This window comes from Pseudomonas sp. ATCC 43928, from assembly GCF_005938665.2.
Classification (GTDB): Bacteria; Pseudomonadota; Gammaproteobacteria; order Pseudomonadales; family Pseudomonadaceae; genus Aquipseudomonas.
This window is the reverse complement of the sequence record NZ_CP041753.1, coordinates 1402672-1460342: the sequence shown is the minus strand read 5'-3', so window position 1 is coordinate 1460342 and position 57671 is coordinate 1402672. Positions and strand designations below refer to the sequence as shown.

Below are 57671 nucleotides of genomic sequence, written 5' to 3'. Positions count from 1 at the left end.
ACACCCTGCGCCAGCGCGCGCTGGTTGTTCCGGACAAGGCCCAGCGTGTGTACAACTTCCATCGCAATACACTGAAGGCCCTGGCCGAAATGCTCGCCGCCGCAGGCCTCGACCATCCTTCACAGCTGTCGGCCAAGCATCTGGTGCGACGCATGTCGGCGACCGAGATCAAGCTGTTTTCGCAGTTGCATGTGTTCCTCAAGCCGGGGGAGTTGCTGACCGGTGAGGTAAATGGCGAGTTTTACTCGCGGATGTGGCAGATGGCACGGGCGGACAGTTTTGAGCCTAACGAAACGGCTGCCGCATAGGGTGTTTTTGCGCGCCGACCTCAACGGTTGGCGCTCCCTCCAGAATGAACAAACGAGCCTCACTGTCTCCCTCTTTCAACGTCAGCACCTGTTTCCAGTGTTCGGGAAACAAGGCGTCATGTTCAGGGCGCACATAACCCGTTACCCACCAGACCCTCTTGGCGTTCAGTTTCAGGGTCGAAAAGTCATTGAAGAGAATCCAGAGCAGGTGACGGGGAATGAGTGCCCAACCACCGTATTCGGCGGTTCCCCACAGGGTGCCGGTCGGCGATTTGACGACGTATAGCCTTGGTTGAATGCCGGTGGCGTTGTAGTAGGTGAACGGCAAGTACCAATACAGGTTATCCACAATGATCTCGTCACCCGGACGCACCTCGCGACCAAGACCTGCGACCACGGCGTCCAGTTTCGCGTCTCTGCGAATGCTGGTGCCGTTCATCTCATCCGTTTGTGCGTAAATCGCCGACAGCCCGTGCACTTCCACCAAGACAATAAAAATCATGGCGACAGCAGCAAGGACAGCGTGGCGTTGGCTCCATGCGTCCAGTGCGAGCGCAACGATAAGGGGCAACGCAGCGGCGGCGAATACCAGGTACCTGGCATTGAAAACCGGCACGATCAGCGACACCAGAAACACGGTCAGCGCCGGCACAAAAAAATAGCCCACCAGCAAAACACTGAAGGGTCGCTCGTTGCGTGCCTTGAACAGTACCGCAGCGGCGCAAACCATGATCAAAACCAAGGGTGTCGCGCGCCATAAGTCACTGGTCGAACCCTCCATCACCACCAGTTGCCAAACGAAGGTCAGCACCGTCGGCCAGGTCAGCGGCGGTATCCATTCGAGCCCGTCCATTCGCAGCAATTGACTGACGAGAGGCGGTGCCCACGGCAGGTACAACACGACGATTGCACTGTTTACCAGTATCCACGCACGTACGGGGACCGTGTCCTGGACCTTGCGCACCCGCCACCAAAAAAGCCAATGCACCAACACGCACAATGCGGCGAAGTAGTGCGTGTAAAAAGCCGCCGTCATCAGCAGCACGTAAACGGCCGGGTAACGCTTTTGATCCGGCGCCTTGACCCAGCACACCAGCGCCACAGTCGCCCCCATCAGCCAAAACCCCAGCAAGGTATACATTCGCACTTCCTGGCTGTAGCGCACCGATATCGGCAGCAACGCCAACAACAATGCTGCGATCCAGATCGCCCTTCGCGTCGCCGACAGGCTCATCAATTTAATGCCCAGCAACAGCGTGCCGACATCAGCCAGTGCGCTCAGGGACCGCGCAGACAACACGCCATGACCGAACAGCACCATCCAGTAATGCAGCAAGACATAGTAAAGCGGCGGATGAACATCCCGAGCCGTCGTGGCCCAGATGTACGCAGGCGAGCCCTCGGCCAGCAGTATGCTGTAAGCCTCGTCGTACCAGATGACCGGCACGGTGATGGCGTGAAATCTCGCCAACAATGCGATCGCCAGCACCCCCAGCAAACCCGCACCGTCGGCAACCCCGGATGGCAAGCGTTTGAGATAGATCACAGGAGCGCTCACCGTTTCACCACGCAAGCGTGGCGATCGGCGTCGGCTCTTTCATCACGATAAAACCGTAGTCACCCAACAGATAGAGGTTGTAGAACTTGTTATCCACCAGCGGTGGATAACCCTGATAACCCATCAACGTCGCGTTGCGTCGCTCCCGCTCCGCGACCACGTTGGTGATGCCCGCTTTCGGCAGGTTTTCCGCCAGCATGTAGAAGTTGATGTTCAGCAGATAATGCAAAACCGGCATCTGCTTGAACGAGCCTGCAGCCTCCACCAGCCAGTGATCGGAATAACTCACCGACATGTATATGCGCTTGGCCTCGCGCAGTTGCCGATGGGATGCAATGTCATGCCCCAGGGAAAACAACGCGCTGGAAGCGAAGGTGTTCTGCACCGACAGTACGCGACCATAGGCGTAGGACAGCGAAAGCATGGCCAGCAACGGAACCACCAACAGCAGCGTCAGCCGCTCATGAATATGTGCCAGCGCCAGATGGCTCAAATAGAACAGCAGCACCAACAGCACTGCGAACCCCATCAAGGTTCTGGCGCCTTCATTGAAATCCCGGAAAAACAACACAGCCCCCGACACTAGAAAAATCACGGTCGGCACAGTCAGCACACACGCCAGGCCCATCAGCACTTTTCTCAACGCCGTGTCCTGGCGTGCCACCACGTTCCGGGCCAGCTGCACGCTGCCCGCGATGGCGCACAACAGCAGCACGGCGAACACCCAGGTGAATCCACCGTGAAACAGCAGCACGACTTTTTCCAGCACGCGGCCGATGTTGATTTCCAGTTGCAGCCAGGGTGCTGCCGCCCAGTTCAGGAACAAAACACGGGTCTGATCCATGTATGGATAAGCGGTGACGCTGTAGATCAAGCCGCCGAGCACCACCTGGGCGAGTTTCCAGCCGATCAACTCGCACCATTGCGGCCAGGCCCATTTATCGTTCGCGCCCCTGAGCAGTTCGAGGCAACACAGGCCCAGAAATACATTAATACTCACCTGATAGAGCCCCAGCCCCAGGGCAATCAGGAAGGCCGGCACCAGCCATTGCAGGATGCGCGAAGGATGACGAAACGTGATCGCATAGATCACCGCCACCAGGCTCAAGGCATTGGCCGGTCCGTCGTATTGATACGACAGGTTCTGCAGGAAGAACGGGTTGTACCAGAGCGGCAAAACCACCATGCAGCAGGATAGCGTCGGCTGCGGGTAGTAATGAAACGTCAGGCTGGTCAACGCAAAAGTCATGGCCAGGGAGGCGATCAACAGCGGCAATGGAAAGATGTTCGGCGCGGCATCGCTGAAGGTCAGCGCGTTGTAGAACAGCTCGGTGAACAACCGCCCCTGCCCCACCCAGTCCGTGCCGGCGGACAGCGAACGCCAGTTGTCATCGATGTAGGGATAGTCGGCGAGGATCAGCGGAATGACATAGATCAGCGTCGCGAGTTGAAAAAACAGCCAGACCCGACGACGGCCGATTTCGCCGCTGAAAAAATCGCTCAGTCTGCCCATGCTAAAGCCCGACCCGGTCTTTGCCGCCGATGACGTCTTTGATCACATACCGGGGCCGATGCTTGGCTTCGATGTAGATGCGACCGACATACTCTCCAAGAATGCCGATGCCGATCAGTTGCACACCGCCCAGAAACAATATGGCCGTCATCAATGAAGGGTAACCGGGGACGCTGTTGCCGAAGAAAATCTTGTCCAGCACCATGTACACCGCATACAGCACCGCGAAGATTGAAATGCCGCCGCCGATGTAAGTCCACAACTGCAAGGGTACGGTGCTGAACGAGGTAATGCCTTCCAGCGCCAGGTTCCACAGCTTCCAGCCATTGAATTTGCTGCGTCCCGCCACCCGCTGGGCCCGCTCGTACTCCACCACCACGGTGGTGAAACCGGCCCACGAAAGAACGCCTTTCATGAACAACTGATGCTCGGGGAGTGCGCGAATCACATTGACCACCTTGCGGTCCATGAGGCGGAAATCCCCGACGTTCTCCTCGATACGGGTGTAGGAAATCCTGTTCAGCAGGTGGTAGAACATTGCCGCACTGTGGCGTTTCAGGTAACTGTCGCTGGCACGGTCCCGGCGCTTGGCGAGTACCACATCGGCACCTTTTTGCCACTCGGCAATCAACCGTGGAATGACGCTGATCGGGTCCTGCAGGTCCACGTCCATGGGGATCACCGCATCGCCAGTGGCGTACTCCAGCCCGGCAAACAACGCCGGCTCCTTGCCGAAGTTGCGCGAGAAATTGATCAGCAATACCTGTTCATCGACCTGGGCCAGCGCCTTGGCCTGCTCAGCCGTCTGATCGGTACTGCCGTCGTTGATGAACACGATCTCGACTTCATAAGGGTCAAGTTTCAACTCACGACGCACCGCTTGGTGGAACAGACTGATCGCCTGCTCTTCGTTGAATACCGGGACAATCAGCGAAACCTTCACGTTTCACACTCCTGAGAACCGAAGTGTAGATGCTCGCCAGATGCCATCATGGGGAGTTCTGGTGCGCGGACAGTCCGGCAGACCGACGGCCACGCCGTTCTATCCGTTCGCTATAAGCATCTGAGACATTCGGTAATATCCAGCCTTTTGCAATTGCCTGTGAATAACGGCACCCTGCGCGCCGCCAATGTGCGGCGCCCCCTCTTTTGCGGCGCCGGCAACTCCTTATTCAACAGCCCGTTCAAGAGCCTGCCTTCATGACGTCTGGACGCGATCACCGAATCGACTTTTTCCGCGGCCTGGCCCTGATTTTCATTTTCTGGGACCACGTGCCACAGAACCCGCTCGCGCAGTTCACGGTGCGTAACTTCGGCTTCAGCGATGCGGCGGAGATTTTCGTGTTCCTGGCCGGTTACGCGGCCGTGCTGGCCTACGGCAAGATCGCCCGGCGCGACGGGCTCATGGTCGCCACGGTGAAAATCCTGCGACGCGCCTGGGTGCTTTATGTAGTGCACATCTTTTTGCTGGCGCTGCTGATGGGCATCGTGTTTTTCGCCAACAGCCACGTGGAAACCCGCGATCTGGTGCAGGAAATGGGCTTGCAGTATTTCCTCAGCAATCCGCAGCAAGCGTTGATGGACGAGTTGCTGCTGCGCTTCAAGCCGAACCTGATGGACCCGTTGCCGCTGTACATTCTGTTGCTGCTCGGCCTGCCGCTGGTACTGCCGATGCTGCTGCGCAAGGCTGAATACGTGGTGGGGCTGTCGGTGGTGTTGTACCTGCTGGCGCCATGGTTGCAGTGGAACCTGGCGGGCACCGACGGGGGCGTGTGGTTTTTCAATCCGATGGCCTGGCAGCTGCTGTTTATTCTCGGGGGCGCGGCGGCGATTCACCGGCAAAGGCCTCGGGCGCCGCAACCTCGACCGCTGACTCGACAGCCGGTTTTCATCGCGGCTCTGACCTATCTGGTAATGAGCGGGATGATCGCGCTGTCGTGGAAATGGCCGACCGTGCATGACGAGTTCATGCCCCAATGGCTCGGCGAATGGCTCTATCCGATCAGCAAGACCAACCTCTCACCGGCGCGTCTGCTGCACTTCCTCGCCCTCGCCTACGTCACCGCCAGGTTGTTGCCGAACACGGGCTGGACGCAACACTGGCTGGCGCGACAAAGCTGTCGCATGGGCCGATATTCCCTGGAGGTGTTTTGTTTTGGTGTGTTGCTGGCGCCGTTGGCGGACATGCTCAATGCCTTGGGTGGGAACGTATTGGCGATGCAGCTATTCAGCGCAATGTTGGGGGTCGGATTGATGGCGTTGCTGGGGGTTTGGCTGGATTTCAATAAGCGGTTGAATGTGCCGATACCCGTGGCAGCCGTTTAAATGCAAAAGCCCCGATCATTCTGACCGGGGCTTTTGTATGGCTGGCGTTACAACTTACGAAGCCGAACGCACCGCGCCTTGCGTCACATTGGTCGGCTGCAACTTGAACATGTAGAACAACACCGTCAGCAGTACCAGGAACGCCGGGCCCACATACAGCGCCACTCGGGTGTCCGGGAAGTACGCCATCAGGCCGACCACCAGCACCAGGAAGGCCAGCGCCAGATACGAACTGACCGGGTACAGCCACATGCGGTATTTCAGGCCGGCACGTTCGCTGGCGCTCAGGCCTTTGCGGAACTTGAGCTGGGCCAGCAGGATCATCACCCAGGTCCAGATCGCGCCGAAGGTGGCTATCGCGGTAACCCAGACGAAAACCTTCTCAGGCACCATGTAGTTGAGCAGCACGCCCAGCAACAACGCGCCGATCGACAACAGCAACGCACGACGGGGCACACCGCCGTTCGAGGTTTTGGCGAAACCGGCCGGGGCCTGGCCGTTCTGCGCCAGGCTGTAGAGCATGCGCCCGGTGCTGAAGATGCCGCCGTTGCAGGACGACAACGCCGCGGTGATCACCACGAAGTTGATGATGCCGGCGGCGGTCTTGATGCCCAGACGCTCGAAGGTCATCACGAACGGGCTGCCCTGGGTGCCGATTTCGTTCCACGGGTAAATTGACAGGATCACGAACAAGGCGCCGACGTAGAACAGCAGAATCCGCCAAAACACCGAGCCGATCGCATTGGGGATGGTCTTCTGTGGGTTCTTCGCTTCACCGGCAGTCAGGCCGATCATCTCGACGCCGAGGTAGGCGAACATCACCATTTGCAGGGACATCAACACGCCTTGCACGCCATTGGGCATGAAGCCGCCGTGGGCCCACAGATTGGAAATCCCCAGGGCGACGCCGTCGTTGCCGAAGCCGAACGCGATCACGCCGATACCGCCGACCACCATCGCAATGATGGTGACGATCTTGATCAGGGCGAACCAGAATTCGAACTCACCGAAGGCTTTCACCGCGATCAGGTTGATCGAGCCCATGCTGACCAACGCGGCAAGTGCCCAGATCCAGCGCGGCACGTCGGGGAACCAGACGCCCATGTACACCGCCACCGCAGTGATTTCCGCGACGCAGGTCACCAGCCACAGGAACCAGTAGTTCCAGCCGGTCAGAAAACCCGCCAAAGGCCCGAGATAATCCTGGGCATAACGGCTGAACGAGCCGGCGACCGGATTGTGCACGGCCATCTCGCCGAGGGCGCGCATGATCACCAGGATCGCCAGACCGCCGATGATGTAGGAGAGCATGATGGCCGGACCGGCCATTTCGATGGCCTTGGCCGAACCCAGGAACAGGCCGACGCCGATACAGGCACCGAGTGCCATCAGGCGAATATGCCGTTCGCCCAGTTCGCGTTTAAGCGGGCCGCCCTGAGCGGTCTCGCCGTGAGGCAGGTGATTGCCGACTGGCATAGGGGTGCAACCTCGTCTTGTTATTGGATATGACCACCGAGTGTCGAAGCGCCGACCGATAAGCCGGTGCCTGGTGAAACCGGGCCTGTCTTGTGGACAGACACGTCTTGCAGGACAAAACCTCCAAGATCAGCGGGGCGTGCAGTATAAAAAGCTAACGACAGGTGTTTTCACTATATAAAACACAATATTCAGCGATAACTAACGGGTAATTCCCGCAGAACGGAGTGGCATTACCTGGCTTATGCAGGTTTTTTCGCCACTGAAACCGCACGGAGTATTGCACAGCAATGGTGCATCGTCATGCCCCTACCTAGGCAGCATTTACCTCTTCGATGCGTCTAGCTCAAACCTTTCAGACGCCCCCCCCCCCTTGTGGCGAGGGAGCTTGCTCCCGCTCGACTGCGCAGCAGTCGTGAATCCTGTACATGCGGTGTGTCTGAAAAAATCCGGTGTTGCTGGTTTTTGGGACTGCTGCGCAATCCAACGGGGGCAAGCCCCCTCACCACAGGTATGCTCCCTCGCCACAACAGCCCTTCTCCATAGGTAATCGTGCGCATCTGATATTTGGTTGTTCACAATTTTTTCACCAACGCCAACCACCGTCTAAGCTTCAAACAAGTCCGATCAATCTGCGTGAATGGATCAGTCGACTATGGGCGCTTTGTGGCAAACCGATTCGAGTGACACTGTGGTTCCGACTGAACGTGTGGATGAAGCGCCTTTACCTGAAAAACCCCGTCGTTCACGGCACGGCTGGGGGGCGTTCTGGTTGCTGCTGCTGATTATCCTGATTGTCCTGGGCCTGGCCGCGGCCAAGGAAATGCGCACCTCCAAGTTCCAGGCCCGGGAAATCAGCAAATATGCCGCCTCGCTGAAATACGAACTGCAACCCGGCCCCAGCGACGCGATTCGCTACCCTGGCGAAGGCCCGTTCGATCAGCGTCTGGGCTACAGCTCCCTGGATGAATTTCTGCCGCGCCTGCTCAAGCGCGATTACGTCATAGCGGCGCAAACCCGCTTTTCGCCTGCGCTGATGAAGTACAGCGACAAGGGCTTTTTCATTCCCTATACCGAGAAAATCCAAGCCGGGCTGTCGATCACCGATTGCCGTGCGGCCCCGCTGTATCAGTTCAAGTATCCACAACAGCTCTATTCAAGCTTTGCCGCGATCCCGCCGGTGGTGGTCAACAGCTTGCTGTTCATCGAAAACCGCTTTCTGCTCGATCCGCACCAGCCCCTGGCCAACCCCGCCGTGGACTGGCCACGGTTCGGCATGGCGGCGTGGTCCCAGGTAGCCAAGCTGTTGCGCCTGCCCGGCCAATCGGCGGGCGGCAGTACGCTGGCGACACAGCTTGAAAAATATCGACACTCGCCCGACGGCTTGACCGTGTCGGGCGCGGAAAAAATCCGCCAAATGATTTCCGCCAGCGTGCGGGCCTATCAGACGGGGCCGGAAACCCTTCAGGTACGGCAAAATGTGATTCGCGATTACCTCAACAGTGTTCCGCTGTCCGCGGTACCGGGCCACGGTGAAGTGCATGGCATGGCCGAAGGTTTGCGTGTGTGGTACGGCGCCGACTTCAACAAGGCCAACGAACGGCTGGCCAGCACCGACACCGATCAGAAAAGCCTGGCGGAAAAAGGCCTGGCCCTGCGTGAAATGCTGTCGCTGATGATTGCTCAACGCCGCCCTTCGCACTACTTGACCAAGGGCCGCGATGAATTGGCCAGCCTGACCGACAGCCATATTCGCCTGCTGTCACAAAATGGGGTGATCGATGCACCGCTCGCGGCGGCGGCACTGGCCAGCCAAGTGACCTATCGCGACTGGCAGACCCAGCCCACCATCCAACCGATCGAAACCAACAAAGGCATCAGTGTCGCGCGCAGTCGCCTGGGCAGTTTGCTCAACCGGCCGCTGTATGACCTCGACCGCCTCGACCTTTCCGCCACCAGCACCCTGCAAGGCGAGCTGCAAACCCAGGCCACCGCATACCTCAAGCATCTGGCCGACCCAGCCTATGCAGCGGAAATCGGCCTGATCGGCGAACGCCTGCTCACCCCCACCAGCACCACGCAGGTGCGCTACAGCTTCACCCTGTTCGAACTGACCCCGGACGGCTCGCGGGTACGGGTGCAGACCGACAGCACCGACCAACCGTTCGACATCAATGAAGGCAGCAAGCTGGAACTGGGCTCCACCGCAAAAATGCGTGTGCTCACCACTTACCTGCAGATCATCTCCGAATTGCACGATCGCTACGCAGGCATGACCGTTGCCGAACTGAAGAAAACCGAAGTCGCCGAACAGGATCGCCTGAGCAGCTGGGCCGTCGATTACATGATTCAGAACACCGACCGCAGCCTGCCAAAAATGCTCGGCGCCGCACTGGATCGCAAATATTCGGCCAGCCCCGGCGAGGCGTTTTTCACCGGTGGTGGGCTGCACACGTTCGTTAACTTCCGCAAGGAGGACAACGGCCGCATGCCGTCCCTGCGCGATGCCATTCGTGAGTCGATCAACCTGCCGTTCATCCGGCTGATGCGCGACCTGGTGCGCTACAGCACCTACGCAGGCCCCAATAGCAGCGCCGAATTGCTCAAGGACGACCGCGACCCGCGGCGTCAGGAATACCTGGCCCACTTCGCCGACCGTGAAGGCACCGCATTCCTGTTGCGGTTCTGGAAGAAGTACCAGAACAAAGACACCCAGACCCGCCTCGAGACCTTCCTCGACAGCATGCACCCGACACCGATCCGCATGGCTGCCGTGCATCGCTACCTATTCCCGCAGGCCGACCAGGAGAGCTTCAACACCTTCGTGCGTTCACACCTCAAGGGCGCCAAGCTCACGGAAAAACTCACCGACGAACGCCTCGAACGCCTGTACCTGAGTTACGGCCCGGGCAGCTACGACCTGCCGGATCAGGGCTTCATCGCCAAGGTCCACCCGCTGGATCTGTGGCTGATGGGCTACTTGCTGAACAACCCCGACGCCAAGTTCAGCCAGATCGTCAAAGCCAGCGAATTCGAACGCCAGGAGGTTTACAGCTGGCTGTTCAAAAGCAAACACAAGGGTGCCCGTGACAGCCGTATCCGTACGATGCTGGAGATCGAGGCGTTCCTCGACATTCATCAACGCTGGCAGAAAGTCGGCTACCCGTTCGATCACCTGGTGCCCTCGCTGGCCACCGCCATCGGCAGCTCCGGCGACCGCCCCGCCGCACTGGCGGAGCTGATCGGCACCATCCTCAACGACGGTGTACGCCTGCCGACGCTGCGTATCGACAGCCTGCACTTCGCGGCCGGTACGCCCTATGAAACCCAACTGATCAACAATCCGGTCGTCGGCAAACGCGTAATGCCTTCCGAGGTGGCAACCGCCATGCGCGAGGCCTTGTCGCAAGTGGTGGATGCCGGCACGGCCAAACGCGTGGCAGGCAGTTTCAAACTGGCCAACGGCACCCCGCTGGCCATGGGCGGTAAAACCGGGACCGGCGACAACCGCATCGAAGCCATCGGTCCGGGAGGGCGGATTCTGAGCTCGAAATCGATCAACCGCACAGCAACATTCGTGTTTTACATCGGCGATAGCCATTTCGGCACCTTGACCGCCTACGTGCCGGGGCGCTCGGCCGAAGCCTTCAAATTTACCTCGGCGTTGCCCGTGCAAGTGCTCAAGGGCATGGCGCCCATCCTGATGCCGTATCTGCAACCGGGGAGTGGCACCGGATGTTTGCCCGTGGAGCTCTCCCGCCGCTGACCGGGTGGTAAATAGTTATTTTCGGCATGGAAAATTCCAATGCTTTCGGCACTCTCCACAGGTGTTCCGCGCAGTAATTCAGACTTTTACTTTGAGCGACGAAGGATAGGCTGTTGCCTTCCATAACTGCTCAAGGCTGATAAAAACAATGTCAGATTTACAAGGACGTAAAACTGCCCGCCCAGGAGGGGCAGACGACGATAAGGGCCGTCACTACGCTTTCATCCAGAGTCGAATTCACCCGACATTCAAGGATGCTTCGTTGCGCAGGGCGCGGGAACTGAGCCTCACACAAACCCGTTCCGGACAATGGATCAGGACCGCCACTCAATCTGCTCACACACAGTTACAAGATGCCAACCTTGAACTCTGGTCTGCCCAGAACAAGGTGGATCGGTTTCTCGAAGAGTTACAAAACGTTGATGACTTCGCTGAACCCTTGCTCACCGATGCATTGATGAAACAGTACGGGGTCGATGTCGATGTCAGAACCACTTACTTGCATCTTTACTTACCCAAGGAACGCCCCTGGTATGCCATCGACGTCACAGGCGGCGTCGTCACCCGAACCGTCTCCCTGCTGAACGCTGCCCTGCACAACTTCGCACGCAGCGAAACCTGCGAGCCGGATTCCGACTTCATCAGCCAGCCCGATGAGCGCGGTCTGTTCGACGTCCTGCCGGTCAAACGCAAAATGTCCATCGCCCAGTTCCAGACTCTGTGTCGCGAGCTGGACATTGGCGCGCGCTATGCCCGATACCTTGAAAACCGCTTGCTACCCGGCGATGCCGTCGCCAGGCGTTTTCTGCAACTCAAAATCATCGACAGCGAGAAAGCTGCCTTCAAGGCAGCCGTTCAACAAGCGCTGATGACCGGCGACATTGATGCCGACGCGAGCGACCTGATCCTGAAGATGCTCGATGGCCAGCGCAACCTCACCCGCAAGGGCCGGGTGATGCATTTCGCTGAACTGTCCATTCTGGACAGCCGGCTGGCCGGGATCGTATTGATCACACCGGACCTGTACCGTGAGCACAGGCGAGAGGTCGTGCCGATATTCGCGTATGTCCCGCAAGACCCTGAACATCCGTTGAAAGAGTACCCTTCAACGGTCGCCTTCATGAATGAACTGACTCGCCAGCTGCGGGACAACCCGCTCATCTCGTCCACTGGAATGACTTATCGCCAGTTCTTCAGCCGGTTCGTCGATCAGCCGGAGCGAGGGCATTTTTTCGGCGGGTTGCAGCAGCGTCTGTTCGAGGTGAAATGGCATCAGAAAGATCCGCTGGATCCAGGGCCCAGCTGGCGGGAAGTGCCGGTCGAGCAGCCCAATCTTCGTTTCAGCGCCACACCGATCCGCGGCGAATTCTGGAAATACCGCTTTGAGCAGAAGCTGAACAAAATCCTCAATGACGCCCGACACATCGCCGTGTCCACCGCCGACACCGATCGCAATGCCCGATGGGCCTGGTGGGAGAATTTCAAGAAAATAGTCTCGGACATCTTCAACGTCGCCCTGATGGTCGTCACACCGTTCGTGCCGGGGTTGGGGGAATTGATGATGGCCTACACCGCCTATCAGATCGCCAACGATGTCATCGAAGGCTTCGTCGACATGACGTTGGGGCTGTGGAACGAAGCCGTCGAGCACATCGTGGGTGTGGTGGAAGATGCCATTCAACTGGCGGCGTTCGCCGCCGGGGCAAACATTGGCGAGGTCGTGCGTCTGAAACTCTCGCCACTGATCGAAGGCATGAAACCGGTCACGCTGCCCAATGGCGAGCCACGCCTGTGGCATCCCGATCTGCGGCCTTACGAACTGCCGGATGTGAAGCTGTCGGCCGACTCCGGTCCTGACGAACTGGGCCTGCATACCCACCAGGGCCAGGACATCCTGCCGCTGGATGAAACACACTTCGCCGTGCAGAAAGACCCGCAAACCGGCAACTACCACGTCAAGCATCCACACCGCGCCGATGCGTATTCACCCGAGTTACGACACAACGGCCTCGGCGCCTGGACTCACGAAGGCGAAAACCCGCGAGCATGGAGTACCCCGAAACTGCTGCGCCGTCTCGGCCACACCGTCGACGGTTTGACCGACGCGGATCTCGAACGCGTGCGCATTGCCAGCGGCACCGACGACGGCGCACTGCGCCGGATGTACATCGACAACACGGCTGCGCCACCGCTACTGGACGACAGTCTCGAACGCCTGCACCTGCAGCGCCAGGCCCGGCACAGCATTGAACGGATTCGCACAGGGCTGGCGCTGGATCCGTCCTCCTACTGGTTTGAACCGCTGGCGACCTACCTGGACGGCTGGCCTGCGGATAAATCGCTGAAGGTTTATCACAACGACGACCTGACCGGTCCCTTTCGCCAGTACGGCAATCCCCAGGCAACGGACGGGCAGACGCTGTCCATCAGCCTGTCGCATCTGTTGAGCAACCGGTTTGCGCCAAGCCTGGTCAACTTCCTCGATGAAGCGGAATTGCAAGCGGTACTCGGCCGGCCAATGGCGAAAAGCGAACAGGTGCAAGCGCTGCGCGATCGGCTGGCGGACGAAGCCAATCGCCTGCTTCCAGACATCGTCAATCAGCTGTACCAAGGCGCACAAGCATCGGACGATCCGCAAATCAGGCTCGTTCGCCATGAGTTTGCACAGCTGCCGTCCCGTGCGGTGAAGACCCTGCTGAGCCGTGCCGACAGCCCTGACCTCAAGCGAATGGGACAAGAGCAGCGCCTGCCTTTGAGCATCAAGATCCGCGCCCGTGAAGCAGACTTCGAAGTCCGGGCAAACCATGCCTATGAAGGGTTCTACGACGATGCGCAGTGGGTGCCGGAAACCGAAAGCCTGGTGCTCAATGCGCTCAGGATTCATTCCGACACGTTCAATGAGTTACGCATCGAAGTACGCGAAGGCAGCGATGCCGGCCCCCTGCGCTGCAGCGTGGGTACGCAGGACGCGTCGACCGTCCGGATACTGGTCCGGGATGAGGTGAACTGCTTCGAAGTCTGGGACGCGCAAAACCACAAATTGCGGGAAGCCGCCGTTTTTTTCGAAGCGGTGCTCAACGCCTTGCCGAAAAACAAACAGACCCAATTGGGTTATCGACCTGGCCAGGGCCGTTTTTTCAAACAATGGGTCATGGTCAAGACCCAGACACCTGCCGAACGCCGCACCGTGCTCCTCGCGCCACCGATCCGTCCGCGGGCGGATCACGAAGACATGATGCTGTTGCGCGGCCCTGGCTTGTCCACCCGCAAAGCCACCCTCACGGAAAGGGCGCAAGACCTCTACCCCCACTTCAACGAACGAGAAGTCGATACCTTTGTGCAATCCCTTGGCTCGCCGGAACAAGGGCATCAGACCCTGACACGACTGGACCGTGAACTGCATGATCTTGAGGTGCTGCTCAATAAATGGCGATATCGGCAACCTGATAGCTGGGGCCCGGATCGCCAAGGGTTCGTCCGCGGTGGCGGGCTGCACATCAGCGAACGGCTCATCGATTGTTTCAGGAGAAAGCCCACCGTATTCGGCGAGCGCAGCACCACTTCCGATGGCGGCTATGCACTGGACCTTTCCACGGAAATCGACGCTGTCGACCTCGAGCGTTGGTGGAAGGAACTGCCGGACATCAAGCACTACCTCGATCAGATCACCACGTTGAACCTGGACCGCACGACGTTCTCCCAGAACGCCTCCGGCCTGTTGAAAGACTTCCCTCACCTGCGACAACTGAGCGCCCGCGGTTGCGGCTTGACGCAGCTGCCCGACAGCATCGGCAAGATGCATTACCTGCGCACGCTACGACTGATGAACAACGACATCAGGCTGACGCCGGCGTCGGTCGGGCAGCTGCGAAACCTGACCCGTATCGAAACACTCAGGCTCGATGACAACCCAAGGCTGGGGATGCTGCCAAACGTTGAACGCATGCCCAGGCTCAGCATCCTGAGTCTGAGCAACACGGGGGCCACCGCGTGGCCCGACGGGCTCTTTGCGCCCAACAAGCGTCGGCCTCGAGGATTTTTTCTGGATCTGCAGGAAAACCCGATCAGGATCATTCCCACCGTCGTGCCCGGCTCTGACGATGCGTTTATCGTGGCGCGGACCCGCCTGTTCGAAATGAACCTATCGCAGGCCAATGTCGTCAAGTTCCAGGCGTATCGACGCTCAGTCGGCATCTCGCCCACACAGGTCTATACCGACGCCGCCACCGACGCGATGGCCCAATGGCCGATGAAGGATGACTCGGAGTGGTGGAGTGCCGAAGTCTCCGGGTTGGGGACCTTCCGCCAGGAAGCCTGGCACGACCTGATGTCCGAGCCTGGCTCTGAAGGGTTTTTCGCCTTGATCCAGAAACAGACCACCTCGGCCGATTACCGGGCCGGCGGTGAATTGCGTAATCAACTGAGCAGCCGGGTATGGCGAATGGTCGAAGCCGTCGACCTGGACAGCGAGTTGCGCGCCGATCTGTTCGAAATGGCAACGTCGCCCACGACCTGCGCCGATGCGGGAGCCCAGATGTTCAACCACATGGGCATCAAGGTGCTTGCCTCCGAAGCCTATGCCTTGTCGACATCGGGCGCCATGCTGGAAAGCAGGTTGGTCAGGTTGGCAAAAGGGGCGGCCCGTCTTGCGCGGGTGGAAGATATTGCACGGGCCGATTTCGCCAAACGTCCGGGCGGCGACGAAATTGAAGTGTACCTCGCCTATGAGAGCGGCCTGGCGCAACGTCTCGATTTGCCGTGGCAATCGACATTGTTGCGGTATCCCGAATTGGCCAGGGTGAACGCTGAAATGCTCGACACGGCGTTCGACACGGTAATGTCGATGGAAGCCGGCGACGGGTTGGTCAATGGAATGATCGAACAGCCGTACTGGGAGAAATACCTGCGTGACACCTATCCCGCGGAGTTCCGGCGCAATGCCCGGATGTATGAACACAGGACCGACCTGCTGGATGAACTGCGCGAGGCCCAACGCGCCTGGGCCGGTTCCAAAGAGCAGTTGATTGTGCAACGACGCGCGCTCAAGCAGCGGTTACTCGACCTTGCCAGTCAACTCAACGTCCCGGAAAGCCTTGTGCTCACCGGCGAGGAAATGACGGACGAGGTCTATGGCGGTTTGCTCAACGACATCGGCTACGAGGAAAAACAGCTGAGCCGTCGGTTGACCCGAGCGGCACTGCAGAACGCCGGATAATCAGCCCCATCCCTGAAGGCGATCACGCCTTCAGGGCGTCTTCCACTGTTATCCCACTTCGGAGTCCCATATCACGGTGATGTTTCCGGAATAACTGGACGACACCCCGGGCTGGATCATGTAATCCACATAATTCGGTGCAATCTCGAAATGCAGGGTGCCTGGCGCGCGATCAACGTAGAAACCGGGCCTGAACTCCTGCGCATTCACCTGGCCTATGCGCAGCGGTCGACGGTTTACCGGTTGGCCGCTGACATCCGTCAAGCCATTGGGCAGGCTGACACTCAGTTGTACCTGGGCAACGCGACTGGAAACAGGGTCGCGGATCAAGCAATGCGTCGACCCGCCCTCTCCGCACTCCAGGTGCATTTTGAAGCGGCTCGACGACGAGATGTTGAACGTCTGATCGCGAAACAGCCGGGTCGGTTTACGTCCCTGGGTCAGCCAGGCTTGCCAGCCACCCTGCGGCACCAGTTCAACGCTGCTTCCACCGGGCGGGATCTCGACTTTCAACGTATGTTCAACGCTTAAAGTGAAATTGAGGGTGATCAGATCGTCGTCAGGCAACATGACATCGCCCATGTCGAAATCCTGATGCGGCCCGACGGTGTAGTTCAGCACGCCGCGATAGGTGCCTGCCGACATTTTGAGCGGGTTGGGCGTGGCCAGCTCGTAGCTGAACCCCGTGTTTTCATAAGCGAACTGGTAGTCCTGGGTAATGTCTTTTTGTGCCTGCTTGGCACACACCTCCGCATTGGCCGGCACTCGCCAAAAGAACGCATAGTACAAGGCAGTGCCATAACCCACCCCGCCATATCTGCAGGGAGGAGGCGCGTTGACCCAGGTACTTTGCCAGACCCCTGTGGGTAGAGGCGTCTTGATCGTGTAAGCGGCACCGATACCGTTCACGCGCATCCTGAGCGTCTCGGACTCACCGGTATCGTCGTGCACCACCGTGACGTCTCGCCAGGATGAAGGAACCCGGAACATCGCGCCCCGACGCTGCTCATGCAGCGCCGGTATATCTGCCGCCGCCCGGAAGCGAACGGGCAACAAAATGCTGAAAACACCCTCCTCGCAGTACTCGGGGTGATCTCCGCAATACCCGCCCTGAGGGGTCGTATTGATAAAGGTGTTTTGCATCGGTTTCGCCGGATCGGGACGAAATACCGCGGTCATTTCAACGGTGCTGGCGACCGTGGTCTGCATGAACGCACCCGCCAATCCCAACCCGCTCAGCTGAATGATTTTCCTGAGCATTTCCATGATTGCTGCACTCCTTTTCACTGCATTGGCGCAAGACACTAAACTTCTGAATCCCACACCACTGTCACGCGTCCCGAATACTGTCGTTGTTGTCCGGGGCGAAGCATTTCTGCCACTTCACTGGCGGGTATTTCGAAATGCAGCGTTCCCGGTTTGCGATCCACATAAATCCCTGGCATGAACAACTGCGTGCCACTGCCATCCAGGCTTAGTGGCCGACGATTGACAGGTTGACCGTCCGCGTCCATCAAACCATGGGGCAGACTTACGCCGACGTTCAGCGGCACAAAGTGACCGGACAACGGTTCATTCAGCGAGCAGGTATTGCCTTGGACGTACTGACACTGCAACTGCATTTTGAAACGTGAACTGGCGGAAATGTTGAAGGTCTGGTCGCGAAACAGGCGCGTCGGTTTTCGCCCTTGCGTCAGCCAGGATTGCCAGCCGCCCTGCGGGATCAGTTCAACACGGCTTCCACCTGGAGGCACCTCGACCTTGAGGGTGTGCTGTACGTCCAAAGCGAAGTTCAACTTCAATGAAGTACTGCTGGGCAGCATGATGTCGCCCATGTCGAAATCCGCCCCAGGGCCAACGCTGTAGGTCAGATTGCCAGCATATTTGCCCGAGGACATACCTAACGGGTTAGGGGTCACCAGTTCATAGGCAAAATCGAGATAGCTATATCGCAGCCAAGGCACATTGAATTTAGCCTGTTTATGGCACGAGCCTTCGGTTGGGGTTTTCCAGAAAAAACCATAGGTATTCGACGTGTACAAACCCACGCCGCTGTAAAGACAGGGAGACGGTGCGTAAACCCAGCTCTGCCCCCACAGTTGACCGTGGGCAAGCCGATAATCGTCGCCTCCACCTACCAGACTGATCACGTCTTCGGTCACATATCTGGATCCTATACCCGCAATGCGCACCTTAACGGTTTCCGCTTCGCCGGTGGATTCGTGGAAAACCGTCAGATCTCGCCACTGCGCTGGCGCTTTTATCAACGCACCCTTGCGTGGATCCTCGTGATGGGCGGTGATCGGCGCGATGGATTCGAATTGGATCGGCACCCTGAGACTGAACATTTCGTTGTCGATGCATTGCTGAGGATAACTGGCGCAATAACCACTGGGTGGCGTGTCATTGTGGAATTTATTGCGTTGCGGATTCGCCGAGTCCGGTTTGAACGAGGCTTGAATCTGTACCTCCTGGGCCCATACCGAAGATAGCGATCCCAGGAGCAAGGCCATTACACCTGCACATTGTTGTAATGCTTGAAAACGAATCATCTCTTTAGGCCTCACAGAATCGGTATCAAGTACCCGGCATCACCGCGTTGAAGATCATGTTGACGCTGCCAAAATAACTTCCGGGCTTGTAAACCCCATCGGCAGGCGGCATCGGGAGGATTTCCAGCACCACGCGTTTACCAGGCGCTGCCTCGGCCAGGGACACCACTTCGCTGCTCTCGTGCTCGCTCAACAGCTTGCCGTTGAACAGCACCCGCAAGGCAATGTCATGGTCGTCGGTGCCGTTGGACAGATACGGCCGGCCTTCAAGACGCGCCTCGATCGAGCCCGCTTCGTTCTTCACGTCGAAATACTTGCGCAAGCCACCCAGTGTCGACGACGTCAAGTTCCAGGGCAGTTGCTGTTCACGATGGATCCAGCCCGGGTCCGATGGAATGACATAAAACGCCTGGGTCGGAATCGTCACGAACACCTCGAAGGTGTGCTCTTCCCGGGCGGCGAAGACATCAGCGCTCGTCCACATCGCGACAACCGACAAAAAGACCTGGGTCAGCTTCCTGCTCATGGGTTATCCCTTCACGTCCAGTTTTTTGCTGCGTTCACCCTCAACCAGGGTGAAGCGATATTCGCGACCGGCCTGTTTTTCGAACTCAAAAGTACGCCCCGCCAGAATGTGATGCTTGGTCGTGGGCTGGCAGTCCTGCTCGTTTTTAACCGAACAATCCTTGAACTCATCGATCACCACCACGCTGTTGCCGTTGTTGCGAATCCGATACATGCCTGCGCCGTTTTCAATCGCACTGTCGAAGCGTGTTTCCTTTGGCCGTACGAAAAACACCGCGCCGTAACCCGCCAGCACGGTAACCCCGGCCGACAGGGATTTTTTGTAGTCTTCCCGCTCTTCGCCGGACACCGCGAATTCGTCCTCCTTCTCCGGCACCACGGGTACGAATCGCACCCGGAAATAACGCTCCCTGTCGCGCTCGCCCATGAACAGCAGACGAGTGCCCTGCATGCCATTGGCAGGCACGATCAGTCGCGCGGGACTTGCCATCAAACCATCGCGGGACTTGCCGTCGGTGTTGGATTTGAGCGGCACTTCCTGCGACTTGCCGTCGGCGTCGTAGAGAATTTCGAGAATGTTGACCTTGACGAATGCAGTGCTGTCGCCGCCATTGAATACACGCTTCAGATAGGTGCTTTTATCACCGTCCAGATAATCGTAAACGGTGCCGATATTGATACTCGGTCCGGCATGAACAGCTTGGGAAAACAAACAAAAACCCACAAATGCCAAAAGACGTTTCATCGTCCCTACCTCGTTAATTAATCAAGTTTTCCCGGGGGGTTAACCCGCGGTTGGAGCCATGAAAGTCGCATCGGCCAACGTATCCGGCGTGCAACGCAAATCGCCAATCATCAGCACGTTGTTTTCGGTACGCCCATTGTTCGGGTCCAGGCGGAACTGGCACAGCAATTGGCTGCCGTGGCGCACTTCCAGGGTCGGTGAACCCGCATTCATTTCCATGGAGAAGAAGCCGTCCACTTCGCTCACCCCACGGCTGGCGTGGTTGATGATGTGGTGGCCTTTAAGCGGATTGCCCTGCGGGTCGATCAGGCGCCCGAGAACGGTCAGGGTTTTCATCACTTTCACCTGGCGATATTCCACACCGCCCTTGTTCAGGTGATAGCTGGAACGGGCCGGTTGGATGGTGGCGGCGGGAACGTGGTTGCCCTCGAAATCGAAACTGACCGAGCTGCTTTTGTACGCGGTGATCGGCACGAAATTGCGCCCGGGCTTGAGCACCGCGCTGCCGCCGCTCAAATCATCGGCGCGCAAGGCGATGTCCTCGATGTCCGACTCCACGTCGATGATCATGCCGGCACCGTTGCGGTGATATTGGCTGGTCATGACCATTTTTTGCCCGCCGACGGCCACGGTGCTGTCGAGGTTCAAGCCCCCGGTAAGGTCGTTGTTGAAGGACGAGCGCTGGATGAAGCCGTCGCCGTTGACAAGGTCGGAACTCATGGTCGCCATGGCATTCAACCCGATGCCGTAGGTGTCGGTGATGGCCGTGGCGGAGACGCTTTGCAGCAGATGGTCCTGAAGGGTTTTGCGGTAGGTGATCGAAGCGTTGTTATCGCGCCCGCCATCACGGTCGGTGCGAGTGCCGATGCTGCCGGAAAGCTGTTCACCGGGGCCACCCAACGCGATGTTGACGCTCAAGTCGATACCCCGATTGCGGTCGTCTCCCGAACTCACGCTGCCCGGTCGATCAAACAGCGACAGGCGCCAATTGGCGTCACTGCCAAACAGTTGGGTGCGCTGGGTCCAGCCCAGATCCACACCCGTCCCGTTGGTGTTGCCTTCGCTGTGGGACACCCGGGCATTGACCGAGCTTTTGCTGTTGAGTCGATGATTTATCGACAGGGAAGAGTTGCTGGTCTGGCCAATAAATACATTGCGCTGACGTACCCGCGTGCCATCGGGCAGCGTGTCGTACAGCCGGGTGGTATCGAGCCAGCTACGGTTATGGCTGGCGACGATGCTGCCGCTGCCATAGGAATAAAGCCCTTGCACGTCGAAGCCGGTACCGTAGTCCTCGGTTTTGTAGACGTTGGCATAGACGCTGGCGTTGTTGACGATTGCCCAATCGACCGACGTGCCGTACTGCAGAGCGTCGCGCACCTGTCGACCCGACAAGCCCAGGATGACTCGCGGGTGCAGCAGGAAGTTGAACGCGGCCCCCGCCGTCATGTCGCCCTCGGCCTGCTCTTCCCAGTTGCTGAGCAATTTCGATTCGCGGCCGGCGAACAGGTTATAGCGCCAGCGCTCGTCATGGTTACGCCAGTTGTTGGGTTTGTAGACCAGCTCCAGGGTGCTGGAGGTGATTTGGCCGTCTTCGATCAGACGCACTTCCACTTCATAAATACCGCCGGGCAGCGGACGCGTATCGAGGGTCTGCAACCCGGCAGGCACCGCCTGGGTGTTGATCAGCAAACCGTCGCGGTAGATCTCCACCGAACCCTGTCGATTGGCGGTGACGTAAATCGGATAGACCGCCGGTTTCGGGTTGTTGATGGCCAGGCTGTCGGAGCTGCCGTACATGACGCCCAATGCGGTGTCGGGGCTCGCGCCGAAGGCACGTGGCTGACGGGTCAGGCCTTCGGACGTCGGTGTGAAATAGCCCAGGCGCAGAAAATTGCCCTCCAGCTCGCGCTGGGTAAAGAGCTCATGCACCGCGTGATACAGCTTGTTATCCAGACCGCCCAGTCGAGACAGTTGCAGATTGACGGCCTGGGTCCAGTTACCCAGACTGCTGCTGGCTTCCAGGCCGTAGCGCCCGCCCAGGTCCTGGTTCTGCCCGCCGTTGAGGTTCAGCTGGTTACGCACGATCAACCCGGTGCTGCCGCCTTCAGGCAGGTTGTAATAACGCTGTACCTGATCGTCGCGCTCAGCGTTTTGGGTGAGGATCGACACCAGTGAGTTTTCAAGGCTGTAGTGCACGGCCAGCAGTTGCTCGGGGCAATTGGCCTGGCAGCCGCCGAGCGCCACTCCTTGTTTCAGATAGTTGGCCCAGATGTCGCGTTCACTGGGCTTGATCATGCTGTCGCTGACATCGGCGAAGTCAACGAGGGTGATGCGATCGTCGCGGGTCAACACGACCATCGCCTCACCGAGAAACTGTTGGTCAAGTTCCACGCGCACCGCCAGTGGCACATCAAAGAAATGCTCTTCGAATTCGGTCGGCAATCCCTTGGCCTGCGCCAACAGACTTCGAGGTGTATGGCCGTTTTCCGTGGGCGCGGCCAGGGCAGTTGCACAAAAACATAGGGCAAGCGCCGTCGCGATGGGCGTCATCGGGAACATGAACGAAATACTCTGAAGATAAATTCGTTGAAACCCGATCGACAGGCAAAACTTGCCCGCCGATCGGTAAGTGTTATGAATTAAGGATGAACCTTAGTTAATAACGGTATTACGGAATGCGAGGAATGGCATCGAAGATCACCACTGGATTGGCGGTGTACAGGCCATTCTGGGTGTCGGTTGGTTTGGCAGCGGCAATCACCAGGTCAGCTTGCATGCCGCCGTTGGACTCGGCGTCACCGACCACTTCCTGCGACACGCCGGTCAGGGTTGTGCCATTGAACATGTAACTCAATGCGATGGTGTTGATGCCGTTGGACAATGGCTGCGGGCCGCCTTCGACGTAGGCGCCGACCGAACCGTTGGTGTGTTGTACATCATAAGTCGCACGGATCGGAGTCAATGTACCGGAGCCCAACACATAGCCCATTTTCTCGTCTTTACCGAAGTTCGGATCCCGCGGCTGAGCGTGGAAAACCTTGCTTGGAATGGTGGCGCTGATATTGATGGACGTGCGCGATTCTTCCGCAGCGAACGCTACCGAAGAGCTCAGGGCCAGCAGGGTCATCGGAACGGCGATTGCAAACTTCTTGAACATTGTTGAGTACCTGTCTTTTTCAAAGGATCGGACCGTGGAAAGTCACAACAAGCCAACACCCGGCACGAAGCATGGCGTTTTTGCTTAACTTTCGACGCCGGAGAATGATCGACCAATCGCTTGAGAAAGTAAGTACGTAACTTCCGAAGAACATGTAGTAACAACGGCTCTCGAACAGCAGGAAAAAAGTTAAAGAAACAGTAACTTTATTGTTTTGCCCTCAGAGAAATACTACACACAGTTTTAACTGAAAAAACACACAGACAAGAACTGATTTAAACTTCCGTAAGACCAATACTACTGTTCGCACACGAATAGACCAGCACTAAACGGAAGCACTTCATAATTAGTTCAATTACTCTAAAAATCAAACCTTCGTAGCATCCTCGTCACTCCCGTGCGCTCCCCACTCGCGCCTTTCCCCAAGCCCTCCAATCTCGACCGTTGGTCAAGAACGCTTGCGCCAGCCTAAAGATATATCTTAAGTTGTATCTAAACACGACGAGAGAAAGCAAAAATGAGAGACCATCATTCCCCCCACCGCGAACACGGCGACGGCCGCGACGGCTTCGAGAAACGCCCGGGTCCCGGCCGCGAGCGCGGCGGTCGCGGCCCACGCGTATTCGCCCCTGGCGACCTGAAATTGCTGCTGCTGGCGCTGATCGCCGAGCAGCCGTGCCACGGCTATGACCTGATCCGCCAGATCGAAAGCATGTTCGACGGCGCCTACAGCCCCAGCCCTGGCGTGATCTACCCGACCCTGACCTTCCTTGAAGAAAGCGAATTGATCCTGGGCGACGCCGAGGGTGGCAAAAAACGCTACAGCATCACCGACGCCGGACGTCTGTCATTAAGCGAGCAGGCGATTGCCCTGGACGGTGTGCGCATGCGCATCGAAGTCAGCAAGCGCTCATTGCGCGGCCAGGACCGCCCGGCCGAGATCCATGAAGCGGTGCACAACCTGCGTCATGCCTTGCAAATGCACCATGGTCGCTGGAGCCCGGAAGAAATCCTGCGGGTGCGCGACCTGCTCAACAACACGGCCAAAGCCATCGTCGACGGCCCCGCCGTTCAACCCGTTTCGGAGAAAGTCGAATGACCGACGTTATCGTGCCATCCCAAACCATTCACCGTGTCAGCCACGAGATCAAACGCCGTCGCCTGCAAGTGCTGCGGGTGGTTGACCTGACGCCGCGCATGCGCAGGATTACCCTGGGCGGCCCGGAACTCGCAGGCTTCGTCAGCCTCGGCACGGATGACCACGTCAAACTGCTGTTCCCGCAAAACGCAGCGGAACAGGCCGCGCTGGAAACCCTGGTACTCGGTGCCGGCAAGGACAACGGGCCGATGCCCGCAATGCGCGACTACACGCCCCGTCGTTACGACCTGGACACGCTGGAACTGGACATCGACTTCGTGCTGCACGGCGACGGCCCTGCCTCGACCTGGGCCGAGCAGGCCAAACCCGGCCAGTTCCTGCACATCGGCGGGCCGCGTGGCTCGATGATCGTGCCGGACATCTTCGACAGCTACCTGCTGATCGGTGACGAAACCGCCCTGCCCGCCATCGCCCGTCGACTCGAAGGCCTGGCCGCCAATCGGCGCGCACTGGTGATCGTGGAAGTGGAAAACGGCGCCGAACAACAACGCCTGGAAAGCGCCGCGCAAGTCGATGTGATCTGGGTGCTGCGTGAAGGCGGCAAAAACAACCTGCTGACCACCGTGCAACAGATCAAAGTGCCCGCTGGCAATCTGTATGCGTGGGTGGCGACCGAAACCAAAGCGTCGCGGCAGATCCGCCGGGCATTGCTCGATGAGCACGGGCTGGACGAGCAGTTTGTGAAGGCTGTCGGCTACTGGCGGCTGGAAGACAGCGACGAGGAATAAACGCTGTGCATGCTTTCTGTGGCGAGGGGCAAGCTCCCTCGCCACAGTCAGTGTTCACTTGCGATCCGTGCGCCACCGATCCAACCCGATCACCAGCAGTGAAATCAGCACAAACCCCGCCAACAATCCTCCGGCATTCACGAACACCTGTGGATAACCCAGTTTGTCGACATCAATGAACGGGTAGGGATAAACCGCCAGCAGATGCCCACGCCAAAGCGAATAGCCGAAGTACACCAGCGGATAAATCACCCACAACGCAATGTGCCGCAGCCGCAACGTCCCCTTGGGTACACAGAACCACCAATAAACCAGGAACAGCAGCGGCATGACGTCATGCATCAGCTCATCGGCCAGCCATTGCCAGCCTTCGGGATGCCATAAATGGCGCAACAACAGGCTGTACGCCACGCCGACCACCGCGATACTCACCGCAATGGCACTGCTCACCCACGGCTGCAAAAACCAGCGTCGCGCCGCCGACTCGCGAGACGTCAGTTCACAGGTCAGCACCACCGCCACCAGCGTATTGGTCAGCACCGTGAAAAAGCTGAAAAAACTCACCAGCCCGCCCAGCAGGCTGGCCGCGATACTCCAGCGGGCATAGAGAATCAGGTACATCTGAATGCTCAAGCCCGCCCAGCCCAGAATCGCCGCCAAGGCCACACAACGATGCCTCGCGGTCGAAGGTATGACCATGCTCAAACCGGGCGCTTGGTGCGCATCAGTTTCACGTACAGACGCTCGACCTTCTCCCGCGCCCACGGAGTTTTGCGCAAAAAGGTCAGGCTCGACTTGATGCTTGGGTCGCTCTTGAAGCAGCGGATATCGATACGCTCGGCCAGCCCCGACCACTCGTAGTGCGCAACCAGGGCGTTGAGGATTTGCTCCAGCGTCACGCCGTGCAGGGGATCAGGGTTGTGTTCGGTCATGCCGGGCCTTCGAACGATGAAAGGATGGGAAGCCGCGCACCTTAACGGAGGCTTTCGTCCGGTGGAAGGGCTCCGGACAGAGGCATTCGTCAGAGACTGAATTAACTGTAGGTGAGTTGGCCATCATCCGAGGGACAAACGTCAGGAGATAGCACCCGGCTCAGTAATAACGACGCGGGTCCGAATCGATCAGGCTGGCCAGCTTGGTCAGGGCAAACCGCAATTCGTCCTGGCTGGTGGGCGACATCAACACCAGTCGCACGCAGCGCGTAATGCCGCTACGTTCGGCCTGGAACTGGGTACCGCTGAGGACCAGCACACCGTTGGCACGGGCCAGCATGGTGAATTCGTCGCTGGTCCAGGGCTCGGGCAACGTCAACCAGACGTGGTAGGAATACGGCTGGGTCTTGAGCTCGAAATTGGCGAAGATTTCCTGAGCGATCGCCTGCCGCCCGGCGGCCTCGTTGCGCTGAATGCGTATCAGCTTTTTATCCAGCCCCTCGGTGATCACGTTGCTGGCCAACTGAGCGGTCAATGGCGACGGCATCCAGACGCTGCTGCGCACCATGGAGGTCAGGCGCGACAGCAGTTTCGGCGGGCTATAGAGATAGCCAATCCGCAAGGCCGGCATGACCGACTTCGACAGACTGGTCAGGTACACCGAACGATCCGGGGCAAACGCCGACAGCGGCTTGATCGACGGGTCGGTGGCCAGAAAACCGTAGATGTCATCGTCTAGGATAATGAAGTCGAACTCCTCGGCCAACGCCGCGATTTGTGCCCGACGTTTTTGCGACATGATCGCCGCCGTTGGGTTCTGGCACGTCGCCACGCAGACCAGCATCGCCGGTTTCTCACGCTGGCACAGCTCACGCAGCGCTTCGGGAATGATCCCTTCATCGTCCATTGGTACGCCACGCAGGCGTCGTTCGAGTCCATGGGCAAGGGAAATGATGCCGGGGTAGCAGAGCTCCTCGCAGAGCACCAGATCACCGGCGTTGGTCAACGCACTCATCGCGACCATCAAACCATGCTGTGCGCCGGCGGTGATCACCACTTGCTGCCATTGTGCATCGGGCAACGAATGGCGCAGCCATTGCGCGCCCGCCTCGCGATGAGCCGGATGACCGCCATCGGGGGCATAGTCGAGGGTATGGGCAAAATCCGTGCTTTTGGCCATGCCCACCAAGGCTCCACGCAACCAGTATTCCAGGGTTTCGCTGTAAGGCTTGATGATCGAAAGGTCCAATAACTCAGACTGCCCAAGATTCAGCGAAACGGCACTGTTGCTGGCCGGCAGTTCCAACTGTTTCTGGTTGAGCACATAAGTGCCACGCCCTACTTCCCCCTGCACCAGACGCCGCCGATGGGCTTCGCTATAGGCACGGCTGATGGTACCGGGCGTGACATTCAGCGTGGTGGCCAGCTCCCGCAGGGTCGGCAGACGATCACCTTCGTTCAACACGCCGTTGCTGATATCGCGCGCCAACGCGTCGGCAATCGACAAATACATCGGCTGGCTGAACTCGCTTAGCTGAGGAACCCACATGAATGATCGCTACCCATCGTAGAAATGATGAATATCCGAGCATATCACATGGTGGTTAGGCAACTAATAAATGGATTCAATCAATAAATTGAGTCGATTGATTCGGCGAATGAATCGAAAAGCATCTTTCATGCAAAATATTTTTCAAAAACTATATTTTCTTATAAATCAAATAGTTATTTGAAAAAAGCCTGACAAATACAGCTTGATAGCAAAAAAACATCTCGTAACAACCTCCTCGCCTATTGAATCAACTCAATTCATTCAAATACACTCATCTCGAATCGAAGCAATCGACTCAATCTCATTCTGAATCACCGCGTGCCAGCCACGCCAAGCCGAGACATCATGGACACACTCAGAAAGGATCTATCCCTGTCAGCGATCATTGCAGGCTTCATCGCCGTGATCATTTCCTATGCCGGCCCGCTGATCATCGTGTTTCAGGCGGCCCGGGAGGCACACCTGCCCAATGATCAAGTGTCGTCCTGGATCTGGGCTATTTCCATCGGCAGCGGCATTACCGGTCTGTTATTGAGCTGGCGCTTGCGGATTCCGGTGATTACGGCATGGTCGACACCGGGTGCGGCGTTGCTGGTGTCGATGCTGCCCACGGTCTCCCTGCCCGAGGCCATCGGCGCCTATGTGGTGGCTTCGGTGATTATCGCGGTGGTCGGCTTGTCCGGTGCGTTCGACAAATTGATGAGTCGCCTGCCAAAAGCCATCGCCGCCGCCATGCTCGCCGGCATCCTGTTTCGTTTCGGCGCTGAACTCTTCACCTCAATCAAGCTGCAGCCGAGCATGGTGCTGTCAATGATCGCGGCGTACCTGCTGTTCAAACGCTTTTCACCGCGCTACGCCATCCTGTCGGTATTGATTGTCGGCTGCGCCGTGGCCGCCTCGTTCGGTGGACTCAACACAGGTTCGATCACCGTCGATGTCGCTCACCCGATCTTCATTGCCCCGCAGTGGAGCTGGCACGCGATCATCAATATCGGCCTGCCGCTGGCCCTCGTCACCCTGACCGGGCAGTACGTGCCGGGCATGGCGGTGTTGCGCACCTCGGGCTACAACACCCCCGCGCGCTCGATCATTTCGGTCACAGCCATCGGCTCGATTTTGATGGCGCCATTCGGCTCCCATGGCTTAAACCTGGCGGCCATCACCGCCGCTATCTGCACCGGCCGCGAAGCCCATGAAGATCGCGACAAGCGCTACATCGCCGGGATCGCCTGCGGGGTGTTCTACATTCTGATGGGCATCTTCGGCGCGACCCTCGCTTCGGTGTTTTCTGCCTTGCCCAAAGAGCTGATCGCCTCCCTCGCCGGCCTGGCCCTGTTCGGGGCGATCAGCGCCGGGCTGACCGGAGCCATGGCTGACGAGAAACAACGTGAAGCGGCGCTGATCACCTTCCTGGTCACCGCCTCGGGCATGAGTTTCCTGGGGCTGGCCGCTGCATTCTGGGGGCTGATCTTCGGGCTCGTGGCACATTTCGTACTGACCTACACCCGGGAAAGCAAATCCGGCACCGTCGTCGAGGGCAGCCGACCATGACCGCTCGTTACGACTTCATCGTGGTTGGCGGCGGGATTGCCGGGGTATCCGCCGCCTATGAACTGGCGGCTCACGGCAGCGTGTGCCTGCTTGAACGCGAACCACAACTGGCCTATCACACCACCGGGCGTTCGGCGGCGATTTCCATGGAAAGCTACGGCAACCAGCAGATCCGCTCGCTGACTTGTGCCTCCCGGAGCTTTTTCGAGAATCCGCCCGAGGGGCTCGCCGAACATCCATTGTGGGCACCACGGGGTGCGTTGATCGTGGCCCAGGCGGCACGTGTGGATAAGTTGGCCGCCCGTTTCACCGCGGTTCTCGGGCAGGTGCCGACGGCGCAGTTCCTCGACGAGAAACAAGTCCTTGAACTGGTGCCTTACTTGGCAGAGGGCGCGTGGAGCGCGGGGATTTTCGAACCCAGCGCCTTCGATCTGGATGTACACGGCATTCATGGTGCCTATCTTGGCGGCCTGCGCGCTCGCGGCGGTGTGGTCAAACGTGAGACCGAAGTGTTGCGGGGCCAGTACCGTGCCGGTCACTGGACGTTACACACCCAGGATGGCCAGCACCTCGAGACCGCGATTGTGGTCAACGCCGCCGGCGCCTGGGCCGATGAATTGGCCGAGCGCTGCGGTTTGCCGAAGGTAGGTGTGCGGCCACTGCGCCGCACGGTGCTGGCGGTCGATCCGCAATGCGACGTGCACCGCACACCATACCTGGGAACGGTCGACGAAGACATTTTCATCAAGCCGGAAGCCGGACGCCTGATCGTCTCGCCTTGCGATGAAAGCCCGTCGTTGCCTTGCGATGCCCTGCCGGATGAACTCGATCTGGCCATCACCATGGATCGCCTGCAAAACACCACACGGCTGCGCCCTCGCTCGATCATCAACAAGTGGGCAGGCCTGCGCACCTTTGTTGCCGACCGTTCGCCGGTATTAGGCCAGGACCCGTTGCAGGAAAGTTTCATCTGGCTTGCCGCACTGGGCGGCTACGGCATTCAGGCCGCACCGGCCATTGCCCGGTTGTGCAGTCACGCCGCACTGGGCAACGCAATGCCGTCCGACCTGGCGGCCCTGCACCTCAACTACCAGCACTTTTCCCCGGCGCGTTGCCGTGACGAGGAATTCTCGGCCCTGGCCGTGCGACAGGTTGCCGACTTGCACTAACCCCCCAACCCACTAACAAGGATCGTCATCATGCAGACCAACGCTCAACTCCAGCCCTTGGCCAAACCTTTTCTGGGCGAAGAAAACGTCATCTTCACCGACAAGGCCCCGCTGCCTCTGGGCACTTACTCCCAAGGCATCAAGGTCAGTCATGGGCAGACCATCTACCTGTCGGCACAGACCCCGGTCTCGGCGTTGAACAATGAAGTGCTGGCTCAGGATTTCGAAGGGCAACTGCGTCAGACCCTGGACAATCTGGCGCAGATGGCCGAAGCCGCGGGCGGCACTCTGGCGAACGTGGTCAAGGTCACTGCGTTCATCACGGACCTGAGCGAGTTCCCGACCCTGAACCGGGTCATGGAAGAGTATTTCACCCAGCCTTATCCAGCCCGCACCACCGCCGGCGCCAGCGCCTTGGCGCGCAATACCCTGGTCGCCATCGACGCCATCATGGTGGTCTGAAAAAAAATCTTCGGATAGCGAAGTACCCGTCGGTCCGGCGCATCGGAGTGATCCGTGTTTCCGCGCTGAACCGACGTTGTCAGGGAAGCGTACTTTCAAGGGTTGGCCATGAAGAAGTCTTACAGAGAGTATGTATTGCAGTGCCTGGCTTGCGAACGCCGCTACCAGCCACATGAAGTCAGCTACTACTGCCCCCATTGCAAAATCGATGGTGCTCTCGATGCGCTCTACGATTACCCGACACTGGCACGCGAATGGTCACGGGACAGTCTGGCTCATGACCACGCCCGGGGAATGTGGCGTTATGACCGGCTGATGCCGCTGAATTCCACGCAGTTCATTCCACCATTACTGGTGGGTAACACGCCGTTGTATTCACGTCCCGAATTGCTCGGCAGAGAGGCGCCAATCAAGGTATTCATCAAGGATGAATCCCGGCAGCCTACCGGCTCATTGAAGGATCGCGCCAGCGCCCTGGCTGTAGCCCATGCGATGCAATCCGGTGCGAGCACCGTCGCCGTCGCCAGCACTGGCAACGCTGCTTCGGCGCTGGCCGGAATGAGCGCGAGCCTGGGTCTGCGCAACGTGATTTACCTGCCAAAAAGTGCTCCCCGCGAGAAACTCGCACAAATGCAGGGCTACGGTGCCGAGATCGTACTGGTCGATGGGCAATACGACGAAGCGTTCGAACAATGCTTCGACGCCTGCGAAACCCATGGCTGGTACAACCGCACCACCGGCATCAATTCGTACATGAGCGAAGGCAAGAAAACCGTGGCTTTCGAGATGTGCGAACAGCTCGCCTGGCAAGTCCCGGACCTGGTGTTTGTCCCAGTCGGCAATGGCTGCATCCTGGGCTCGGTGTACAAAGGCTTCTTCGATCTGCTGCAACTGGGCTGGATTGAACGCATGCCACGGCTGATCGGCGTACAGGCGCAAAACAGCAATTTCATGTATCGAGCCTGGCGCAGCGACCAGCCGATGCAGCAGACCGAACGCATTACGCCTACCAGCCTCGCCAGCAGCATCAACGTGGCCCTGCCGCGCGACCGTCTCAAGGCCTTGCGCGCGGTAACGGCCAGCGAGGGCGAGTTCATCTGTGTCAGTGACCCGAGCATTGTCGCAGCGGCGTCCAGACTGGCCGCCAGCACCGGCGTTTTCCCCGAAGCCGGGGCCGCCAGCGCCTTCGCCGGTCTGCTCAAGTACGCCGAAGAACACCCCGACACGCCGCAAACCGCCGTGGTGCTGATCACCGGCAGCGGTCTGAAAGACACGTCCATTTTTCTTTCCGATACCAGCAAAAGCCAGTCACGGGTGTTGCCGCGTCACGCGCCAGCCCCCTTGGCTGAAGCACTCATTTAAAGGAATGCCCTCCATGAGCCTGCAGAATCTAGACCCCACCCTCGCTCGCCTGATCGGCCGCGAACGCAACCGCCAGGAAACCCACCTGGAGTTGATCGCCTCGGAAAACTACGTCAGCGAAGAAGTGCTGGAAGCCCAAGGTTCGGTGCTGACCAACAAGTACGCCGAAGGCTACCCAGGCAAGCGCTATTACGGTGGCTGTAAAGTGGTCGACGAGATTGAAAGCCTCGCCATCGAACGTGCCTGCAAACTGTTTGGCAGCGAATATGCCAACGTCCAGCCGCACTCCGGCTCCCAGGCCAACCAGGCCGTGTTTCTCGCTGTGCTCAACCCTGGCGACACGATTCTGGGAATGTCCCTGGCCGATGGCGGCCACTTGACCCATGGCGCCTCGGTAAACTTCTCCGGCAAGTTCTACACCGCCTATTCTTACGGCCTGGAAAAACACAGCGAAACCCTCGACTACGCCGAGATGGAAGCCCTGGCCCGGGAACACCGGCCGAAAATGATCATTGCCGGTGCCTCGGCGTATTCAAGGACCATCGACTTCCAGCGTTTTCGCAACATCTGCGATGAAATCGGGGCGTACCTGATGGTCGACATGGCGCACTACGCCGGACTCATCGCAGCCGGCCTGTACCCCTCGCCGGTCGGCATTGCCGACTTCGTCACCTCGACCACTCATAAAACGCTGCGCGGCCCACGGGGTGGTCTGATCCTGGCCAAACGCGAACATGCGGCGTTGCTCGACAAGACGATATTCCCGGTCTATCAGGGCGGACCTCTGATGCACGTCATCGCCGCCAAGGCCGTAGCGCTCAACGAAGCCCTCGGCGATGAGTTCAAGCACTATCAGCAACGCGTCATCGACAACGCCAGGACCATGGCGAATATCCTTACTCGACGCGGCCTGCGGGTGGTGTCAGGGGGCACCGACTGCCACATGTTCCTGCTCGATCTGCGCGCGAAGAACATCACCGGAAAAGATGCCGAGGCGTTGCTCGAGAGCGCCCACATCACCTTGAACAAGAACGCGATCCCCGACGATCCGCAAAAACCTGCGATCACCAGCGGCATCCGCATTGGTACACCCGCCCTGACCACGCGGGGCTTCGGTGAAGCCGAATGCGCCGAAGTGGCCAACCTGATTGCCGACCTGCTTGAGCAACCGACCAATGCGGCACTGCTGGACAATGTCCGTCGACGGGTGATGCATTTGTGTGAATGCTTCCCGGTCTATCTGTTGAATTAACGGCCCTGAAACATGGCGAGGCGGACTATTCAGTCCGCCTTTTTTTTGCGCCACCTGGCACTGCGGCGACCGGTCGCAGCCGACTGTTACCAAATCCGAAATGATCCATGTCAGTAAAAGCCCTTTCTCAATGTGTTACAGAACATTATCCTTACGCCCGTCCTGCTGAAACGCTTCTCCCCTGCTGCATTCCTGCTGCGTTCAGCGCATCCCCTTTAGAAAAAGATCAAGAATTCCTTCTCTATGCCTGATTTTCAAACTCCGCGAGACAGCGCTGTCTCACCCGTTGTGTCCAGCCGAAAAGCCCTGAAGCTGATCAGCGGGTTCACCGCTCTGGGCCTTGCCACTTGCGCCCAGGCCGCGCCAGCCTTCGATAGCAACTCGCCATGGATGCTGGGTGACTGGAACGGCACTCGCACCGAACTTTCGGAAAAAGGCTACGACTTCAAAGTCGATTACACCGGTGAAATGGGCAGCAATTTGCACGGCGGCTACGACCATGACCGTACCGCGCGCTACAGCGATCAGTTTGCCTTGGGCACTCACCTGGACTTGCAGAAGATTCTGGGTTGGGACGACGCTGAGTTTCAGCTGACCATCACCGAACGCAATGGCAACAACATCAGCAACGACCGGATCAACGACCCGCGTGTCGGCGGTTTCACCTCGGCGCAGGAAGTCTGGGGTCGTGGCCAGACCTGGCGCCTGACGCAGATGTGGTATCAGCAGAAATTCTTCGACCAGAAGCTCGACATCAAGGTCGGCCGCTTCGGCGAGGGTGAAGACTTCAACAGCTTCCCCTGCGACTTCCAGAACCTGGCGTTCTGCGGCTCCCAGGTCGGTAACTGGGTCGGTGGCATCTGGTACAACTGGCCCGTCAGCCAGTGGGCCATGCGCGTCAAATATCACCTGACGCCCGAGCTTTACGCACAAGTCGGGGCTTACGAGCAAAACCCGTCCAATCTGGATCGCGGCAACGGTTTCAAGCTCAGCGGCAGCGGCACTCAGGGCGCAATCCTGCCGGTAGAACTGGTCTGGACCCCGAAGCTCAATGGCCTGCCGGGTGAATACCGCGCCGGTTACAACTACAGCAGCGCCAAGGCCAGCGACGTTTATAAGGACGGCAATGGCCAGCCGGCCGCCCTGAGCGGCGAGGCTTACCGCAGTGCATCGAGCAAACATGGCGTATGGCTCGGTATTCAGCAGCAACTGACCAGCCGCGCCAGCGACAACTCACGCGGCCTGAGTGTGTTCGCCAATGCCACGATGCACGACAAGAAGACCAACGCCATCGACAACTATGTCCAGGCCGGCGTCGTCTACAAAGGCCTGTTCGATGCCCGCGCCAAAGACGATATCGGCTTCGCCCTGGCCCGTGTCCACGTCAACCCGGCCTACCGCAAGAACGCCGAGGCCACCAACCAGGCCCGCGCCGCCTTCGACTTCGACGATCCGTCGTTCCTGCCCCCGCAAGACACCGAATACAGCAGCGAGCTCTATTACGGCGTGCACGTCACCAACTGGCTGACCGTGCGCCCGAACCTGCAATACATCCGCCACCCCGGTGGCGTGGACAAGGTCGACGACGCGCTGATTGGCGGGATCAAGATCCAGTCATCGTTCTGATCAAACGCATAAAACCTGTGGGAACTGGCAAGCCTGCTCCCATCAGGACCGCATCAACCAAACACTTTTTCGATGAACCATGCCCGCGCCAGATCGTCATCTACAGTGAACTTGCGCGGCACTACTTAAAACGTCACGGAGAACCACACTATGAGCACTGATGGTGCTTTGAGTCGAAGCCGTTTATTGCCGACCCTGCTCGGCATTCTGCTTCTACTAATGGGCCTGGCCTTGCTGGCCGGGGGGATCAAGCTGAGCATGCTCGGCGGCTCGCTGTATTACCTGCTGGCCGGTATCGGCCTGATGGTGGCCGGTGGGCTGCTGCTAGCCGACCGTTATGCGGCGCTGAGCGTGTACGCTATGGTGCTGTTCGCCAGTACCGTCTGGGCACTGTGGGAAGTCGGTCTGGACTGGTGGCAACTGGTGCCGCGTCTGGCGCTGCTCTTTACCCTCGGCATCGTCATGCTGCTGCCATGGTTTCGTCGCCCGTTGCGTCGCGGCGACTTCAACCCGGTCGGCACCGGTGTGCTGAGTGCTGCCGTGGTCATCGCCGGTATCGCCGCGCTGGCCAGCCTGTTCACCAACCCCGGTGAAATCAAAGGCCAACTGGACCGTGACGCTGTGCCTGGCATGAGCAATACCGCCCCGGCCATGCCGGATGGCGACTGGAACTCCTACGGCCGCAGTGCCCATGGCGATCGCTACTCGCCACTGGCGCAAATCACCCCGCAGAACGTCAGCAAACTGGTTCCCGCCTGGACGTTCCGCACCGGTGACCTGCCTGGCCCGAACGACCCGGGCGAAACCACCGCCGAAAACACCCCGCTCAAAGCCAACGGCATGCTCTATGTCTGCACGCCGCACAGCCAGGTGATCGCACTGGACCCGGACACCGGCAAGGAAATCTGGCGTTTCGATCCGAAGCTCTCCACGCAGAACGCGGCGAACTTCAAGGGTTGGGCGCACATGACCTGCCGTGGCGTGACCTATCACGATGATGCCGCCTACGCGTCCGAGCAGAGCCCGACCGGCACTGCCAACGCGCCAGTGACCAGCGTCTGCCCGCGCCGGATCTTCCTGCCGACCGCCGACACCCGCCTGATCGCCCTGAACGCCGACACCGGCAAGATGTGCGAAGACTTCGGTAACGGTGGCCAGGTCGACCTGACCGCCAACATCGGCAGCTTCACCCCTGGTGGTTACTACTCCACTTCGCCACCGGCGGTCACCAAAGACCTGGTGGTGATTGGCGGCCACGTCACCGACAACGTTTCCACCGACGAGCCAAGCGGCGTCATCCGCGCGTTCGACGTGCACACCGGCAAACTGGTGTGGAACTGGGACAGCGGCAATCCGGACGACACCACGCCCATTGCCGAAGGCAAGGTCTACACCCGCAACTCACCGAACATGTGGTCCATGTTCGCCGTCGACGAAAAACTCGGCATGCTCTACCTGCCGATGGGCAACCAGACCCCGGATCAGTTCGGTGGCGCGCGTACCCCTGAATCGGAACTGCACTCCGCCGGCCTGACCGCGCTGGACATCGCCACCGGCAAAGTGCGCTGGCACTTCCAGTTCACTCACCATGACCTGTGGGACATGGACGTCGGTGGCCAGCCAACCCTGATGGACCTGAAAACCGCAGACGGTGTGAAACCGGCGGTGCTCGCGTCCACCAAGCAAGGCAGCATCTACGTGCTGGACCGCAGCAACGGCCAACCGATCGTGCCGATCAATGAAATCCCGGTACCGCAAGGCGCGGTGGAAGGCGACCACACTTCGCCGACCCAACCGATGTCCGACCTGAACTTCGTGCCGCCGACCCTCAAGGAACGCGACATGTGGGGCGTGACCCCGTTCGATCAGATGCTGTGCCGGATCGACTTCAAATCCCTGCGTTACGACGGCATGTTCACGCCGCCGTCGCTGCAAGGCTCGATCGTTTATCCAGGTAACTTCGGCGTGTTCGACTGGGGCGGCATGTCGGTTGACCCGGTGCGTCAGATTGCTTTCGTGAACCCGAGCTACATGGCGTTCAAATCGAAACTGATCCCGGCCGCCGAAATCGCCAAACAAGGCCCTCGCGTCAGCGAAACCCAAGGCGTACAGCCCAACAAAGGCGCGCCATACGGCGTGATCCTCGAAGCCCTGCTGTCGCCAATGGGCCTGCCATGCCAGGCACCGGCGTGGGGTTACGTGGCGGCGGTCGACCTGACCACCCACAAAACCATCTGGAAGCACAAGAACGGCACCGTGCGCGACAGCTCGCCGGTTCCGATCCCTCTGAGCATGGGCGTACCGAGCCTGGGCGGGACCTTCACCACTGCCGGTGGCGTGGCCTTCCTGAGCGGCACCCTCGACCAGTACCTGCGCGCCTACGACGTGAAAAACGGCAAGCAGCTGTGGGAAGGCCGCCTGCCAGCCGGCGCGCAAACCACACCGATGACCTACACCGGCAAGGACGGCAAGCAATACGTGCTCGTTGTTGCGGGTGGTCACGGCTCGTTGGGCACCAAGCAAGGTGACTATGTGATTGCGTACAAACTGTCGGAATAAGCGGTAGCGGCAGTTAAAACAAAGGCGACGCCCTGTGAGGGGCGTCGCCTTTTTTTGTGGGCGCTGCAATCCCCGCCATCCCCAAAATCCCTGTAAGTGCGGGGCCCTTTGGAGACCCAAGACCTGTCAAAACCCTGAACACACACTCTGAAATAGCCAGGGCCATTGAAACCACCCCCCACCTGCCCCATCTAAGATCCATACCCTATTGCGCAGGTGCCCCATGACCGACCAGCAAGAATTCCCTGAAGACCCGAGCGAATACGCCGAAACAGACAAAAACGAACACCCTTCAACCGGTAAAGGCCTCACCCTGCCTGGCCAGAACCTGCCGGACAAGGTCTACATCATCCCGATCCACAACCGGCCTTTCTTCCCGGCGCAAGTGCTGCCGGTGATCGTCAACGAAGAGCCGTGGGCCGAGACTCTCGAACTGGTGAGCCAGTCCGACCACCATTCCCTGGCCCTGTTCTTCATGGACGCCCCCCAGGACAACCCGCGCCATTTCGACACCAAAGCCCTGCCGGAATACGGCACGCTGGTCAAAGTCCATCACGCCAGCCGCGAAAACGGCAAACTGCAATTCGTCGCCCAGGGCCTGACCCGGGTGCGCATCAAAACCTGGCTCAAGCACCATCGCCCACCGTACCTGGTGGAAGTCGAATACCCGCACCAGCCCACCGAGCCGACCGACGAGGTCAAGGCCTACGGCATGGCGCTGATCAATGCGATCAAGGAGCTGCTGCCGCTGAACCCGCTGTACAGCGAAGAGTTGAAAAACTACCTCAACCGCTTCAGCCCCAACGATCCGTCGCCCCTGACCGACTTCGCCGCCGCCCTGACCTCGGCCACGGGCAGCGAGTTGCAAGAAGTGCTCGACTGCGTGCCGATGCTCAAGCGCATGGAAAAAGTCCTGCCGATGCTGCGCAAGGAAGTCGAAGTCGCGCGCTTACAGAAAGAGATTTCCGCTGAAGTTAACCGCAAGATTGGCGAACATCAGCGCGAGTTCTTCCTTAAGGAACAACTCAAGGTCATCCAGCAAGAGCTGGGGCTGACCAAGGACGATCGCAGCGCCGACATCGAACAGTTCGAGCAACGCCTGACGGGCAAGGTGTTGTCGCCCCAGGCGCAGAAACGCATCGTTGAGGAAATGAACAAACTGTCGATCCTCGAAACCGGATCGCCGGAATACGCGGTGACCCGCAACTACCTCGATTGGGCGACTTCGGTGCCGTGGGGCGTGTATGGCGAGGACAAACTCGACCTCAAGCATGCGCGCAAGGTGCTGGACAAACACCACGCCGGCCTCGACGACATCAAGGACCGCATCCTCGAGTTCCTCGCAGTCGGTGCCTATAAAGGCGAGATCAGCGGCTCCATCGTGTTGCTGGTGGGCCCGCCGGGCGTGGGCAAGACCAGCGTTGGTAAATCCATCGCCGAATCCCTCGGTCGACCGTTCTACCGCTTCAGCGTTGGCGGCATGCGTGACGAAGCCGAGATCAAGGGCCATCGCCGCACCTACATCGGCGCACAACCGGGCAAACTCGTCCAGGCGTTGAAAGACGTCGAAGTGATGAACCCGGTGATCATGCTCGACGAGATCGACAAGATGGGCCAGAGCTACCAGGGCGACCCGGCCTCGGCGCTGCTGGAAACCCTCGACCCGGAACAGAACGTCGAATTCCTCGACCATTACCTGGACTTGCGCCTGGACCTGTCGAAAGTGCTATTCGTCTGCACCGCCAACACCCTGGACTCGATCCCCGGCCCGTTGCTGGACCGGATGGAAGTGATTCGCCTGTCGGGTTACATCACCGAAGAAAAAGTTGCCATCGCCAAGCGTCACCTGTGGCCGAAACAGCTGGAAAAGGCCGGCGTATCCAAAGGCAACTTGAGCATTAGCGACACTGCATTGAGGGCCTTGATCGACGGCTATGCCCGTGAGGCCGGAGTCCGTCAGCTGGAGAAAAACCTCGGCAAACTGGTGCGCAAAGCGGTGATGAAACTGCTCGATGAACCGAAAGCCGTCATCAAACTCGGCCCCAAAGACCTGGAAGCCTCACTCGGCCGCCCGGTGTTCCGCAACGAGCAAGTGCTGTCCGGCGTCGGCGTGATCACCGGGCTGGCCTGGACCAGCATGGGCGGCGCGACCCTGCCGATCGAAGCCACGCGCATTCACACCCTCAACCGAGGCTTCAAACTCACCGGGCAACTGGGAGACGTGATGAAAGAGTCGGCGGAAATCGCCTACAGCTACGTCAGCTCCCATCTGAAGCAATTCGGCGGTGACCCGACGTTCTTCGACGAAGCATTCGTCCATCTCCATGTACCCGAAGGCGCAACGCCGAAAGACGGCCCGAGCGCCGGCGTAACCATGGCCAGCGCCCTGCTTTCGCTCGCCCGTAACCAGCCACCGAAAAAAGGCGTAGCCATGACCGGTGAACTGACGCTGACCGGGCATGTACTGCCGATTGGCGGTGTGCGCGAAAAAGTCATCGCAGCGCGTCGGCAGAAGATCAATGAACTGATTTTGCCGGAGCCTAATCGGGGTAATTTCGAAGAGTTGCCGGAATACCTGAAAGAAGGGATTACCGTGCACTTTGCCAAGCGCTTCGCGGATGTGGCGAAGATATTGTTCTGAGCCGTCACCTGATCGTTCCCATGGGTTGGGAATAATCAGACTCAGCAAAAAGCCCGCTGACCTTTTAAGGGGGCAGCGGGCTTTTCATTTGTGCTACGTCTGCGGATCTAGATTATCGAGCACGCGGTTCATCATCGACTATCAAGCTCGCCTCCACGAATGCTGTCTCAAAAACTCACGAAACTGAGTTCTGAATACAATATTCCGATCATTTGACTCAGTTTCAAACGATTCTGAGACAAGCGAGCTGCCGCAGGCTGCGATCTTTTGATCTTGAAAACCAACGTCAAAAGATTGCACCCGCCATGGACTGATCGGCTGTCAGGCCGCCTTCGCGGGCAAGTCGGATCGCCGCACCGCTCCCCCCTACGATGGAGCGGCGTACACCCACCCCTCACCACTCAACAGGTCGAGCGTTAGCTCGCCTGCCGCTTTTGATCTTGATTCACCCGCCCCTTCGGGAGGCTGAGTGGAGGTGTTCATCTGGGGATTGGCGCGCAGCGCCGTTCGACGCAGTCGAACACATCGCATGTAGGTTGAAGCGAAGCCAACCGTAGGGCGATGCCCCCAGATGGATACCGGAGCGAAGGAACCCCGAGCCTTAGCGAGGGGCCGGACGCTTGGGGCGAGTGTTTTTTGCTTCCTTTTTTAGGCGCTTGTAAAAAAGGGAGTCGCCGTAAGGGCGAAACCATAAGCCGCCGTTACCGCAGAAATGGATATGTACACCACCAACAAGAACATGGTCGGCCCGAAGGCCGCCAAGATCAAACCGGTTCTTTTTTCACTCTGAACCAAGCCGCATACAACGCCGGCAAGAACAGCAACGTCAACGCCGTCGCCACAATCAGCCCGCCCATGATCGCCACCGCCATCGGCCCGAAAAACACACTGCGCGATAATGGAATCATCGCCAGCACCGCCGCCAGCGCGGTCAACACAATCGGCCGGAAACGTCGCACCGTCGCCTCGATGATCGCCTGCCAGGGCTTGAGCCCGGCAGCAATGTCCTGCTCGATCTGATCCACCAGAATCACCGAGTTACGCATGATCATCCCGGACAGCGCGATGGTCCCGAGCATGGCGACGAAACCGAACGGCTGACGGAACACCATCAGGAACAGCGTCACCCCGATCAACCCCAGCGGCGCTGTCAGAAACACCATGGCAGTGCGTGAGAAACTGCGCAGTTGCAGCATCAGCAACGTCAGCACCACCACGATGAACAGCGGCACGCCGGCCTTCACCGAGTTCTGCCCACGGGCCGAGTCTTCCACCGTACCGCCGACTTCCAGCAGATAGCCGTCCGGCAGTTCGGCGCGGATCGGATCGAGGGTCGGCATGATTTGCTGCACCAGTGTCGCCGGTTGTTCCTTGCCGTAGATGTCGGCGCGAACCGTCACGTTGGGCAGGCGGTTACGGTGCCAGATGATGCCTTCTTCGAAGCCGTATTCCAGCGTGGCAATCTGCGACAGCGCCACGCTGCGACCGTTGTCGGTCGGCACGGCCAGGCTCGGCAGCAACGCCAGTTCAGTGCGCTCATGCACCGTGCCGCGCAGCAGGATCTCGATCAATTCGTTGTCTTCGCGGTACTGACTGACACTGGAGCCGGTCAGCGAGCTTCGCAGGAACCCCGAGAGGTTCGCCGTGCTCACGCCCAGCGCCCGCGCGCGATCCTGATCGACGTTCAGGTACACGACTTTGCTCGGCTCTTCCCAATCCAGATGCACGTTGGCCACGTGTGGGTTCTCGCGAACCTTGGCCGCGACTTTACGTGCCAGGGCGCGGACGTCCGCTATGTTCTCACCGGTGACCCGGAACTGCACCGGATAGCCAACCGGCGGGCCGTTTTCCAGACGCGTGACCCGCGAGCGCAGGGCCGGGAATTGTTCATTGAGGGTTTCGATCAGCCAAGTGCGCAGGGCTTCGCGGTCTTCGATGGTTTTGGCCAGGACAACAAATTGCGCAAAGCTTGCAGCCGGAAGTTGCTGGTCCAGCGGCAGGTAGAAACGCGGCGAACCGGTGCCGACATAAGCCACATAGTTGTCGATCCCGGCGTGATCCTTGAGCAGGCCTTCGAGACGCTTGACCTCCTCGGCGGTGTTGCTCAGGGAGGCACCTTCGGCGAGTTTCAGATCAACCATCAATTCCAGTCGCCCCGATGCCGGGAAGAACTGCTGCGGCACGAAACGGAACAGCACCACGGACGCGACGAACATCACGATGGTCAGCACGATCACCGTTTTGCGTCGGCGCACGCACCACTCCACCAGCCGTCTGACGCGCTGATAGAACGGCGTGCCGTAAGGGTCGGGTTGGCCGTCGCCAGTGCCGTGTTTGGCGGCGTGAATTTTCGCCAGGTCCGGCAGAAGTTTCTCCCCCAGATAAGGCACAAAAACCACGGCGGCCACCCACGACGCCAGTAGCGCAATGGTCACCACCTGGAAGATCGAGCGGGTGTACTCGCCGGTGCCCGATTGCGCGGTGGCGATCGGCAGGAAACCGGCGGCGGTGATCAACGTACCGGTGAGCATCGGGAACGCGGTGCTGGTCCAGGCATAGCTGGCGGCCTTGATCCGGTCGAAGCCCTGTTCCATTTTGATCGCCATCATTTCCACGGCGATGATCGCATCATCCACCAGCAAGCCCAGCGCCAGCACCAGCGCGCCGAGGGAAATCTTGTGCAGGCCTATCCCTAAGTAATACATGCAGGCGAACGTCATCGCCAACACCAGCGGTATCGCCAGCGCTACGACCATGCCGGTGCGCACGCCGAGGGAGAAGAAGCTCACCAGCAACACAATCGCCAGGGCCTCCACCAGCACCTGAACGAACTCGCCCACACCGGTTTTCACCGCGGCGGGTTGATCGGAGACTTTGCGCAACTGCATGCCGGCCGGCAGGTTTTGCTGAATCCGGGCGAACTCGATTTCCAGCGCCTTGCCCAATACCAGAATATCGCCACCGTCCTTCATGGCCACTGCCAGACCGATGGCGTCTTCAGCCATGAAGCGCATGCGCGGCGCCGGTGGATCGTTGAAGCCACGACGAACGTCCGCCACATCACCGATGCGGAACGTGCGATCTGCAACGCGAATCGGGAAGTTCTTGATCTCGTCGACCGTCTGAAAATTCCCCGAGACCCGTAGCTGCAAACGCTCGCTGGTGGTTTCGAAGAAGCCGGCGGTGGACATCGCGTTCTGTTCTTCAAGTGCCTGCTGCACCGCCGCCAGCGGCACCCCGAGGGTGGCCAGTTTAACGTTGGAGAGTTCGATCCAGACCTTCTCGTCCTGCAACCCGAGCAGGTCGACCTTGCCCACATCCTTGACCCGTTGCAGCTGGATCTGGATGCGGTCGGCGTAATCCTTGAGCACTGCGTAATCAAAGCCCTCGCCGGTCAGGGCGTAGATGTTGCCGAACGTGGTGCCGAATTCATCGTTGAAAAACGGGCCCTGGATACCCGGTGGCAGGGTCTGGCGAATATCGCCGATCTTCTTGCGGACCTGATACCAGAGGTCCGGGATATCCACCGAATGCATGGAATCGCGCGCCATGAACGTCACCTGGGACTCGCCCGGGCGAGAGAACGAGGTGATCCGTTCGTACTCGCCGGTTTCCATCAGTTTCTTTTCAATACGCTCGGTGACCTGGCGCGCCACTTCCTCGGCGGTGGCCCCCGGCCAGTTGGTACGAATTACCATGGCCTTGAAGGTGAACGGCGGGTCTTCGCTTTGGCCAAGCTTGGTGTAGGACAACGCCCCGACCACAGCCAGCAGGAGCATCAGGAACAGTACGATCTGGCGGTTACGCAGCGCCCATTCGGATAGATTGAAACCCATCGGGGATTACTCCTTGTGCGCCAGATTGACCACGCGATTGGAGCGATCCACCGGGCGCACTTGCTGCCCGTCGTGAAGCACATGAACACCGGCCGCCACCACCCAGTCGCTGGCGTTCAGTCCCTCGAGCACCGGCACGGTTTTCTCGCCAAATGCACCGACCCGCACCGGGACTTTTTTCAAGGTGTTGTTGGCGCCGACCACCCACACGTAGGTGGCGCCGTTTTCTGCGGTGAGGGCCGACAGCGGCACTGACAACGGCACCACTTCGGCAGTCTGGATGAACACCCGGGCGCTCTGGCCGAGTTCGGCGGGAACCTTGCCGGCGGTAAAAGCGATACGGGCGGCAAAAGTGCGGGATTTAGGATCGGCGGCAGGCGACAACTCACGGATCTGCCCAGGGAAACGCTGATCGGGTTGGGTCCAGAGCTCCACCGAGACCGGCTGACCGACCTTGAAGCGGCCGAAGCTCTGCTCCGGCAGGCTGATCAATACTTCGCGCTCGCCATCGGTGGCCAGGGTAAACACGGTTTGCCCGGCCGCCACCACTTGCCCGACTTCAACCGCACGCTTGGCCACCACGCCATCCTGCGGCGCACGCAGCACCGCGTAACTGGCCTGATTGGTCGAAACGTTGAATTCGGCTTTGATTTGCTTGAGGCGGGCCTCACCGGAGCGGTAGAGGTTTTCCGCGTTGTCGTACTGCGAACGGCTGACCATCTGCCGCTCCATCAGGGTCTTGTAGCGATCACGCTCGGCGCGCACCAGGTTCAGATTGGCTTCGGCAGCCGCGACCTGGGCACGGGTGGCTTCCAGTTGCAGGCGCACGTCCTGAGGATCGAGTTCCGCCAGGGGTTGATCAGCCTTGACCCGCTGCCCTTCTTCGACCAGTCGTCGGCTGACTTTGCCGCCAATCCGGAAGGCAAGGTCCGGCTCATAACGCGCGCGAACTTCGCCGGGATAGCTTTCCATTCCCTGGGCCGAGGGCTCTGGCTGTACCACCATGGCCGGGCGCACGCTGACCGGAGGGGCTTCTTCATGGCCACATGCCGACAATAAAAAAGCCAGACTGACCGGCAACGCGAGGGGCAAGGCAAAGCGCAGCATGGTGAACGACCTTTCGCTAATGGTGCTTGGAATAATTATACTGACCAGTATGTTATTAATAGCAAACTCACCAGTCCAGTATTAAAAGCGAAGAATGTCAGACAATCTTTCCACCCCCAGCGGTCCGGGCCGTCCCAAGGATCTGGCCAAGCGCCGGGCAATCCTCGACGCGGCGAAAATCCTGTTTTTGAGTAAGGGATACGCCAACACCAGCATGGATGCCGTAGCGACTGAGGCCGGCGTGTCGAAGCTGACGGTCTACAGCCATTTCAACGACAAGGAGACGCTGTTCTCTTCCGCTGTCGTGGCCAAATGCGAGGAGCAATTGCCTCCGCTGGTTTTTGAATTGCCGGACGGCGTCGCCGTGGAAACCGTGCTGCTGAACATCGCACACGGCTTTCATCAACTGATCAACAGCGACGAATCGGTGAACCTGCACCGGCTGATGATGACGCTGGGCAGCCAGGACCCGAAACTCGCACAGATCTTCTTCGAGGCCGGGCCGGAACGCGTGCTGCACGGCATGGAGCGTTTGCTGAGCAAGATCGATCAGAGTGGCGTGTTGAGCATCGACAAACCGCGCAATGCCGCCGAGCACTTCTTCTGCCTGCTCAAGGGCGCGGGGAATTTCCGCTTGCTGTATGGCTGCGGCGAACCGGTAACCGGGGATGCGGCCGAAGCCCATGTGCAGGAAGTGGTGGGATTGTTTATGCGGGCGTATCGGCCGGAGTCGGCCTGATAGATATTTGGCGTGATGATCGTTCCCACGCTGCGTGGGAACGATCAGTGAAGGCGACTCGATCTTAAGGCTTGAGCGCTTTCTTCGGATAAATGTCATATCGGCTGGACTTGCCGTCCAGCGCATGGCTCGGCTTCGGCCCATCGATGCACGGCGCCTTGCGCGGGCGTTTGACCACCACCCGGTGGCTGGCCAGGGCCAAGGCCGCTGCGAGCAGGGCCGGCGCATCCGGATCATCGCCGACCAGCGGCCGGAACAGGCGCATTTCCTTCTTCACCAACGCGGTTTTCTCTCGATGGGGAAACATCGGGTCGAGGTAGATCACCTGCGGCGGCTCGCCTTCCCAGTTGCGCATCACCTCGATCGAATTGCCCTTGAGCAAACGCATACGCGCCACGATCGGCGCTACGTCGAAATCTTCCGCGCCGCGTGCCAGACCATCTTCAAGCAAGGCGCCGATCAGCGGCTGGCGCTCGATCAGGCTCATCTCGCAGCCCAGGCTGGCCAGCACGAACGCGTCCTTGCCCAGCCCGGCCGTGGCGTCCAGCACCCGTGGCCGCACGCCTTGGGTGATGCCGACCGCCTTGGCGATCATCTGACCGCTGCCGCCGCCGTACAACCGACGATGGGCCGCGCCACCCTCGACGAAGTCGACCCGCACCGGCCCCGGTGCATCCGGCCCCAGTTGTTGCAGTTGCAAACCCTGCTCGCCCACCTGCAGGGCAAACTCGCCGTCATCCACCTGCAACGGCAAACCCAGGCGCTCGGCCCATTGCTCGGCCTGTGGCTGGAACGTCGCGCCCAAGGCTTCGACATGGATGCGGCAGGCCGCAGGTTGCTCAATCATGGGAAAACACGCTCAAAAAATTAATGATCGGCAAAAACGGCCGATAACCAAACTATCGAGCATTTTGCCAGAGCTGAGCGTCGACCGAGAAAAATGTCAGGCATTCAACGCACATCGATAGGTTACATCTCGCCCCACGGCGATTTTGGCCTGCGAAATTCCCAAGCACTGAGCGGCGTCAGTCACCTGTGGCAGGATTTTTTTGCCCAGGCCCTGGCCGATCAGTCGGGCGATGTGGTGCCGGCGTCACTCAACTTTCCGCCGGTCGATCTCGACAGCCCGGTCGAACCGACCGTCGGCAGCGAGCTGCTGGCGCACATCATTTCCCAGCGCGAATGTGATGTGAAAGAAACCGAAGTCCGTCCGCCGGAGCCATTGTTCCTGCCAATTGCCGAGTTCGAAATGGACCTGGCCGATAAACCGTTCCCACCGTTCCCGCCGGAAGAAATCGTCGCGCAACAGAAACAGCAGGACTTCGAAAGCGGCTGGGTTCGCCCGATCGTGCTCACCGCCGGTCAACCGCTGCCCGAGCCTGGTGCCGCGCCGCAACCGCGTCCGCTGCACTTGCCAATCGCCGAGTTTGAACTCGACCTGCTGGACAAGCCATTCCCGCCGTTCTCACCGCAAGAGTTGGTGGAACAACAGAAACAACTCGATTTCGATAACGGCTGGGCGCGCCCGATCGTTCTGCAAAACCTGCGCATCGCCGCATAACCCCTCAGCGGCCCAGCCATCACGGCCCGACCTCGTCAGCCTTTGAAGAATTGATTGGCCTTCTGGAACGGCATCGACCGGGAAGTGAAGCCGAAAGTCCCGTGCTGCTGGATTTCCTCGGCCGCGCGCAAGAACTCGCCATACGCTGCCAAAGCCAGGGCCGAACCGACGCTGATGCGCTTGACGCCCATTTCGCTCAACTGCGCAACCGTCAGCTTGAGCCCGCCGGACATCAACACATTCACCGGTTTCGGTGCCACGGCGCGAACCACCGCCAAGACCTCTTCGGCATTGCGCAGGCCTGGGGCGTAAAGCACGTCCGCGCCGGCCTCGGCGAATACCCGCAAACGGCGAATGGTGTCGTCGAGGTCAGGATTGCCGTGCAAATAGTTCTCGGCACGCGCCGTCAACGTGAAGGGGAAAGGCAAACTGCGCGCTGCTGCGACAGCGGCTTCGATACGCGCCACGGCATGCTCGAAGCAGTAGATCGGACCGTCTTCACGCCCGGTGGCATCCTCGATCGAACCGCCTACGGCACCGGCCTGAGCGGCCCGCAGAATACTTTGGGCGCACTCGGCAGGAGCGTCGGCAAAGCCGTTTTCGAGATCCACCGCGACCGGCAAATCAGTGGCAGCGACAATCGCCTCAACGTTTGCCAGGGTATCGTCGAGCGTCAGCCCACCATCAGGACGGCCCCGGGAAAAGGCATAACCGGCGCTGGTGGTTGCCAGTGCCTCGAAGCCCAGGCTGGCAAGCATTTTCGCTGAGCCGGCGTCCCAGGGGTTGGGAATGACAAAGGCGCCCTCGCGTTCGTGCAGTGCTTTGAACGCCTGGGCTCGAAGGGTTTGCGCATCCATTGGCAGACTCCTGAAAAAGGGAAAACCCGCTTCAGAGCAAACCAAGTTGCTCGGCGGCGGGTTCTCTGTATAGCTCAGGCAGCGGCGGCAAGCCAGGCAAACGCTGCATCAGTTGTGCGTGAAAACGTTGGGCCAGTTTCGCCGCCAGCAGGTTATCGGCGGTGTGCAGAAAGATATACGGCGTGCGGCCCTCTTCGATCCAGACGGCGATTTTCTCGACCCATGGCACCAGGAACGGATCGTTGGCTTCAAGCTCCGGATGGCCGATGAAACGCACCTGCGGAAACTGAGTGAACGCCGCGGGGCGAGGCGGCACCCTGGGCTTTTTTGATTGGGCGTGGAGTACCGAAGGGTCGGTCGAGGTGCAGCTGAACAGCGCTCGCGGATCGAGGCAGATGCGCTCGACGCCACGATCCAGCAGCAGACGATTGAGCATTCGCTCGGCATCGCCCTTGGCAAAGAACTCGTCATGCCGCACTTCGACCGCCAAGGGCCGGTCCACCGCATCAATAAAACCGGCCAGCTCCGACAGTCGTTGCGGGGTAAAGCTTTTGGACAATTGCAGCCACAATGGCGAAACCCGCTCCCCCAGAGGGCTGAGCAATTGCAGGAACGTTTCTGTGGCGGTCAATTGTTCGCGCAGGTCACCGCTGTGGCTGATGTCGCCGGGAAACTTGGCGGTGAAGCGAAAGTGTTCGGGCATGGTCTCGGCCCAGCGCTGCACGGTGGCGGCAGCCGGGCTCGCGTAGAAGGTCGTATTGCCTTCCACGGCGTTGAACACTTGAGAATAAAGATCAAGAAACTCGGCGGGCCTGGCGTCCTGTGGATACAAGTAGTCGCGCCAGGCGTTTTCGCTCCAGGACGGGCAGCCGAGGTAATAAGGCAGCATCAGATGTACAGGTCGAGACCCAGCACATCCGCATCCCAATCGACAAAAGTGGCCGTGCTCAGGTAACTGGCCAGTGCCATCGCCACGCTTTTGCTCATGGCGCGGTGATAAATCATGTCTTGTTGACGCGCGGGAAGATTGCTCAGGCGTTGCGCGGAGGCTTTGGCGGCGCGGGCGGCCAATTGCTCTTCGGTAGGGAATTCCAGCTCGCCGTCGATATCGACGGAGTCATCCTCAGACACATGGCCTTTACGAGGCTTGCGCTTGATTGGGTAGGACTGGGAGGAAACGCCGTCTATACGCATAAGTGCATGCTCGGTATCGATGATGGCAGTTTAGTGGCGCATTACCCACTTCGCAAACCGCCGAGTGATAACTAGAACACAGAAAAGCGAAAAGGTTTAAAAGCGGCGGGCAGAAACTGATGATTAGCTGCGGTTGGAACACTTTGTGGCGAGGGAGCTTGCTCCCGCTGGGCTGCGAAGCTGCCCCCCACGCGCAGTCAGATACATCGCGCCGTCAGGTTCTACGGCTGCTCCGCAGCCGAACGGGAGCAAGCTCCCTCGCCACAGGACAACCGGGATCAACGCGCTTTCGGCGTCGCGACTTTATCGCGCAGATACACCGGCTGCGCCTGATCGGCCACGATCGCTTCACCGCGTTCCCAGGCGAAACGCGCCAGGGTCAGCAGATCCTCGGCGTGGGGCAGCATGCTCGCGTCCTGGCCGCTCAGGTTCACTGCAATACGCTCGGCATAACCCCAACCGGTGCCCACGCCGAACCACTCGCCGCTGGCATCGACCGGCAACGCGGCGGCTTCCGGTGGCAATACCGCTTCGTTGCCCACCAGCCGCATCTCCCCCGCCGTTTCGCGGTAGCAGCCCCAATACACCTCATCCATACGCGCATCGATGGCTGCCGCGACCTGGCTGACGCCGTGTTCGCGATAAGCCCGCTGGGCGAGCACCGCGAGGTTGGAGACCGGCAACACCGGACGGTCCAGCGCAAACGCCAGCCCTTGCACCACGCCAATGGCGATCCGCACACCGGTAAACGCGCCCGGCCCACGACCGAACGCAATGGCGTCGACCGCTTGCAGCGTGGTCCCGGCATCGGCCAGCAGTTGCTGAATCATCGGCAACAGCTTCTGCGCATGCAGGCGCGGGATCACCTCGTAATGGCTCGTGACCTTGCCGTCATGCAGCAAGGCAACGGAGCAAGCTTCAGTCGCGGTGTCCAGGGCCAGCAAGGTGCTCATCGATGTATCCGTAAGAGAGATCAGAAAAAGTGCGCCAGTATAAACAACTACGGCCCGCAAGCGGGCCGTAGAAGATGAAGCCGATCAGACTTTTCAGCTCAGTGCTTCAAGCACCTTGCCGGTAATCGTCTCAACCGAGCCAACACCAGGAATATGGCTGTACTTCGGCTTGCCCTGAGCAGCGGCCAGGCCTTGGTAGAACTCCACCAGAGGTTTGGTCTGGGAGTGGTAGACCGACAGGCGATGACGCACGGTTTCTTCGGTGTCGTCCTTGCGCTGCACCAGCTCTTCACCGGTGATGTCGTCTTTACCGGCGATTTTCGGCGGGTTGTACACGGTGTGGTACACGCGGCCGCTGGCCTCGTGAACGCGACGACCGGCGATACGCTGAACGATCTCTTCGTCATCGACGGCGATTTCGACCACGTTGTCCAGTTCCACGCCAGCTTCTACCAACGCTTCAGCTTGCGGAATGGTGCGCGGGAAACCGTCGAACAGGAAACCGTTGGCACAGTCAGGCTGCGCGATACGGTCCTTGACCAAAGCGATAATCAGATCGTCGGAGACCAGACCACCGGCATCCATGATGCTTTTGGCTTTGATGCCCAGCTCGGTGCCGGCTTTTACAGCAGCACGCAGCATGTCACCGGTAGAGATTTGCGGAATGCCGAACTTTTCGGTGATGAACTTAGCCTGAGTACCTTTACCGGCCCCGGGAGCTCCCAGCAGAATGACGCGCATTAGATGTGCTCCTCAATTTTTTATTTAGAATTACTTAAACAAAACAAAGGATTCGCCTCGTAGGGCCAATCTCAAAAAATAGGGTCGTGACCGCCCAAACGGCCAAAGGCTGATCAAGATACACAGCAGGCCCTGCCCACACAAGCCGCCGAAAGTCGGAGAAACCTGCGCAGGACGTGCCCTTTCGAAGGGGTACCCCAAGTCGCAACCCCGTCATTAACTGTCGCCTGACAGACCTTCTCAACCGCTCGCCGACAGGCACTCGACGCTCGCGCCAGGTGCCTGTTCCCTATGACGAAAACCTTAGCCGGTATTTCGCAAACCGGCGGCAATCCCCGCCACAGACACCAGCAACGCCTGTTCTACCGGGCTGCCCTGCGCTTCATCCTGCTGCCGCGAACGGGCCAACAGTTCGGCCTGCAATAGATGCAGCGGGTCGAGGTAGGTGTTGCGCAGGCGGATGAATTCAAGGGTGTCTGGGCTATGTGCCAGTAGCTGGGACTGACCCGTCAGCCCCAGGACCACCGCACAGGCCTGCGACAATAGGTCGCGTAAATGCGCACCCAAAGGGAGCAGATCCGGCTCGACCAGACGCTCGTCGTAAGACTGGGCGATATCGGCGTCGGCCTTGGCCAGCACCATTTCCAGCATATCGATGCGGGTGCGGAAGAACGGCCATTGCTCGCGCATCTGCCCCAGCAGCTCCCCTTCGCCGCGCTCCAGCGCCTTGCTCAGCGCCGTTTCCCAGCCGAGCCAGGCCGGCAACATCAGGCGCGTCTGGGTCCAGCCGAAAATCCACGGAATGGCGCGCAGGCTTTCGATGCCGCCGGCGCGGCGCTTGGCCGGGCGGCTGCCCAACGGTAAGCGCCCCAACTCCTGCTCCGGGGTGGACTGGCGGAAATACTCGACGAACTGCGGATTTTCCCGCACCACGGCGCGGTAAGCCTTGACCCCATCGGCGGCCAGTTCGTCCATCAAATGGCGCCAGGCAGGCGTAGGAGGTGGTGGCGGCAGCAAGGTCGCTTCCAGCACCGCCGCCAGGTACAGATTGAGGTTTTGCTCGGCGATGACCGGCAGGCCGAATTTGAAACGAATCATTTCCCCCTGCTCGGTGGTGCGGAAACGCCCTGCCACCGACCCCGGCGGCTGCGACAGAATCGCCGCGTGCGCCGGGCCACCACCTCGGCCCACGGTGCCGCCACGGCCGTGGAACAACAGCAGCTCCACTTGTTGCTCCCGGCAAATATCCACCAGACGCTCCTGCGCCCGATACTGCGCCCAGGCCGCCGCCGTAGTGCCGGCGTCCTTGGCCGAGTCGGAATAACCGATCATCACTTCCTGCGGCCCTTGCAGGCGCGAGCGATAACCCGGCAGCAACAACAGTTTTTCGATCACCGGGCCGGCGTTATCGAGGTCGGCGAGGGTTTCGAACAGCGGCACCACACGCATCGGCCGCAATACGCCGGATTCCTTGAGCAGCAACTGCACGGCCAGCACGTCGGAAGCAGCGCCAGCCATGGAAATCACATACGAGCCGAGGGAAGCCCCCGGAGCGGCAGCGATTTCCCGGCACGTCGCCAGCACTTCGGCGGTGTCGGCAGACGGCTTGAAGTAGGCCGGCAGCAACGGCCGGCGATTGTTCAGTTCGCGCATCAGGAAGGCGATGCGCTCCTCTTCGTTCCAGTCCTCATAACGACCCAGGCCGAGGTAATCGGTGATTTCGGTCATGGCTGCGGTGTGGCGCGAGGAGTCCTGTCGCACATCGAGGCGCACCAGAAACAGCCCGAACGTCACCGCTCGGCGCAGGCAGTCGAGCAACGGGCCATCGGCGATAACGCCCATGCCGCATTCATGCAGCGAGTGGTAACACAGCTCCAACGGGTCCAGCAGGTCGCGGTTGTTTTGCAGCACATCGGCGGACGCCGGCGTGGTGGCCGTCAGGGAGGCCTGGGCCCAATTACGGGTTGCGCGCAGGCGCTCACGCAGCTGTTTGAGTACCGCGCGGTAAGGCTCGGCGCTGTCGCCAGCCTTGGCTTTCAGGGCGTCGCTGGCCTGTTGCATCGACAATTCGGCGGCGAGGTGATCGACATCGCGCACATACAAATCGGCAGCCATCCAGCGAGCCAGCAACAATACTTCGCGGGTCACGGCGGCGGTGACGTTGGGGTTACCGTCGCGGTCGCCGCCCATCCACGAGGCGAAGCGAATCGGCGCGGCCTCCAGCGGCAGGTGCAGGCCGGTGGCGGCATGCAGGGCCTGGTCGGCCTTGCGCAAATAGTTGGGAATCGCCTGCCACAGCGAATGCTCGATCACCGCAAAGCCCCACTTGGCTTCGTCTACAGGTGTCGGGCGGGTGCGGCGGATTTCTTCGGTGTGCCAGGCTTCGGCGATCAGGCGCTGCAAGGTGGTCTTGATCTGCTCGCGCTCGGCGCTGGTCAGGTCGCGATGATCCAGGGCCGCCAGTTGCGCGGCGATCGCGTCGTATTTCTGGATCAGTGTGCGTCGCGCCACTTCGGTGGGGTGCGCCGTCAATACCAGCTCGATGTCCACCCGCCCCAATTGCCGGGCCAAGGATTCGGCGTCATGCCCCGCAGCCAACAGGCGAGTGAGCAGCTCCGGCAACACCCGGGCCTCGAACGGCGCGGGTTGTGACTCTTCGCGGCGGTGAATCAGCTGATATTGCTCGGCGATATTGGCCAGGTTGAGGAACTGGTTGAACGCCCGCGCCACCGGCAGCAATTCGTCCTCGCTCAACTGGTTGAGGCTGGCGCTGAGTTCGGCATCCATCGAACCGCGACGGTCGGCCTTGGCGCCTTTGCGGATTTGCTCGATCTTGTCGATAAAGCCATCCCCGTACTGCTCGCGAATGGTGTTGCCCAATAGCTCACCCAACAGGTGAACGTCCTCGCGCAAGCGTGCATCAATATCGGTCATCAGCAGTTCTCCAGCGAAAATCCGGGCGGCTATGCTTTGATAATAGAGAGTGCCGTTGTAAAGCGGTTCTTACAAGTAAACCAGGGACTGCAAACCCCGAACGTTGCAGCTAGGCTCAACACCAAGCCGTACAACGGCTTACCACCGGCCACCGCCGGACACTCACCCGGCCTGCCATGAGCAGGTGCGTAATGAGGTCATTATGAAAATCCGCGAGCTCGCCAAGCACTGGGAAGAAAACGCCAAGGGTCGCCTGACCGACACTGGCTATACGATTCGTCTGGACGTGGAAGCCGCCGCACGGCTGGCGGCGATTATCGATATGTACCCCAAGCGGCACCCTGAAGAACTGCTCGGAGAATTGATCGGCGCCGCCCTGGAAGAGCTCGAAGCGAGCTTTCCGTATGTGAAAGGGTCAACGGTGGTCGCCACCGATGAAGAAGGCGATCCGCTGTACGAAGACGTCGGTCCAACCCCGCGTTTTCTCGCCTTGTCCCGTCGTCACTTGCACGATTTGTCGACCGAAAACGACAAGCCAAAACACTGATTTGCGCGTCTTGCTCCCCTTCCAGAAATACGTATTTCCTGGCCCGTGCAGGGCCGGGAATACCCCTGCGTACGACTAAAGTTCCCGATTTAGAGCCTTGTCCGTCAGGTCAAAGTTTTTTCGGGCGAAAGGCCATTTTCTCTGAACTTTTAAAAAACGCCTCGGGTCAACCCAGTAACCACGCCTGGGACGGCCGTTTCAAAATGCTCTGGAAATCGAAGGTTGCGGCTCCTTGCCCAGGATGGATTCAGATGTATTTCAGGAGTTATCCAACGGAGTTGAAACCATGAAGACCAGCACTGCTTCATCCTCGTCCACCCACCTGCGCGGTCTCAAACTGGCGGCCCTGGCCATCGGCAGCAGTTTGGTTCTGGCCGGATGCGCCGGCAACCCGCCCACCGAGCAATACGCCGTGACTCAATCGACCGTGAACAGTGCCGTCAGCGCCGGAGGCACCGAATTCGCCGCGGTGGAAATGAAGTCCGCTCAGGACAAGCTCAAACAAGCCGAAATCGCCATGCACGACAAAAAGTATGACGAAGCCAAAATGCTCGCCGAACAGGCCGAGTGGGACGCCCGAGTGGCAGAACGCAAAGCCCAGGCGATGAAAGCCGAACAGGCTGTAAAGGACTCACAGAAAGGTGTTCAGGAACTGCGTCAGGAAAGTCAGCGCACCGTGCAGTGAGCGCGCATCCCGATTTTCAGGCCTGACACTTTTATCGATAGAAAGGACGAACCACCATGCGCAAACAACTGATGATACCCGCCCTCCTGGCCGCAAGCATTGCACTGGCTGCCTGCTCCACACCGCCCAACACCAACCTGGAGCAAGCCCGCACCAACTACGCCGGCCTGCAAGCCAACCCGCAAGCCAGCAAAGTCGCGGCACTGGAAACCAAAGACGCCAGCGATTACCTGGACAAGGCCGACAAGGCTTATCAGGACAAGGAAGACCAGAACAAGGTCGACCAACTGGCTTACCTGACCAACCAGCGCGTTGAAGTGGCCAAGCAGACCATCGCCCTGCGCACCGCGGAAAACAACCTGAAAAACGCCGCGGCTCAGCGAGCCCAGGCGCGTCTGGATGCCCGCGACCAGCAGATCAAACAATTGCAGGCCAGCCTCAACGCCAAACAGACCGATCGCGGCACGCTGGTAACGTTCGGTGACGTGCTGTTCGCCACCAACAAGGCCGACCTGAAACCCAGCGGCTTGGTGAACATCAACAAACTGGCGCAGTTCCTTCAGGAAAACCCCGACCGTAAAGTGATTGTCGAAGGCTACACCGACAGCACCGGCGCGGCGTCGTACAACCAGTCGCTGTCCGAGCGGCGCGCGACCTCGGTGCAAGTGGCCCTGATCAAGATGGGTGTCGACCCGGCGCGCATCGTGGTCCAGGGTTATGGCAAGGAATACCCGGTGGCCGAAAACACCAGCGTCTCCGGCCGTGCGATGAACCGTCGGGTGGAAGTGACCATTTCCAACGACAACCAGCCGGTGATACCGCGTTCGGCTATCAGCTCGAATTAAGTGAACCACGCTGCCATGTAACGTCTGTAGGAGCGAGGCTTGCCCGCGAAGAACGATGACTCGGTGTATCTATTAGACCGCGTCATCGTTCTTCGCGGGCAAGCCTCGCTCCTACGGGATGTTTTATTGTTCGAGTTTTTGCGGGGTTTCCTGGCCCATGCAGCGCACGGCTTTTTTCTTGTTGTTGACCAGTACGCCGGTCAGGCCTTTCTGTTCGGTATCAAACATCACCAGTACGCCATCAATGCACTGCGCCACTTGCGCGGCCGGTTCCAGGGAGATTTTATAGTCTTCGCCCGGCACGGTCTTGAGCATGGTGAAGTCGCTGAGCAGCAACGCATCCTCGGGTTTGGCGAAGTGCAGGTAGCCGTACCACCACAGGGCCCCGACGGTGCCGAGGATGCTGCAAATACCGGTGATGATCAGCGGGATGGCGTTACGTTCTTCACTCATTGCGGACTCTCTGGTGGTTCATCTTCAGAATTCGGGGGTGCCGGGTAATTCGGAATTTCACCCAGGCGGCGCAGGCCGTTGAAATGCTGCGGGTCTTCGAGGTAACGCAGCATGACTTTTCGCCAGACCGGGTCGGCGAAGGTTTGCACATGACCGCCCCGGGTCAGTTGCAGCACTCGCGGCGGCGGCGCAGCTTGATACAGTCGGATGCCGTTGGAAAGGGGCACCAGCTGATCATCGATACTGTGATAGATCAGTTTCGGTACACCATTGAGCTGCGTCATGGAACGGATCGCGCTATCGCCATCCGGCACCAGCCAGGACAACGGCACCTGGAACGGCCAGGTCATCCAGGAGGTGCTGAGGGCGAAACGCCCGACATCGCGGTAGCTGGCAGGCACGCCATCGAGCACGAAAGCCTTGAGTTGCCGCTGGCGCTCGGGATGCTGGGCCAGGTAATGCACGGCCATCGAACCGCCAAGGCTCTGACCGAGAAGGATCAACGGCTTGCCCTTGACCTCCGGCGCCTGGTCGAGCCATGTGAAGGCGGCGTCGATGTCCTGATAAATCTCCGGCAACGCCGGCTTACCTTCGGACAATCCGTACCCGCGATAGTCCACCAGCAACACCTGATAGCCCTGCTTTGGCAACCACCAGCTCGCACCCAGATGCCACGCCAGGTTGCCGCCGTTACCGTGCAGATGCAGCACAGTGCCTTTGACTTCGACGCCTTTTTTCGCCGGCAGCCACCAGCCATGCAGCTTGAGGCCGTCGGCAGTGGTCAGGGTAACGTCGCGATAGTCGAGCTTGGCTTTTTCCGGGGTGAATGGCTGGCCGGGCTCTGGGTAGAACAGCAAAGAGCTGCAACCGCCGAGGGCCAGGAGCAGGCAGAAAATGCCGAGGATTCTCATCCGGTGAAGCCTCAATGTGGGTGATCGTTCCCATGCTCCGCGTGGGAGTGCATACCGTGACGCTCTGCGTCACAGTGGACGCGGAGCGTCCATGGCGGCATTCCCACGCAGAGCGTGGGAATGATCTGAATCAAAGGATATTGGAGTAATCCGCTTCGATCCGGTCCAGGCT

General features: G+C 59.5%; 44 protein-coding genes (2 of these 44 only partly in view). 19 read left to right on the top strand and 25 right to left on the bottom strand.

Features of this window, described 5'->3' with window-relative positions; translation table 11 throughout:
* Positions 1-308 carry the end of an FMN-binding glutamate synthase family protein gene (locus tag FFH90_RS06530; protein WP_018926637.1) on the top strand. The gene continues 1312 nt to the left of window position 1, outside the view, so 308 of the gene's 1620 nt are visible here — the last part of the coding sequence; the start codon falls outside the window, past its left edge; the stop codon is at positions 306-308.
* Here FFH90_RS06530 and FFH90_RS06525 read toward each other — a convergent pair.
* The 3 genes from FFH90_RS06525 to FFH90_RS06515 are packed head-to-tail and all read right to left on the bottom strand — an operon-like array spanning position 286 to position 4322.
* A complete protein-coding gene (locus FFH90_RS06525) occupies positions 286-1881 on the bottom strand; it encodes a glycosyltransferase family 39 protein (RefSeq protein ID WP_138866881.1) in 1596 nt (531 codons plus the stop codon). The genes FFH90_RS06530 and FFH90_RS06525 overlap by 23 nt on opposite strands.
* Positions 1871-3379, bottom strand: a complete 1509-nt coding sequence (locus FFH90_RS06520; RefSeq protein WP_138866880.1) for a glucosyltransferase domain-containing protein — start codon at positions 3377-3379, stop codon at positions 1871-1873. The genes FFH90_RS06525 and FFH90_RS06520 overlap by 11 nt, the downstream gene beginning before the upstream one ends.
* A gap of 1 nt (position 3380) precedes the next feature.
* A complete protein-coding gene (locus FFH90_RS06515; RefSeq protein WP_018926640.1) occupies positions 3381-4322 on the bottom strand; it encodes a glycosyltransferase family 2 protein in 942 nt (313 codons plus the stop codon).
* 257 nt (positions 4323-4579) lie between these two features.
* Between FFH90_RS06515 and FFH90_RS06510 the strand changes: the two genes are divergently transcribed.
* Positions 4580-5704 (top strand): OpgC family protein, encoded by a 1125-nt coding sequence (locus FFH90_RS06510; RefSeq protein ID WP_138866879.1) that lies wholly within the window; start codon positions 4580-4582, stop codon positions 5702-5704.
* 54 nt (positions 5705-5758) lie between these two features.
* Here the strand turns inward: FFH90_RS06510 and FFH90_RS06505 are convergent, their stop codons facing one another.
* Positions 5759-7180, bottom strand: a complete 1422-nt coding sequence (locus FFH90_RS06505; protein WP_064616292.1) for an amino acid permease — start codon at positions 7178-7180, stop codon at positions 5759-5761.
* A gap of 655 nt (positions 7181-7835) precedes the next feature.
* Here FFH90_RS06505 and FFH90_RS06500 point away from each other — a divergent pair.
* Together FFH90_RS06500 and FFH90_RS06495 are read left to right on the top strand one after the other, a co-directional pair.
* Positions 7836-10946, top strand: a complete 3111-nt coding sequence (locus FFH90_RS06500; RefSeq protein WP_138866878.1) for a transglycosylase domain-containing protein — start codon at positions 7836-7838, stop codon at positions 10944-10946.
* Between the two features lie 262 nt (positions 10947-11208).
* Complete coding sequence (locus FFH90_RS06495; protein WP_318653365.1) at positions 11209-16161, top strand: NEL-type E3 ubiquitin ligase domain-containing protein; 4953 nt, start codon at positions 11209-11211, stop codon at positions 16159-16161.
* A gap of 48 nt (positions 16162-16209) precedes the next feature.
* Here the strand turns inward: FFH90_RS06495 and FFH90_RS06490 are convergent, their stop codons facing one another.
* From FFH90_RS06490 to FFH90_RS06465, 6 genes are all read right to left on the bottom strand, one after another.
* A complete protein-coding gene (locus FFH90_RS06490; protein ID WP_138866876.1) occupies positions 16210-17427 on the bottom strand; it encodes a hypothetical protein in 1218 nt (405 codons plus the stop codon).
* Positions 17428-17465: 38 nt separating this feature from the next.
* Positions 17466-18713: a hypothetical protein gene (locus FFH90_RS06485; RefSeq protein WP_138866875.1), complete on the bottom strand. Its 1248-nt coding sequence runs from the start codon at positions 18711-18713 to the stop codon at positions 17466-17468.
* A 25-nt stretch (positions 18714-18738) separates the two neighbouring features.
* Positions 18739-19239, bottom strand: coding sequence for a CS1 type fimbrial major subunit (locus FFH90_RS06480; protein WP_138866874.1), 501 nt, complete (start codon positions 19237-19239; stop codon positions 18739-18741).
* Positions 19240-19242: 3 nt separating this feature from the next.
* Positions 19243-19983: a hypothetical protein gene (locus FFH90_RS06475; RefSeq protein WP_064616281.1), complete on the bottom strand. Its 741-nt coding sequence runs from the start codon at positions 19981-19983 to the stop codon at positions 19243-19245.
* Between the two features lie 39 nt (positions 19984-20022).
* Positions 20023-22545 (bottom strand): CS1-pili formation C-terminal domain-containing protein, encoded by a 2523-nt coding sequence (locus FFH90_RS06470; protein ID WP_111454746.1) that lies wholly within the window; start codon positions 22543-22545, stop codon positions 20023-20025.
* Positions 22546-22654: 109 nt separating this feature from the next.
* Entirely contained in the window at positions 22655-23143 is a 489-nt protein-coding gene (locus FFH90_RS06465; protein WP_138866873.1) for a CS1 type fimbrial major subunit, read from the bottom strand.
* Between the two features lie 517 nt (positions 23144-23660).
* On the opposite strand from FFH90_RS06465, the gene FFH90_RS06460 reads away from it, so the two are divergent.
* Together FFH90_RS06460 and FFH90_RS06455 are read left to right on the top strand one after the other, a co-directional pair.
* Positions 23661-24242, top strand: coding sequence for a PadR family transcriptional regulator (locus FFH90_RS06460; RefSeq protein ID WP_018926652.1), 582 nt, complete (start codon positions 23661-23663; stop codon positions 24240-24242).
* A complete protein-coding gene (locus tag FFH90_RS06455) occupies positions 24239-25030 on the top strand; it encodes a siderophore-interacting protein (RefSeq protein WP_111454748.1) in 792 nt (263 codons plus the stop codon). Before FFH90_RS06460 ends, FFH90_RS06455 begins: the two co-directional genes overlap by 4 nt.
* Before the next feature lie 54 nt (positions 25031-25084).
* Here the strand turns inward: FFH90_RS06455 and FFH90_RS06450 are convergent, their stop codons facing one another.
* The 3 genes from FFH90_RS06450 to FFH90_RS06440 form a co-directional block, all read right to left on the bottom strand.
* Positions 25085-25729, bottom strand: a complete 645-nt coding sequence (locus FFH90_RS06450; protein ID WP_138866872.1) for a Pr6Pr family membrane protein — start codon at positions 25727-25729, stop codon at positions 25085-25087.
* A gap of 2 nt (positions 25730-25731) precedes the next feature.
* Complete coding sequence (locus FFH90_RS06445; protein ID WP_018926655.1) at positions 25732-25962, bottom strand: VF530 family DNA-binding protein; 231 nt, start codon at positions 25960-25962, stop codon at positions 25732-25734.
* A gap of 160 nt (positions 25963-26122) precedes the next feature.
* Complete coding sequence (locus tag FFH90_RS06440; protein ID WP_064616271.1) at positions 26123-27511, bottom strand: PLP-dependent aminotransferase family protein; 1389 nt, start codon at positions 27509-27511, stop codon at positions 26123-26125.
* Positions 27512-27859: 348 nt separating this feature from the next.
* Between FFH90_RS06440 and FFH90_RS06435 the strand changes: the two genes are divergently transcribed.
* From FFH90_RS06435 to lon, 8 genes are all read left to right on the top strand, one after another.
* Positions 27860-29065, top strand: a complete 1206-nt coding sequence (locus tag FFH90_RS06435) for a benzoate/H(+) symporter BenE family transporter (RefSeq protein WP_018926657.1) — start codon at positions 27860-27862, stop codon at positions 29063-29065.
* On the top strand, positions 29062-30234 hold the full coding sequence (locus FFH90_RS06430; protein ID WP_018926658.1) for an FAD-binding oxidoreductase: 1173 nt from the start codon (positions 29062-29064) through the stop codon (positions 30232-30234). Before FFH90_RS06435 ends, FFH90_RS06430 begins: the two co-directional genes overlap by 4 nt.
* A 30-nt stretch (positions 30235-30264) precedes the next feature.
* Positions 30265-30696: a Rid family detoxifying hydrolase gene (locus FFH90_RS06425; RefSeq protein ID WP_007941724.1), complete on the top strand. Its 432-nt coding sequence runs from the start codon at positions 30265-30267 to the stop codon at positions 30694-30696.
* 108 nt (positions 30697-30804) lie between these two features.
* Positions 30805-32058: a threonine synthase gene (thrC, locus tag FFH90_RS06420; protein WP_026286467.1), complete on the top strand. Its 1254-nt coding sequence runs from the start codon at positions 30805-30807 to the stop codon at positions 32056-32058.
* A gap of 13 nt (positions 32059-32071) precedes the next feature.
* On the top strand, positions 32072-33310 hold the full coding sequence (glyA, locus tag FFH90_RS06415; RefSeq protein WP_018926660.1) for a serine hydroxymethyltransferase: 1239 nt from the start codon (positions 32072-32074) through the stop codon (positions 33308-33310).
* 243 nt (positions 33311-33553) lie between these two features.
* Positions 33554-34936, top strand: coding sequence for a carbohydrate porin (locus FFH90_RS06410; protein ID WP_138866871.1), 1383 nt, complete (start codon positions 33554-33556; stop codon positions 34934-34936).
* Positions 34937-35086: 150 nt separating this feature from the next.
* Complete coding sequence (locus tag FFH90_RS06405) at positions 35087-37495, top strand: glucose/quinate/shikimate family membrane-bound PQQ-dependent dehydrogenase (RefSeq protein ID WP_064616269.1); 2409 nt, start codon at positions 35087-35089, stop codon at positions 37493-37495.
* Positions 37496-37718: 223 nt separating this feature from the next.
* Positions 37719-40136 carry an endopeptidase La gene (gene lon / locus FFH90_RS06400; protein WP_138866870.1) on the top strand — a complete coding sequence of 806 codons (2418 nt, stop codon included), beginning with the start codon at positions 37719-37721 and terminating at the stop codon, positions 40134-40136.
* A gap of 764 nt (positions 40137-40900) precedes the next feature.
* On the opposite strand, the gene FFH90_RS06390 is transcribed toward lon, so the two are convergent.
* On the bottom strand, positions 40901-43972 hold the full coding sequence (locus FFH90_RS06390; RefSeq protein ID WP_138866869.1) for an efflux RND transporter permease subunit: 3072 nt from the start codon (positions 43970-43972) through the stop codon (positions 40901-40903).
* A 6-nt stretch (positions 43973-43978) separates the two neighbouring features.
* Positions 43979-45079, bottom strand: coding sequence for an efflux RND transporter periplasmic adaptor subunit (locus FFH90_RS06385; protein ID WP_111455321.1), 1101 nt, complete (start codon positions 45077-45079; stop codon positions 43979-43981).
* A gap of 94 nt (positions 45080-45173) precedes the next feature.
* Here FFH90_RS06385 and FFH90_RS06380 point away from each other — a divergent pair, with 94 nt between their 5' ends.
* Complete coding sequence (locus FFH90_RS06380) at positions 45174-45818, top strand: TetR/AcrR family transcriptional regulator (protein WP_018926667.1); 645 nt, start codon at positions 45174-45176, stop codon at positions 45816-45818.
* Between the two features lie 64 nt (positions 45819-45882).
* On the opposite strand, the gene FFH90_RS06375 is transcribed toward FFH90_RS06380, so the two are convergent.
* Positions 45883-46665 (bottom strand): class I SAM-dependent methyltransferase, encoded by a 783-nt coding sequence (locus tag FFH90_RS06375; RefSeq protein WP_138866868.1) that lies wholly within the window; start codon positions 46663-46665, stop codon positions 45883-45885.
* 93 nt (positions 46666-46758) lie between these two features.
* Between FFH90_RS06375 and FFH90_RS06370 the strand changes: the two genes are divergently transcribed.
* Positions 46759-47379 carry a hypothetical protein gene (locus tag FFH90_RS06370; RefSeq protein ID WP_019581603.1) on the top strand — a complete coding sequence of 207 codons (621 nt, stop codon included), beginning with the start codon at positions 46759-46761 and terminating at the stop codon, positions 47377-47379.
* 35 nt (positions 47380-47414) lie between these two features.
* Here FFH90_RS06370 and FFH90_RS06365 read toward each other — a convergent pair whose 3' ends face one another.
* The 6 genes from FFH90_RS06365 to ppc form a co-directional block, all read right to left on the bottom strand.
* Positions 47415-48236 (bottom strand): oxaloacetate decarboxylase, encoded by an 822-nt coding sequence (locus FFH90_RS06365; RefSeq protein WP_138866867.1) that lies wholly within the window; start codon positions 48234-48236, stop codon positions 47415-47417.
* A 31-nt stretch (positions 48237-48267) separates the two neighbouring features.
* A complete protein-coding gene (locus FFH90_RS06360; protein WP_138867658.1) occupies positions 48268-49128 on the bottom strand; it encodes a DUF72 domain-containing protein in 861 nt (286 codons plus the stop codon).
* On the bottom strand, positions 49125-49430 hold the full coding sequence (locus FFH90_RS06355) for a hypothetical protein (protein WP_007940187.1): 306 nt from the start codon (positions 49428-49430) through the stop codon (positions 49125-49127). The genes FFH90_RS06360 and FFH90_RS06355 overlap by 4 nt, the downstream gene beginning before the upstream one ends.
* 278 nt (positions 49431-49708) lie before the next feature.
* Positions 49709-50383, bottom strand: a complete 675-nt coding sequence (tsaB, locus tag FFH90_RS06350) for a tRNA (adenosine(37)-N6)-threonylcarbamoyltransferase complex dimerization subunit type 1 TsaB (RefSeq protein ID WP_138866866.1) — start codon at positions 50381-50383, stop codon at positions 49709-49711.
* 93 nt (positions 50384-50476) lie between these two features.
* Positions 50477-51124 carry an adenylate kinase gene (gene adk / locus FFH90_RS06345; protein WP_018926674.1) on the bottom strand — a complete coding sequence of 216 codons (648 nt, stop codon included), beginning with the start codon at positions 51122-51124 and terminating at the stop codon, positions 50477-50479.
* A gap of 303 nt (positions 51125-51427) precedes the next feature.
* Positions 51428-54058: a phosphoenolpyruvate carboxylase gene (ppc, locus tag FFH90_RS06340; RefSeq protein ID WP_138866865.1), complete on the bottom strand. Its 2631-nt coding sequence runs from the start codon at positions 54056-54058 to the stop codon at positions 51428-51430.
* 202 nt (positions 54059-54260) lie between these two features.
* On the opposite strand from ppc, the gene FFH90_RS06335 reads away from it, so the two are divergent.
* The 3 genes from FFH90_RS06335 to FFH90_RS06325 all read left to right on the top strand — a co-directional run bounded on the left by FFH90_RS06335 (position 54261) and on the right by FFH90_RS06325 (position 56135).
* A complete protein-coding gene (locus FFH90_RS06335; RefSeq protein WP_018926676.1) occupies positions 54261-54605 on the top strand; it encodes a hypothetical protein in 345 nt (114 codons plus the stop codon).
* Positions 54606-54891: 286 nt separating this feature from the next.
* Positions 54892-55290, top strand: coding sequence for a DUF4398 domain-containing protein (locus FFH90_RS06330; RefSeq protein ID WP_018926677.1), 399 nt, complete (start codon positions 54892-54894; stop codon positions 55288-55290).
* Between the two features lie 56 nt (positions 55291-55346).
* Positions 55347-56135: an OmpA family protein gene (locus FFH90_RS06325; protein ID WP_111455324.1), complete on the top strand. Its 789-nt coding sequence runs from the start codon at positions 55347-55349 to the stop codon at positions 56133-56135.
* A 123-nt stretch (positions 56136-56258) separates the two neighbouring features.
* Here the strand turns inward: FFH90_RS06325 and FFH90_RS06320 are convergent, their stop codons facing one another.
* The 3 genes from FFH90_RS06320 to FFH90_RS06310 all read right to left on the bottom strand — a co-directional run.
* Positions 56259-56588, bottom strand: coding sequence for a hypothetical protein (locus FFH90_RS06320; protein ID WP_007940182.1), 330 nt, complete (start codon positions 56586-56588; stop codon positions 56259-56261).
* On the bottom strand, positions 56585-57499 hold the full coding sequence (locus tag FFH90_RS06315) for an alpha/beta hydrolase (protein ID WP_007940179.1): 915 nt from the start codon (positions 57497-57499) through the stop codon (positions 56585-56587). The genes FFH90_RS06320 and FFH90_RS06315 overlap by 4 nt, the downstream gene beginning before the upstream one ends.
* Before the next feature lie 130 nt (positions 57500-57629).
* On the bottom strand, positions 57630-57671 hold the final stretch of the coding sequence (locus FFH90_RS06310) for a flavohemoglobin expression-modulating QEGLA motif protein (protein WP_172901247.1). The gene runs 1209 nt beyond the window's last position; only the last 42 of its 1251 coding nucleotides appear in the window; its start codon lies beyond the right edge, outside the window; its stop codon occupies positions 57630-57632.

Bases quoted from the DNA above. Each gene is read 5' to 3' on its own strand.
- FFH90_RS06520 (WP_138866880.1), bottom strand. From the start codon at position 3,379: ATGGGCAGACTGAGCGATTTTTTCAGCGGCGAAATCGGCCGTCGTCGG.
- FFH90_RS06510 (WP_138866879.1), top strand. From the start codon at position 4,580: ATGACGTCTGGACGCGATCACCGAATCGACTTTTTCCGCGGCCTGGCC.
- FFH90_RS06505 (WP_064616292.1), bottom strand. From the start codon at position 7,180: ATGCCAGTCGGCAATCACCTGCCTCACGGCGAGACCGCTCAGGGCGGC.
- FFH90_RS06500 (WP_138866878.1), top strand. From the start codon at position 7,836: ATGGGCGCTTTGTGGCAAACCGATTCGAGTGACACTGTGGTTCCGACT.
- FFH90_RS06490 (WP_138866876.1), bottom strand. From the start codon at position 17,427: ATGGAAATGCTCAGGAAAATCATTCAGCTGAGCGGGTTGGGATTGGCG.
- FFH90_RS06485 (WP_138866875.1), bottom strand. From the start codon at position 18,713: ATGATTCGTTTTCAAGCATTACAACAATGTGCAGGTGTAATGGCCTTG.
- FFH90_RS06480 (WP_138866874.1), bottom strand. From the start codon at position 19,239: ATGAGCAGGAAGCTGACCCAGGTCTTTTTGTCGGTTGTCGCGATGTGG.
- FFH90_RS06475 (WP_064616281.1), bottom strand. From the start codon at position 19,983: ATGAAACGTCTTTTGGCATTTGTGGGTTTTTGTTTGTTTTCCCAAGCT.
- FFH90_RS06470 (WP_111454746.1), bottom strand. From the start codon at position 22,545: ATGTTCCCGATGACGCCCATCGCGACGGCGCTTGCCCTATGTTTTTGT.
- FFH90_RS06465 (WP_138866873.1), bottom strand. From the start codon at position 23,143: ATGTTCAAGAAGTTTGCAATCGCCGTTCCGATGACCCTGCTGGCCCTG.
- FFH90_RS06460 (WP_018926652.1), top strand. From the start codon at position 23,661: ATGAGAGACCATCATTCCCCCCACCGCGAACACGGCGACGGCCGCGAC.
- FFH90_RS06455 (WP_111454748.1), top strand. From the start codon at position 24,239: ATGACCGACGTTATCGTGCCATCCCAAACCATTCACCGTGTCAGCCAC.
- FFH90_RS06450 (WP_138866872.1), bottom strand. From the start codon at position 25,729: ATGGTCATACCTTCGACCGCGAGGCATCGTTGTGTGGCCTTGGCGGCG.
- FFH90_RS06445 (WP_018926655.1), bottom strand. From the start codon at position 25,962: ATGACCGAACACAACCCTGATCCCCTGCACGGCGTGACGCTGGAGCAA.
- FFH90_RS06440 (WP_064616271.1), bottom strand. From the start codon at position 27,511: ATGTGGGTTCCTCAGCTAAGCGAGTTCAGCCAGCCGATGTATTTGTCG.
- FFH90_RS06435 (WP_018926657.1), top strand. From the start codon at position 27,860: ATGGACACACTCAGAAAGGATCTATCCCTGTCAGCGATCATTGCAGGC.
- FFH90_RS06430 (WP_018926658.1), top strand. From the start codon at position 29,062: ATGACCGCTCGTTACGACTTCATCGTGGTTGGCGGCGGGATTGCCGGG.
- FFH90_RS06425 (WP_007941724.1), top strand. From the start codon at position 30,265: ATGCAGACCAACGCTCAACTCCAGCCCTTGGCCAAACCTTTTCTGGGC.
- thrC (WP_026286467.1), top strand. From the start codon at position 30,805: ATGAAGAAGTCTTACAGAGAGTATGTATTGCAGTGCCTGGCTTGCGAA.
- glyA (WP_018926660.1), top strand. From the start codon at position 32,072: ATGAGCCTGCAGAATCTAGACCCCACCCTCGCTCGCCTGATCGGCCGC.
- FFH90_RS06410 (WP_138866871.1), top strand. From the start codon at position 33,554: ATGCCTGATTTTCAAACTCCGCGAGACAGCGCTGTCTCACCCGTTGTG.
- FFH90_RS06405 (WP_064616269.1), top strand. From the start codon at position 35,087: ATGAGCACTGATGGTGCTTTGAGTCGAAGCCGTTTATTGCCGACCCTG.
- lon (WP_138866870.1), top strand. From the start codon at position 37,719: ATGACCGACCAGCAAGAATTCCCTGAAGACCCGAGCGAATACGCCGAA.
- FFH90_RS06390 (WP_138866869.1), bottom strand. From the start codon at position 43,972: ATGGGTTTCAATCTATCCGAATGGGCGCTGCGTAACCGCCAGATCGTA.
- FFH90_RS06385 (WP_111455321.1), bottom strand. From the start codon at position 45,079: ATGCTGCGCTTTGCCTTGCCCCTCGCGTTGCCGGTCAGTCTGGCTTTT.
- FFH90_RS06380 (WP_018926667.1), top strand. From the start codon at position 45,174: ATGTCAGACAATCTTTCCACCCCCAGCGGTCCGGGCCGTCCCAAGGAT.
- FFH90_RS06375 (WP_138866868.1), bottom strand. From the start codon at position 46,665: ATGATTGAGCAACCTGCGGCCTGCCGCATCCATGTCGAAGCCTTGGGC.
- FFH90_RS06370 (WP_019581603.1), top strand. From the start codon at position 46,759: ATGTCAGGCATTCAACGCACATCGATAGGTTACATCTCGCCCCACGGC.
- FFH90_RS06365 (WP_138866867.1), bottom strand. From the start codon at position 48,236: ATGGATGCGCAAACCCTTCGAGCCCAGGCGTTCAAAGCACTGCACGAA.
- FFH90_RS06355 (WP_007940187.1), bottom strand. From the start codon at position 49,430: ATGCGTATAGACGGCGTTTCCTCCCAGTCCTACCCAATCAAGCGCAAG.
- tsaB (WP_138866866.1), bottom strand. From the start codon at position 50,383: ATGAGCACCTTGCTGGCCCTGGACACCGCGACTGAAGCTTGCTCCGTT.
- adk (WP_018926674.1), bottom strand. From the start codon at position 51,124: ATGCGCGTCATTCTGCTGGGAGCTCCCGGGGCCGGTAAAGGTACTCAG.
- ppc (WP_138866865.1), bottom strand. From the start codon at position 54,058: ATGACCGATATTGATGCACGCTTGCGCGAGGACGTTCACCTGTTGGGT.
- FFH90_RS06335 (WP_018926676.1), top strand. From the start codon at position 54,261: ATGAAAATCCGCGAGCTCGCCAAGCACTGGGAAGAAAACGCCAAGGGT.
- FFH90_RS06330 (WP_018926677.1), top strand. From the start codon at position 54,892: ATGAAGACCAGCACTGCTTCATCCTCGTCCACCCACCTGCGCGGTCTC.
- FFH90_RS06325 (WP_111455324.1), top strand. From the start codon at position 55,347: ATGCGCAAACAACTGATGATACCCGCCCTCCTGGCCGCAAGCATTGCA.
- FFH90_RS06320 (WP_007940182.1), bottom strand. From the start codon at position 56,588: ATGAGTGAAGAACGTAACGCCATCCCGCTGATCATCACCGGTATTTGC.
- FFH90_RS06315 (WP_007940179.1), bottom strand. From the start codon at position 57,499: ATGAGAATCCTCGGCATTTTCTGCCTGCTCCTGGCCCTCGGCGGTTGC.